This is a genomic window from Levilactobacillus enshiensis (assembly GCF_007115095.1).
Taxonomy (GTDB): Bacteria; Bacillota; Bacilli; order Lactobacillales; family Lactobacillaceae; genus Levilactobacillus; species Levilactobacillus enshiensis.
The window spans coordinates 4,130-61,800 of sequence record NZ_SULH01000015.1 but is presented as its reverse complement, the minus strand read 5'-3'; the positions used below and the strand labels follow the sequence as shown (position 1 = coordinate 61,800).

Annotated in this window: 55 protein-coding genes, 3 tRNA genes and 1 other annotated feature; of the genes, 49 read left to right on the top strand and 9 right to left on the bottom strand. The window is 49.2% G+C overall.

Going from position 1 to position 57,671, the window contains the following annotated elements; genetic code table 11:
* The first annotated feature begins 158 nt into the window (after positions 1-158).
* From FAY32_RS13210 to FAY32_RS13165, 10 genes are all read left to right on the top strand, one after another.
* Positions 159-467 (top strand): PTS sugar transporter subunit IIB, encoded by a 309-nt coding sequence (locus FAY32_RS13210; protein WP_143463903.1) that lies wholly within the window; start codon positions 159-161, stop codon positions 465-467.
* Positions 468-867: 400 nt separating this feature from the next.
* Complete coding sequence (locus FAY32_RS13205) at positions 868-2,349, top strand: peptide MFS transporter (protein ID WP_143463901.1); 1,482 nt, start codon at positions 868-870, stop codon at positions 2,347-2,349.
* An 86-nt stretch (positions 2,350-2,435) separates the two neighbouring features.
* A complete protein-coding gene (locus FAY32_RS13200) occupies positions 2,436-3,251 on the top strand; it encodes a metallophosphoesterase (RefSeq protein WP_143463899.1) in 816 nt (271 codons plus the stop codon).
* 82 nt (positions 3,252-3,333) lie between these two features.
* Positions 3,334-3,416: transfer RNA gene (locus FAY32_RS13195), tRNA-Tyr, on the top strand.
* 9 nt (positions 3,417-3,425) lie between these two features.
* Positions 3,426-3,497: transfer RNA gene (locus FAY32_RS13190), tRNA-Gln, on the top strand.
* Between the two features lie 297 nt (positions 3,498-3,794).
* A complete protein-coding gene (locus FAY32_RS13185; protein ID WP_143463897.1) occupies positions 3,795-5,750 on the top strand; it encodes a S9 family peptidase in 1,956 nt (651 codons plus the stop codon).
* A gap of 184 nt (positions 5,751-5,934) precedes the next feature.
* A complete protein-coding gene (proC, locus tag FAY32_RS13180; protein WP_143463895.1) occupies positions 5,935-6,738 on the top strand; it encodes a pyrroline-5-carboxylate reductase in 804 nt (267 codons plus the stop codon).
* Between the two features lie 88 nt (positions 6,739-6,826).
* A complete protein-coding gene (nagA, locus tag FAY32_RS13175) occupies positions 6,827-7,969 on the top strand; it encodes an N-acetylglucosamine-6-phosphate deacetylase (RefSeq protein WP_143463893.1) in 1,143 nt (380 codons plus the stop codon).
* A gap of 38 nt (positions 7,970-8,007) precedes the next feature.
* Positions 8,008-8,709, top strand: coding sequence for a GntR family transcriptional regulator (locus FAY32_RS13170; RefSeq protein WP_048736252.1), 702 nt, complete (start codon positions 8,008-8,010; stop codon positions 8,707-8,709).
* Between the two features lie 71 nt (positions 8,710-8,780).
* Positions 8,781-9,284 (top strand): GNAT family N-acetyltransferase, encoded by a 504-nt coding sequence (locus tag FAY32_RS13165; RefSeq protein ID WP_143463892.1) that lies wholly within the window; start codon positions 8,781-8,783, stop codon positions 9,282-9,284.
* Here the strand turns inward: FAY32_RS13165 and FAY32_RS13160 are convergent.
* Positions 9,223-9,966, bottom strand: a complete 744-nt coding sequence (locus tag FAY32_RS13160) for a WecB/TagA/CpsF family glycosyltransferase (RefSeq protein ID WP_143463890.1) — start codon at positions 9,964-9,966, stop codon at positions 9,223-9,225. The genes FAY32_RS13165 and FAY32_RS13160 overlap by 62 nt on opposite strands.
* A 241-nt stretch (positions 9,967-10,207) precedes the next feature.
* On the opposite strand from FAY32_RS13160, the gene FAY32_RS13155 reads away from it, so the two are divergent.
* The 13 genes from FAY32_RS13155 to FAY32_RS13095 all read left to right on the top strand — a co-directional run bounded on the left by FAY32_RS13155 (position 10,208) and on the right by FAY32_RS13095 (position 22,649).
* Complete coding sequence (locus FAY32_RS13155; RefSeq protein ID WP_143463888.1) at positions 10,208-11,674, top strand: nicotinate phosphoribosyltransferase; 1,467 nt, start codon at positions 10,208-10,210, stop codon at positions 11,672-11,674.
* A gap of 29 nt (positions 11,675-11,703) precedes the next feature.
* Complete coding sequence (gene nadE / locus FAY32_RS13150; protein ID WP_143463887.1) at positions 11,704-12,534, top strand: ammonia-dependent NAD(+) synthetase; 831 nt, start codon at positions 11,704-11,706, stop codon at positions 12,532-12,534.
* 18 nt (positions 12,535-12,552) lie between these two features.
* Positions 12,553-13,017: a hypothetical protein gene (locus tag FAY32_RS13145; protein WP_143463885.1), complete on the top strand. Its 465-nt coding sequence runs from the start codon at positions 12,553-12,555 to the stop codon at positions 13,015-13,017.
* Between the two features lie 283 nt (positions 13,018-13,300).
* Entirely contained in the window at positions 13,301-15,493 is a 2,193-nt protein-coding gene (locus FAY32_RS13140; RefSeq protein ID WP_143463883.1) for a Tex family protein, read from the top strand.
* Positions 15,486-15,977: a SprT family protein gene (locus FAY32_RS13135; RefSeq protein WP_143463882.1), complete on the top strand. Its 492-nt coding sequence runs from the start codon at positions 15,486-15,488 to the stop codon at positions 15,975-15,977. Before FAY32_RS13140 ends, FAY32_RS13135 begins: the two co-directional genes overlap by 8 nt.
* 6 nt (positions 15,978-15,983) lie before the next feature.
* Positions 15,984-16,865: a homoserine kinase gene (gene thrB / locus FAY32_RS13130; protein WP_143463880.1), complete on the top strand. Its 882-nt coding sequence runs from the start codon at positions 15,984-15,986 to the stop codon at positions 16,863-16,865.
* Positions 16,866-16,945: 80 nt separating this feature from the next.
* Positions 16,946-17,030: transfer RNA gene (locus FAY32_RS13125), tRNA-Leu, on the top strand.
* Positions 17,031-17,486: 456 nt separating this feature from the next.
* The gene (locus tag FAY32_RS13120) at positions 17,487-18,911 is read left to right on the top strand and encodes an MATE family efflux transporter (RefSeq protein WP_143463878.1); all 1,425 of its coding nucleotides are present in this window, start codon (positions 17,487-17,489) and stop codon (positions 18,909-18,911) included.
* 169 nt (positions 18,912-19,080) lie between these two features.
* A complete protein-coding gene (locus FAY32_RS13115; RefSeq protein WP_225428349.1) occupies positions 19,081-19,710 on the top strand; it encodes an HAD family hydrolase in 630 nt (209 codons plus the stop codon).
* Positions 19,711-19,849: 139 nt separating this feature from the next.
* The gene (locus tag FAY32_RS13110) at positions 19,850-20,269 is read left to right on the top strand and encodes a PTS sugar transporter subunit IIA (RefSeq protein WP_143463876.1); all 420 of its coding nucleotides are present in this window, start codon (positions 19,850-19,852) and stop codon (positions 20,267-20,269) included.
* Complete coding sequence (locus tag FAY32_RS13105; RefSeq protein WP_143463875.1) at positions 20,266-20,769, top strand: PTS system mannose/fructose/N-acetylgalactosamine-transporter subunit IIB; 504 nt, start codon at positions 20,266-20,268, stop codon at positions 20,767-20,769. The genes FAY32_RS13110 and FAY32_RS13105 overlap by 4 nt, the downstream gene beginning before the upstream one ends.
* A gap of 241 nt (positions 20,770-21,010) precedes the next feature.
* Positions 21,011-21,808, top strand: a complete 798-nt coding sequence (locus FAY32_RS13100; RefSeq protein ID WP_143463873.1) for a PTS mannose/fructose/sorbose transporter subunit IIC — start codon at positions 21,011-21,013, stop codon at positions 21,806-21,808.
* A gap of 16 nt (positions 21,809-21,824) precedes the next feature.
* The gene (locus FAY32_RS13095; RefSeq protein ID WP_318635491.1) at positions 21,825-22,649 is read left to right on the top strand and encodes a PTS system mannose/fructose/sorbose family transporter subunit IID; all 825 of its coding nucleotides are present in this window, start codon (positions 21,825-21,827) and stop codon (positions 22,647-22,649) included.
* Between the two features lie 131 nt (positions 22,650-22,780).
* Here the strand turns inward: FAY32_RS13095 and FAY32_RS13090 are convergent, their stop codons facing one another.
* The 6 genes from FAY32_RS13090 to FAY32_RS13065 form a co-directional block, all read right to left on the bottom strand.
* Complete coding sequence (locus FAY32_RS13090; protein ID WP_143463869.1) at positions 22,781-23,911, bottom strand: GGDEF domain-containing protein; 1,131 nt, start codon at positions 23,909-23,911, stop codon at positions 22,781-22,783.
* A gap of 325 nt (positions 23,912-24,236) precedes the next feature.
* On the bottom strand, positions 24,237-25,367 hold the full coding sequence (locus FAY32_RS13085; RefSeq protein ID WP_143463868.1) for a GGDEF domain-containing protein: 1,131 nt from the start codon (positions 25,365-25,367) through the stop codon (positions 24,237-24,239).
* Between the two features lie 394 nt (positions 25,368-25,761).
* Complete coding sequence (locus FAY32_RS13080; protein WP_143463866.1) at positions 25,762-26,409, bottom strand: EAL domain-containing protein; 648 nt, start codon at positions 26,407-26,409, stop codon at positions 25,762-25,764.
* Between the two features lie 250 nt (positions 26,410-26,659).
* Positions 26,660-27,532 carry a metal ABC transporter solute-binding protein gene (locus FAY32_RS13075; protein WP_143463907.1) on the bottom strand — a complete coding sequence of 291 codons (873 nt, stop codon included), beginning with the start codon at positions 27,530-27,532 and terminating at the stop codon, positions 26,660-26,662.
* Positions 27,533-27,700: 168 nt separating this feature from the next.
* Positions 27,701-28,189, bottom strand: coding sequence for a GNAT family N-acetyltransferase (locus tag FAY32_RS13070; protein ID WP_143463865.1), 489 nt, complete (start codon positions 28,187-28,189; stop codon positions 27,701-27,703).
* Positions 28,190-28,508: 319 nt separating this feature from the next.
* Positions 28,509-29,633, bottom strand: coding sequence for an LCP family glycopolymer transferase (locus FAY32_RS13065; RefSeq protein WP_143463863.1), 1,125 nt, complete (start codon positions 29,631-29,633; stop codon positions 28,509-28,511).
* Between the two features lie 365 nt (positions 29,634-29,998).
* Here FAY32_RS13065 and FAY32_RS13060 point away from each other — a divergent pair, with 365 nt between their 5' ends.
* From FAY32_RS13060 to FAY32_RS13040, 5 genes are all read left to right on the top strand, one after another.
* Positions 29,999-30,946, top strand: coding sequence for an AEC family transporter (locus tag FAY32_RS13060; protein ID WP_143463861.1), 948 nt, complete (start codon positions 29,999-30,001; stop codon positions 30,944-30,946).
* A gap of 39 nt (positions 30,947-30,985) precedes the next feature.
* Complete coding sequence (locus FAY32_RS13055) at positions 30,986-32,041, top strand: DMT family transporter (RefSeq protein ID WP_143463860.1); 1,056 nt, start codon at positions 30,986-30,988, stop codon at positions 32,039-32,041.
* Positions 32,042-32,345: 304 nt separating this feature from the next.
* A complete protein-coding gene (locus FAY32_RS13050) occupies positions 32,346-33,017 on the top strand; it encodes a 2,3-bisphosphoglycerate-dependent phosphoglycerate mutase (protein WP_143463859.1) in 672 nt (223 codons plus the stop codon).
* 207 nt (positions 33,018-33,224) lie between these two features.
* Entirely contained in the window at positions 33,225-34,454 is a 1,230-nt protein-coding gene (locus tag FAY32_RS13045) for a serine hydrolase domain-containing protein (protein ID WP_143463858.1), read from the top strand.
* A gap of 251 nt (positions 34,455-34,705) precedes the next feature.
* Positions 34,706-36,040 (top strand): C1 family peptidase, encoded by a 1,335-nt coding sequence (locus FAY32_RS13040; RefSeq protein ID WP_143463857.1) that lies wholly within the window; start codon positions 34,706-34,708, stop codon positions 36,038-36,040.
* Between the two features lie 298 nt (positions 36,041-36,338).
* Here the strand turns inward: FAY32_RS13040 and rpiA are convergent, their stop codons facing one another.
* Together rpiA and FAY32_RS13030 are read right to left on the bottom strand one after the other, a co-directional pair.
* Positions 36,339-37,025 (bottom strand): ribose-5-phosphate isomerase RpiA, encoded by a 687-nt coding sequence (gene rpiA / locus FAY32_RS13035; RefSeq protein WP_143463856.1) that lies wholly within the window; start codon positions 37,023-37,025, stop codon positions 36,339-36,341.
* A 5-nt stretch (positions 37,026-37,030) separates the two neighbouring features.
* A complete protein-coding gene (locus FAY32_RS13030; RefSeq protein WP_143463855.1) occupies positions 37,031-37,372 on the bottom strand; it encodes an acetyltransferase in 342 nt (113 codons plus the stop codon).
* A 392-nt stretch (positions 37,373-37,764) separates the two neighbouring features.
* Between FAY32_RS13030 and FAY32_RS13025 the strand changes: the two genes are divergently transcribed.
* The 21 genes from FAY32_RS13025 to FAY32_RS12925 all read left to right on the top strand — a co-directional run bounded on the left by FAY32_RS13025 (position 37,765) and on the right by FAY32_RS12925 (position 57,301).
* On the top strand, positions 37,765-38,304 hold the full coding sequence (locus tag FAY32_RS13025; RefSeq protein ID WP_143463905.1) for a dCTP deaminase/dUTPase family protein: 540 nt from the start codon (positions 37,765-37,767) through the stop codon (positions 38,302-38,304).
* A 91-nt stretch (positions 38,305-38,395) separates the two neighbouring features.
* Positions 38,396-39,772, top strand: coding sequence for a DNA repair protein RadA (radA, locus tag FAY32_RS13020; RefSeq protein WP_143463854.1), 1,377 nt, complete (start codon positions 38,396-38,398; stop codon positions 39,770-39,772).
* A 28-nt stretch (positions 39,773-39,800) separates the two neighbouring features.
* On the top strand, positions 39,801-40,991 hold the full coding sequence (locus FAY32_RS13015; protein WP_143463853.1) for a PIN/TRAM domain-containing protein: 1,191 nt from the start codon (positions 39,801-39,803) through the stop codon (positions 40,989-40,991).
* A 178-nt stretch (positions 40,992-41,169) separates the two neighbouring features.
* Positions 41,170-42,660, top strand: coding sequence for a glutamate--tRNA ligase (gene gltX, locus FAY32_RS13010; protein ID WP_143463852.1), 1,491 nt, complete (start codon positions 41,170-41,172; stop codon positions 42,658-42,660).
* Between the two features lie 347 nt (positions 42,661-43,007).
* Positions 43,008-44,420: a cysteine--tRNA ligase gene (gene cysS / locus FAY32_RS13005; protein WP_143463851.1), complete on the top strand. Its 1,413-nt coding sequence runs from the start codon at positions 43,008-43,010 to the stop codon at positions 44,418-44,420.
* Complete coding sequence (locus FAY32_RS13000; RefSeq protein ID WP_143463850.1) at positions 44,420-44,830, top strand: Mini-ribonuclease 3; 411 nt, start codon at positions 44,420-44,422, stop codon at positions 44,828-44,830. Before cysS ends, FAY32_RS13000 begins: the two co-directional genes overlap by 1 nt.
* A complete protein-coding gene (rlmB, locus tag FAY32_RS12995; protein ID WP_048732456.1) occupies positions 44,830-45,600 on the top strand; it encodes a 23S rRNA (guanosine(2251)-2'-O)-methyltransferase RlmB in 771 nt (256 codons plus the stop codon). Before FAY32_RS13000 ends, rlmB begins: the two co-directional genes overlap by 1 nt.
* Before the next feature lie 25 nt (positions 45,601-45,625).
* Complete coding sequence (locus FAY32_RS12990) at positions 45,626-46,168, top strand: NYN domain-containing protein (RefSeq protein WP_143463849.1); 543 nt, start codon at positions 45,626-45,628, stop codon at positions 46,166-46,168.
* Positions 46,169-46,320: 152 nt separating this feature from the next.
* The gene (locus FAY32_RS12985) at positions 46,321-46,890 is read left to right on the top strand and encodes an RNA polymerase sigma factor (protein ID WP_143463848.1); all 570 of its coding nucleotides are present in this window, start codon (positions 46,321-46,323) and stop codon (positions 46,888-46,890) included.
* A gap of 74 nt (positions 46,891-46,964) precedes the next feature.
* Positions 46,965-47,114, top strand: coding sequence for a 50S ribosomal protein L33 (gene rpmG, locus FAY32_RS12980; protein ID WP_082153174.1), 150 nt, complete (start codon positions 46,965-46,967; stop codon positions 47,112-47,114).
* A 46-nt stretch (positions 47,115-47,160) separates the two neighbouring features.
* The gene (gene secE / locus FAY32_RS12975) at positions 47,161-47,337 is read left to right on the top strand and encodes a preprotein translocase subunit SecE (protein WP_143463847.1); all 177 of its coding nucleotides are present in this window, start codon (positions 47,161-47,163) and stop codon (positions 47,335-47,337) included.
* A 122-nt stretch (positions 47,338-47,459) separates the two neighbouring features.
* Positions 47,460-48,011, top strand: a complete 552-nt coding sequence (nusG, locus tag FAY32_RS12970) for a transcription termination/antitermination protein NusG (protein ID WP_048732452.1) — start codon at positions 47,460-47,462, stop codon at positions 48,009-48,011.
* A 131-nt stretch (positions 48,012-48,142) separates the two neighbouring features.
* Positions 48,143-48,568 carry a 50S ribosomal protein L11 gene (gene rplK / locus FAY32_RS12965; protein ID WP_020088139.1) on the top strand — a complete coding sequence of 142 codons (426 nt, stop codon included), beginning with the start codon at positions 48,143-48,145 and terminating at the stop codon, positions 48,566-48,568.
* Positions 48,569-48,666: 98 nt separating this feature from the next.
* On the top strand, positions 48,667-49,365 hold the full coding sequence (gene rplA, locus FAY32_RS12960) for a 50S ribosomal protein L1 (protein ID WP_048732451.1): 699 nt from the start codon (positions 48,667-48,669) through the stop codon (positions 49,363-49,365).
* A gap of 71 nt (positions 49,366-49,436) precedes the next feature.
* Positions 49,437-49,561, top strand: a sequence feature (ribosomal protein L10 leader region).
* Positions 49,562-49,585: 24 nt separating this feature from the next.
* Positions 49,586-50,092, top strand: a complete 507-nt coding sequence (rplJ, locus tag FAY32_RS12955; protein WP_143463846.1) for a 50S ribosomal protein L10 — start codon at positions 49,586-49,588, stop codon at positions 50,090-50,092.
* A 57-nt stretch (positions 50,093-50,149) separates the two neighbouring features.
* Positions 50,150-50,515: a 50S ribosomal protein L7/L12 gene (gene rplL / locus FAY32_RS12950; RefSeq protein ID WP_125575618.1), complete on the top strand. Its 366-nt coding sequence runs from the start codon at positions 50,150-50,152 to the stop codon at positions 50,513-50,515.
* Between the two features lie 229 nt (positions 50,516-50,744).
* A complete protein-coding gene (locus FAY32_RS12945; RefSeq protein ID WP_143463845.1) occupies positions 50,745-51,440 on the top strand; it encodes a response regulator transcription factor in 696 nt (231 codons plus the stop codon).
* Positions 51,441-51,445: 5 nt separating this feature from the next.
* Positions 51,446-52,831: a sensor histidine kinase gene (locus tag FAY32_RS12940; RefSeq protein ID WP_143463844.1), complete on the top strand. Its 1,386-nt coding sequence runs from the start codon at positions 51,446-51,448 to the stop codon at positions 52,829-52,831.
* Between the two features lie 238 nt (positions 52,832-53,069).
* The gene (locus FAY32_RS12935) at positions 53,070-54,011 is read left to right on the top strand and encodes a glycosyltransferase family 2 protein (protein ID WP_143463843.1); all 942 of its coding nucleotides are present in this window, start codon (positions 53,070-53,072) and stop codon (positions 54,009-54,011) included.
* Between the two features lie 11 nt (positions 54,012-54,022).
* Positions 54,023-54,670, top strand: a complete 648-nt coding sequence (locus FAY32_RS12930; RefSeq protein ID WP_143463842.1) for a phosphatase PAP2 family protein — start codon at positions 54,023-54,025, stop codon at positions 54,668-54,670.
* A gap of 18 nt (positions 54,671-54,688) precedes the next feature.
* Positions 54,689-57,301, top strand: a complete 2,613-nt coding sequence (locus tag FAY32_RS12925) for a YfhO family protein (RefSeq protein WP_143463841.1) — start codon at positions 54,689-54,691, stop codon at positions 57,299-57,301.
* Positions 57,302-57,671: the final 370 nt, after the last annotated feature.

Genomic DNA, 57,671 nt, shown 5'->3' with positions numbered 1-57,671 from the left:
TTATTCTTAAATAATTGGTATAGATGACTAAAATGCCCATTACACGGCACGGACAGGATAAAAAATAAAATTGATTTTTGCATTTTTTCTATTGTGGTATACCTCTCAAAGTGCTATTCTATGTTTAACGAATGAAAAAGAAACCGGGAGATGTCATTATGAAGAATGTATTGTTAGTATCTGGCAAAGGTAACTGTGGGCACTTATTCTTAGGCGAAGCAAAGCGGATTGCAGAAACACGTAAAGTACCATTGAAGTTTAGCGCAGTCAGCAGTGATGACGTTACCATGGAACTAGTTGCTGAACAGGATTTAGTTCTGTTAGTGCCACAAGACGGGGAAGCATTGCAATTTGGATCCGCGGTGCCTGTTGTGGAAATTCCTAACGATATTTATGGTTGGTTGAATGGGGAAGCGCTGGTTAAGTTTGCTTGCCGTCAGTTAGACCAAAGCGCCGTTGTAGCTTAGTGTAAAGCGGAAGTAGCTGTCAGAATCACTTTCATTCGACTGGATTATGGATTGACAACCTCTCCCAAAAATTAGCGTTTGCGATTCGACTGCCTTAAGGTCGAATCGCTTTTTTTATATTATTCATAAAAAAATTAATAATGAGGATTTCGCCGAAATGAATAAAAAATAAGAAGATTGCATGAGATAGCTAATAATTCCATCATTGTTTTTTCGCGTGATACCGGGCGATGAAGACGCTTTTATGAAGGAAACCGTTGCGTAACAGGACTTCCTGCAGTATAATAACTACTATGTTTTATTAGAGAGCTATGAGACATCAGCGCCGTTGAAATTCCTGCCGGCGACTGCGAAAGATAAAAATATTCATTTTGAGAAAAGCACTGGAGGTATTATAGTTTTGAATAACAAACCAGAATCAACCAGCCAAGATCGGACCTTCTTCGGTCAACCGCGTGGGTTATCGACTCTGTTCTTTACAGAAATGTGGGAACGGTTCAGTTACTACGGCATGCGGGCCATCCTGATCTACTACATGTACTACTCTGTTACCAAGGGTGGTCTAGGATTTAGCCAAGCAACTGCCGCTTCCGTCATGTCCATTTACGGGTCAATGGTTTACTTATCCTCAGTTCTTGGGGGATACATGAGTGACCGTGTTTGGGGAAGTCGGAAGACCGTCTTCATTGGTGGTGTCTTGATCATGTTCGGGCACGTTGCGTTGTCCGTTCCTGCTGGGTCAATGGCCTTGTTCATCTCCATCCTCTTAATCGTCTTGGGGACTGGGTTATTGAAGCCTAACGTTTCTGAAATGGTCGGTGGCCTGTATGACGAGGGCGACACACGGCGTGATTCCGGATTTACGATTTTTGTCTTCGGGATTAACTTAGGTTCCCTGGTTGCGCCACTGATTGTTGGTTGGTTAGGTTTGAAGTACAACTTCCATTTAGGGTTCTCCTTAGCCGCTATCGGGATGTTCTTAGGACTGGTTCAATACTGGATCGGTGGTAAGAAGTACCTGAGCAAGGACAGTTTATACCCAACTGATCCGCTGGAACCTGGTGACATGAAGAAGCTGACGGTTCGTTCAAGCATTGGTCTGATTGCCTTTGCTTTGGTACTGATTCTGATGTACCTCTTGGGTTCATTAAACTTAAATAACTTTGTGCTGTTACTTTCCGTCATTGCGATTGCAGCTCCCGTTGTTTACTTCGTTATCTTCTTAACGAGTAAGAAAGTTACGTCAACTGAGCGGAAGCACGTTTGGGCATACTTGGGGCTCTTCATTGCCGCAATGATCTTCTGGGCAATTGAAGAACAAGGGTCATCTGTTTTGGCACTGTTCGCTGCTAACCAAACGAATAACCACTTCTTGGGTGTTCACATCTTGCCATCTTGGTACCAGATGTTGAACCCACTGTTCATCTTGATCTACACGCCATTCTTCGCCGCAATGTGGAACCGTTGGGGAAAGAAGCAACCAAGTTCACCAGCTAAGTTTGCAACTGGTATGTTATTTGCCGGGGTATCTTACCTGATCATGGTGGTTCCAGTGGTTATGTTTGGGACGAGCGCTAAAGTTAGTCCACTGTGGTTAGTTGGTAGCTGGGCAGTTGTTGAAATTGCCGAATTACTGATTTCACCAATTGGACTATCCGTAACGACGAAGCTGGCACCAAAGGCCTTCCAATCACAAATGATGAGTATGTGGTTCCTAGCCGACGCCGCTGGTCAAGCCGTTAACGCACAGATCGTTAAGTTATACACGCCAGAAAATGAAGCAGCCTACTTTATGGGGGTTGCCATTGTGGCTATCGTGGCCGGGCTGATTATGTTTGCCCTGGTCAAGCCAATCAAGAACTTGATGGCCGGTATCAAATAAATCACGTTTTAAGCCGAAAAGTGCTACTCTGGTTAAACAGAGTGGCACTTTTTTGATGGTCATACAAAACGGAGGAGGAGTTGCCGATGGTTAAGGTGGCACTGATCAGTGATCTACATTTTGACGTTAACAAACAGCCCGTGGCAGACGTTTTGACCCAGCAAGTGGCTTACCTGCGGCGGAAAAATGTGGGTGTTTATTTGATTGCCGGAGATATTACCAATCATTTCGATCAGTCATTAGCTTACGTGACGGCCATGCAACGTGAACTGGCTCCGGCCAAGGTTCGCTTTATTGCGGGCAACCACGACATGCTCCATGACGTGACGTATGCGGCCCTAGAATCGCCATTAGCGCCGACTTATCTCCATGCGGGGTATTTAGACGTGGCAGGGACTGATTGGCGGATAATCGGCAATAATGGCTGGTATGACTATCAGTTTGCGGATAACCTTCAGGGGCGCAACTTTTTAGCGTGGAAACGGGCATTTTGGATCGATAGCAGCATTGTCCAGCCGGGGAGTGACCAGGAGCGGATGAACCACGTACTGGCAGTCGTCGAATCGCAGTTACAGGCCGCGCAGATTGCAAAGAAACGGGTGCTATTTATGACCCATTTTGTGCCTCGACGTGACTATATTCGCTACACGGACGATGATCGTTTCTGGAATATGGCCAATGCGATGATGGGGAGCCCGCGTCTGGGAGACTTACTGGCCCGTTACCGGGTGGAAATCGTGCAATTTGGTCACGTTCATCGGCATTTTGCGCCGCAACGATTTGGAACGACCTGGTATTATAACCAGACGTTAGGCTATCATAATCGGCGGATCAATGAGTGGCAGGGAACGGATTTTATGACGGAATGGCAGCAAAGATTACGAATTATTGACCTAAAATAAAAAAACTGCTAAAAAAGGCTTGACGGTTTATGCATAATTTTGTATGATAATGAAGTTGATTCGTTACGGCGATTCACATTTTGGTGGGGTAGCGAAGTCTGGCTAAACGCGGCGGACTGTAAATCCGCTCCTTCGGGTTCGGTGGTTCGAATCCACTCCCCACCATTTTATTATTGGGCTATAGCCAAGTGGTAAGGCAACGGGTTTTGATCCCGTGATGCGCTGGTTCGAACCCAGCTAGCCCAACTAAGAACCAGTCACGGTGTGTGACTGGTTTTTTTATGCGCTCAAAAGTATCTCCACTGCTTTTTAGGGGGGAGGATGGTAGTTGATAAGGGGTGTTGTATGGTCACCATAATGGGGCCTAAGTCGCCAAATTTATAGGATCGAAAAGCTGATCAACGGGGAGTTGCCCCCAGTCATGTATTCGCTACCAAATCCACGCGGTCAAAAAATTGACAATTCAAGGGAATTTCGCTAAAGTCAAATTAATAATTGCTCCAGACCATTTGTGTATTTGACGTAGAAAGTGGGGTTCTATGAATGGCAACATGCGTGCAACCTGAGGACCTTTTTGCCCTGCGCCCACTGGCACAACCAGTGAGTGATGGACAACGGGTGTACTACTTAGAAAGTCAACTAGACCAACAAAAGAATTTGAGTCGGGCCACGATTGAGAGTGTGAATCTGGTAGATGGCGGTGGCCATCGGCAATGGAGCCCGAGCGATGTTAGTGTTAATGACCTGGCTTTGAGTCCTGATAAACAGCGATTAGCTTTTACGGGCGTGGTTGGGGACCACGCGCAGCTTTTTCTAGTGCCCTTGGATGGTGGCGCACCAGAACAAATTACGCGCGGTGACGCAGATGTGACCACGCCTGTTTGGACCACGGATGGTCAATATCTCTACTTTCAGACAACTACGGGTGCAACCAAGCCCAGCGATTACCCAACCGTCCAAGTGATTGACCGATTACAGTATCAAGCAAACGGGCAAGGGGTGTTACCAACTGGCTTGACCTACCAAGCGATTCGTTATGAATGGACAACCCACGATCAGGTTGTCGTTCTGGAACGCGAGCATCCTTTTCACATCACCGATGCTAATCAGCAAGGACTGGTCTTCGATTGCGACCGAGTGCCGGATGATGAGCACGATTTCAGTGCTGGCGTTTTCTGGCACCCCTTTGATGGATCCGTTGAGCGCCTGCTGAATCAGGCCGTTGCCGGTGGCACATTCGGTGCTGGTAAATTAGCGCCAGATGGACAGCATGTGTTGATGTGGGGCCAGGACAATCATATCCCCAACGTGTCACAATCCCACGCGTGGGTTGCAGAAATTGCGACCGGTAGCCTGATTGACTTGACCGCCCCACGCGACGTGGAGGTCGGAGATATGCTGGCAATCGATAGTCAGCAACGACTTTCGGGACAATGGGTTGCTTGGCTGGATAATCAGACCGTCGTTTTACTTGAAAATGAGCACGGACGGTTAAATCTGATCAGTCAAAATTTGGTAACAGATGAAGTGACGCCATTAGTGACTGGTAATCGTGCTATTTGTGACTTCAGCGTGGTTGATGAGCAGACCATCGTCTTTACAGAGTCGACCATGACCAGCGTGAGTCGGTTAAAGGCACTTGATGTGGTCAGTGGCGATGAACAAGAACTAGTGAATCCCAATGCGACATATGAGGCCAAACACGCGCTAGTGGCCGGTCAGCGCTTTACGTTTAAGGGCGCTGGGGATTGGGACATCGAAGGCTGGTATTTCCCACCCGTGACACCAGCGGCGAAGCATCCTGCTGTTCTGTACGTTCACGGTGGGCCGCAAGTCGATTTTGGCTACGGGTTTTATCACGAGCTACAGTACCTCGCAGGGCAGGGCTATGGGGTCATTACGATCAATCCGCGTGGGGGAAATAGTTACGGCCAGGCCTTTGAGGAAGCGGTCATTGGCCATTATGGCGAGGGTGACTTTGAGGACTTGATGCGGGGCACCGATGCGGCACTTAACTTGGATCCGACGATCGACCCGGCACAACTCTGCGTGACGGGTGGGTCGTATGGCGGGTTTATGACCAACTGGATTGAGACTCACACGTCGCGATTCGCAGCCGCGGTGACGCAGCGGTCGATTTCAAACTGGATCAGTTTCTATGGGACCAGTGATATTGGCTACTTCTTCACGCCGTGGGAATTGAAACAGGACATGCAAGACATCAGTGCGCTTTGGCATTTTTCGCCACTAGCGTACGTTCAGCAGGCGACAACGCCCATCCTGATTCTGCATGGCGAAGAAGACTTGCGTTGTCCCACTACGCAGGGCAAGGAGTTTTTTGTCGGCTTAAAGGAAGCAGGCGTTGACACCCAACTCATCTTATTCCCGCAGTCGAACCATGAATTGTCACGTTCGGGGTTGCCTAACCTGCGAATCGAGCGGTTAAAGCGTATCAATCAGTGGTTCAAAGCACATTTGCCAGCGATGGATCAAAAGTAACGCCGTGTACGATTTGGGTAAAGATTATATTGTTTACGTAAACAAGAACATCTGTTCGAATTGCTATGCTATACTGATTAAACGCAATGTCCAAGAGCGATAGCAAAGTTGAACTGATAGGAAAGGAATATGCAGTCGATTCGCGTGGTACAGCGTGTTTCATGGCGGGCATAGGGTGTTGATTATGAAAATTGGATTTATTGGTGTTGGCGGGATGGCCCAGGCCATCATTACAGGCTTGTTGACGGCAAAAACCGTTGTGCCAGCCGATGTGACGGTCCACAGTCATCGGCAAGCAAGCTATCAACCTTACGCAGCTGCTCATGGCTTAGTGGCGGCAGATAGTAACGTTGCCGTGGCTCAGGCCAGCGATTTGGTGGTTTTAGCTGTGACTCCCAACGTGGCTACGGCTGTTCTGCAAGAGATCACCGCTGTTCTGGCAACTGGCGAGAAGACTTTGATTTCAATCGTGGCCGGATTGTCATTGGCTGATATGGCTGACATTGTGGGTGATAACGTTCCAATTCTCCGAACCTTACCCAATGTAAATGTCGAGGTTCAAGCTGGGATGACCGCGGTCGCCGCTAATGACAAGTTAACGGGTGATCGGCTCGCCGAGGCACTGCGGGTTTTCAATACGATTGGCTCTACCACTGATCTAGCCGAGGAACAGTTTGGCGTCTTTAGTGCGCTAGCTGGAAGCTCACCGGCGTACATTGACTTTTTTATTGATAGTTTAAGTCGGGCCGGTGTGAAGTATGGGCTAACCAAGGCCCAAGCGACGCAGATTGCGGCGCAAGCGACCTTGGGCTCGGCTAAGATGGTTCTTGAGAGTGATAAGATTCCGTTTGCCCTGATCGACCAGGTAGCGTCACCTGGTGGTAGTACCGTGGCGGGCCTACTTGCCATGGAAGAAGCTGGACTCATGACGGCCGTTGTGAAGGGAATCGATGCGACGATTAAGCGTGATGCTGGTGAACCGGTATAAAAATGGCCGCGTCAGTTGCCTTTTTGGTCTATACCGATTATAATGGGTGTGTTGACTTAGAAGCTGCATCTTGATGAGGAGGAGACTCATGAGTATTGTCTTAAAGCACGCTAAAATCTACACGGGGGATGAGGTTATCCCTGACGGATATATCCGTTTCGACCATCAAATTGAAGCGGTGGGACCTGTGGCCGATTTCCAACCATTACCAGCCGATGAAATTAACGTGGTAACGGGCCGGACCATCGTCCCAGGGTTTATCGATGTTCATAGTCATGGTGGCTACGGATATGATAGTATGGATGGGGATGCTGATCAGATTGATAAGATGGTCAATCTGATGTCCTTAGAAGGCATCACGTCGATTTTTCCAACGACGATGACCCAATCTAACGATGCAATTTCCCATGCGATGCAAGGGATTGCGGTTGCTGCTGAACGGAACCCATTGATTCAAGGCATTCACTTGGAAGGACCATTTATTGCAGCCATCTTTAAGGGCGCCCAACCGGAGAAGTACATCAAGGATCCAGATGTTAAGTTGCTGGATCATTGGAACCAACTCTCAGGCAAGCGGGTCAAGTTGATTACGTATGCGCCAGAAGATGATGGGGCTAAGGCATTTGAAGGCTACTGTTTAGCCAATAACATCGTGCCGTCTGTTGGACACTCCAATGCAACACGGGAGCAGTTATTAGAAAGCCGAGCAACTCACGTGACGCACCTGTATAATGCACAACGGGGCTTGCGTCATCGTGAGCCAGGCGTTACGGGTCACGCGATGTTAGAGGATAACTTGTACTGCGAACTGATTTGTGATGGTTTCCACATCGTGCCAGATATGATTAAGTTGGCTTACGAACAAAAAGGTCCGCATCGCTTGGAACTGGTAACGGATTCCATGCGGGCCAAGGGGATGCCTGAAGGTGTCAGTGAACTTGGTGGTCAAAAAGTGATCGTTAAAGATCGGCAAGCGCGACTAGAAAGCGGTAACTTAGCCGGTTCCGTGTTACGCTATGATGAGGCCTTTAGAAACGTGATCGACTTTACGGGTTGCGATGTAAACGATGCTGTCCAAATGAGTGCGGTCAATCAAGCCGAAGAATTTGGCTTGACCCAAAAGGGCAAATTGGTTGTGGGTCGCGATGCCGACTTAAACCTGTTGACGCGTGATCTGCACGTGGAAACAACCTACAGTGTGGGGCGTAACATGCAGGAATTAATAAAGTAGAAAACTAGAAGTTATTTTGAGAAGGGACGTTGGGTGCTGTGAGCTCACCGATTTATATTCAAATTCATAATGACATTAAACGCGCAATTGAGGCTGGAAAGTGGGCGGTTGGCGACCGAATTCCGTCCGAACGAGAACTGTCGCGAGATTTTGATGTGAGTCGGATGACGCTGCGGCAAGCCATTCAAACCTTGGTTGACGAAGGAATTCTGGAACGCCAAGTTGGATCTGGGACTTATGTTGCCAATCAGAAAGTTCAAGAGAAGATGTCTGGCGTCACTAGTTTTACTGAATTGATGTTGAATCAAGGCAAGGTGCCAACCAGTAAGACCATTTCGTATCACGTGATGAGTCCTTCTTTGAGCGAGGCCGAAAAGCTGAAGTTAAAGGAAGATGACCAAGTCTTAAGAATGGAACGGATTCGTTATGGCGATGATGTGCCCATCTGTTTTGAAGTGGCCACGGTTCCGGAAAGTTTAGTCGATGGGTTGAGCAAGAAGGAAGTTACGAGCTCGCTCTACCGGGCACTGGAAGATAAAAAGAAGTTAACGCCGGGCAAAGCCCAACAAACGGTTTCCGCAATGTCTGCGTCCGAACGGATCGCTGAATACTTAAATATTAAGCGTGGCGATGCCATTTTACGGTTGCGACAAGTAACCGCATTACAGGACGGAACGCCGTTTGAATACGTCCGGACCCAATACGTTGGGGAACGGTTTGAGTTCTATCTGGAAAAATAGCTAAAAAGTGCCTCACACGTGGAATCAAGGATTCCAGCTGTGGGGCACTTCTTGTAAGCGTGGTGATAAAGATGTTTCGTATTCGATTTGCACAACCGGGTGATGACTTTAAGGCGGTCGCCCAGCTTTACTTAACGGCTTGGCGGGAGACGTATCGGCCATGGTTACCCGCTGCTTGGTTGGCCAAATTAACGCCGGCTGTCTGGCACCCTGAACGGAACTGGCGGCAGACATTGCTAGCATTTGAAGGTCAGCAACTCGTCGGTGTCTGTGCCTTTGGCCCGGCACGTGATGCGTCCTTCACCGGATGGGGCGAACTCAGATCGATTTATCTCTTGACTAGTGCCCAGCATCGGGGATTAGGACGTGATTTAGTCACGCAGGCGCGGGCCACGTTGCAGCAAGCCGGGTTTAACCAGGTCGTTCTGTGGGTCTTAGCCGAAAATACGCCTGCTCAGCAGTTCTATCAGCGGCTAGGGTTTCGCCAAACAACGGTCCAGAAGACCCAAGGGATTATCCGCGAGATTGCGTACGTTTGGCCTGCTGACGGACCAGCTGCAAGTAATGGGGAATGACCGCGATACGTTTGAGCCGCTTGGGCTCTTTCACGGTACGGTAGAACCACTCCAAATGGTGGTCTTGCCAAAATTGTGGTGCCCGATCGACGGCGCCAGCGAGCACATCAAAGCTACCACCGACTCCCATCCAGAGGCCCTTCGTCACGTGACGATGAGCCTGAATAAATTGCTCTTGTTTGGGAAAACCTAAAGCCGCGAAAACCATGTCCGGTTGGGTGCGCTGGATGTCACGAACAACGTCGGTATCGTCTTGGAAATAGCCGTCACGTAAGCCAACGATGTTAAGCCCAGGATACTGCTGTGGTAACAAGGTTTTTAATTGGGCGATCACGGCTGGTTTGGCGCCCACAAAGTAGGCGGATCGGTGTTGGTCACTGCCCCATTTAAGCAGTGTTTGTAAAGTATCAAAGCCCGTGATACGTTCTGGGAGTGGTTGTTTTAGGATTTTAGCGCCATCGAGGATGCCAATGCCATCGGGCGTGATGAAGTCAGCGTCCTGTAGTAAAGCGTGGTAGTCCTCATGATTGTGTGCGTACATGACGATCTCTGGGTTTGCCGTGACAACAAAGGTCGACTGGCCCTGTGTGATGCGTTGCTGCAAGGTGGCAGTGAAATTGGCCGCCGTCGTTTTGACGAAGGGGATGCCCAAGACCGTAACGGTCGGAAATGTGGATTGCATAGGTGACTCCTTTCGAGATAGTCACGCCGACTAATTAAGCCGCCGCGACTGTGTGAATAATCTATGACGCTCTACGCGTTTCATGCTAAAATAAGTCTATTGGTATCCATTTTACGGTTGATTAAGCCAACGATAGGATTAGAAAGTAACCCCATCAGAGGGACACCAAATGTTTAGTAACTGATTGGAAATACTAACTTTTTAGAACATATTTGAAAACCAGCTAAGGGAGTAACTCATTATGACTAATTTGTATCCTGATGACAGTTTCACTCTGCACACGGATGCGTACCAGATCAATATGATTCAAACCTATTTTGAAGAAAAAATTGCGGATAAGCACGCCGTCTTCGAAGTGTTTTTCCGGGACATGCCGTTTCATAACGGGTATGCCGTTTTTGCTGGCTTGGAGCACATTGTTCATTATATCCAAAATCTTCATTTTTCCCAAACTGATATTGAATATTTACGGGAAGCTGAAGATTATTCGGAAGACTTCTTAGATTACTTAGCCAATTTTAAATTCCGCGGGTCAATCCGTTCCGCGGTCGAAGGGGAACTGGTCTATGCGCACGAACCCCTCTTACAGGTTGAAGGCCCGTTAGCCGACTGCCAATTGGTTGAGACGGCCATTCTAAATATCATTAACTATCAAACGTTGATTGCGACTAAGGCGGCGCGAATTCGTTCCGTTGCCGGGGATGACGCCCTCATGGAATTTGGGACGCGGCGGGCGCAGGAATTTGATGCCGCCATTTGGGGAACTAGAGCGGCCTATATCGGTGGCTTCGATGCCACCTCTAACGTCCGGGCCGGAAAGGTTTTTGGGATTCCAATCAGTGGGACCCATGCGCATGCGCTGGTTCAAGCTTACGGCGATGATTACCAAGCCTTCAAAGCCTATGCCGAGACGCACCACGACTGTGTGTTCTTAGTCGATACTTACGACACACTGCGTAGCGGCGTGCCGAATGCCATTAAGGTCGCTCAAGAACTTGGTGATAAGATCAACTTCCAAGGTGTCCGCATCGATTCCGGTGATATGGCCTATCTATCTAAACGGGTGCGGCAAAAATTAGATGAAGCCGGTTTTCCGAATGCTAAGATTTATGCCTCAAATGATTTGGATGAAAAGACGATTCAAAGCCTGAAGATGCAGGATGCAAAGATTGACGTCTGGGGAATTGGGACCAAGTTGATCACGGCTTTTGATCAACCCGCTTTGGGGGCTGTCTACAAGATGGTCGCCATTGAAAACAATGCTGGGAAGATGCAGGGAACGATTAAGTTGTCGAACAATGCCGAGAAAGTGACGACGCCAGGGAAGAAACAAGTTTGGCGAATCACCAAGAAGGCGGATGGCAAGACGGAAGGGGATTACGTCACGTTGATCGACGAAGATCCACGTAACGAGGAATCCATTTTCATGTTCCATCCTAGCTATACTTACATCAATAAGACGGTCAATGACTTCAATGCTCGGCCAATTCTACAGTCTATCTTTGAAGATGGGCAATTAGTCTACAAGTTGCCAACGCTATCTGCTGTGCGTGACCGGGCACGGGGGGCGTTAGCAAATCTGTGGCCAGAATACAAGCGGGATCTGAATCCACAGAAGTATCCGGTTGATCTGTCACAAGATTGCTGGGACCACAAGATGGCCATCATCAAGGATATTCACGCTTACGTGCAAAAGATGCCCGAATAGTCGAGCAAAAATATTAGGGGGCAGGTAACATGCGTGCGATGCAAAAAGAGATTATTGAAGCTTTAAGGGTGCAACCCTCTATTGATCCAGCAACTGAAGTTCGGCGAAGTGTCGACTTTCTCAAGGATTATTTAAAGCGTTATGACTTTATGAAGACGTTGGTATTGGGAATCTCTGGTGGACAGGACTCCACCTTGAGTGGAATTCTGTGTGAAATGGCCGTGACTGAGCTTCGACGGGAGACCGGTGATAATGATTATCGGTTCATCGCCGTGCGCTTGCCTTACGGTGAACAGGCTGATGAAGCCGATGCCATGATGGCGATTGATTTCATGGGAGCTGACGAGGTCGAGCGCGTCAACATTCAACCAGCAACGGATGCCATGGTGGCAGCCGTTAGCGCCAACGATGAGACCGTGAGTGACTTCAATAAGGGCAACATCAAGGCCCGTCAGCGAATGATCGCCCAATACGCCATTGCCGGTGCTCGGAATGGGGCCGTTGTGGGCACTGACCATGCGGCTGAAGCGGTGACCGGTTTCTACACGAAATATGGGGATGGCGCAACGGATATTTGCCCAATTTGGCGGCTAGACAAACGTCAAGGTGCAGCAATGTTGTCCCTACTAGGGACGCCAGAACACCTGTACAAGAAAGTTCCGACCGCTGATTTAGAAGATGACCGACCAGCTCTGCCCGATGAGGCGGCCTTGGGTGTGCGTTATGATGACATCGATGACTACTTAGAGGGTAAAGCAGTTAGTGATCACGCCGCAGAAGTGATTGAAGGGTGGTACCGCAAGACCGCACACAAACGGCACTTGCCGGTCAACGTTTACGATACTTTTTGGCGAGAATAAGTTTGGGAGGACGTAACTATGCAGAAAAATCACGTACGCAAGAATAAGACACAGAAAAACAATATGACCGGGTACATCCAGATCCTCTCTGGTGTTTTACAGGGAACAGAAGAGGGTGCCGGTCAAATGAACGCAGACTTTGAGACGTTACGGCAGGCAATTGACGATCAAAAAGTCAGTGAACTTTCCCAAGTCGACTTACAAAAGATTGCGGACAACTTCCAACGAGGCACGGATGCCTATGAGACCAATTTAAATAAGCTTGAACAAGCCGGTGCACCGGTGCGCGTATTGGGTAAGCACAAGTCGTTAGTCGCTGCTTATCGGACTTACGTGGAGGCTTGTCAGTCCATGACCGACAGCATCGATGTTGAGCACCAAGCGGTTGATCAAACCGTATTTGATGCCGCAGAAAAGACGCAAGAAAACGCGATGGAAAAAGTGACCGCCAATACACAGCGGATTATGAATAGTCCAATGTAAGTGGGGTCATCGATGTCATGAGAAGCTGTGCAACTAGTCCCCATTGGTACTGGTCGCACGGCTTCTTTTTCCCTAAATATGGCGTGAGAAAATCAAACGGACCTCAGCGTACTGCCAACGGTTGCAGTGCCCAGCATGGTATAATGCACGTATGAGTAAAACCTAATTGGCTGGTGGTTGATGACAGGATGGCGGACAGAACAGGGCACAATCGTCAGGCTTTTTGTTTAGCTTGGCACGTCGAACCAAGCACCAGCAATAAATTTGATAATGGAGGGGTTGCATGGCAACACAGAACGAAACGAAAATGAGTGACCTAGCCCGACCGGTTCACCAAAGTCTGAGCCAGTATCGGGTTCAGCAGATTCAAGCCGTGTTGACCCTGTTAGATGAAGGCAATACGGTGCCATTTATTGCCCGTTATCGTAAGGAACGTACCGGATCATTAGACGAAGTCGCTATTCGAGACATTGAAGATGAGGCTCGGCGCCTAACGAAGCTGAATCAGCGGCGTGCAGAAGTTCTCAAGATTATTCAGGAACAGGGCAAACTGACACCGACGCTGCAACAAAATCTGGCCCAAGCTACGGTATTACAGCAAGTGGAGGACCTTTACCTCCCTTATAAGCAAAAGCGGCGGACCAAGGCCACGATTGCTCGGGAAAAGGGACTGGCACCACTTGCCAACTGGTTGTTACATTTTCCAGCAACCGGGCTGACAGCTAAGGCGCAGACCTTTGTCGATTCGACCAAGGCGTTGCCCGATGTGGCGGCTGTTTGGGACGGCGTTCATGAAATTCTTGCGGAAACCTTTAGTGAGCAAGCGGCCTTTCGCGAATGGATTCGTCAGTACACGTGGCAACACGGTGAGCTGGTCAGTAAACTAAAACGGGGTGCTGCCGACAATGATGAACAACAAGTCTATGCGACCTATTACGATTTTCAGCAGGCCTTAAAAGCGTTGCCGCCATACCGAGTCTTGGCTTTGAATCGCGGCGAACGGGAAAAAATCTTGACTGTCAGCATTACTGTGGATACCACATCTATCTTACAATACGGGCATTTTCGATTAGTTGGTCAACACAAGGGACCGGCTGTTGCGAAGGTCGAAGCCGCCTTTGCTGATGCGTACAAGCGGTTCCTGGGCCCGGCCATTGAACGGGAATTGCGACGCCAACTGACGGATAAAGCCAGCGCGCATGCCATTCAGGTTTTCGGTAATAACCTCTATCACCTGCTGATGCAGGCGCCGCTGAAGGGGAAGGTCGTGATGGGATTTGACCCCGCCTACCGTACGGGCTGTAAATTAGCCATTATGGACCCTAACGGCCGCTTCCTAGCCAAACAGGTCATTTACCCGCACAAGCCAGCCAACGCCCAGAAACGAGCGGCGGCAGCTCCAGCATTTAAGCAGTTGCTCGAAAAATACCACGTTGAAATGATCGCCATTGGGAACGGGACCGCTAGTCGGGAATCTGAGGAGTTTGTCAGTGAGATTTTGAAGACACTGGATCATCCCGTCTATTATGTGTTGGTCAATGAAGCCGGCGCGTCAGTCTATTCAGCCAGTGCAAATGCGCGAGCTGAGTTCGCTGATTTTCACGTTGAAGAACGTTCCGCGGTCAGCATCGGCCGGCGGTTACAGGACCCACTCGCTGAGTTGATCAAAATTGATCCCAAAGCCGTGGGGGTGGGGCAGTATCAACATGATGTGCCCGAAAAAGCATTGGACGAGCAACTGGACCGCGTGGTCGAAACGGCGGTCAACCAGGTGGGGGTCAATGTCAATACGGCTAGCCCAGAACTACTGACCCATATCTCTGGGTTGACGGCGACGACTGCCCAGAATATCGTGACGTATCGGAATGAAAATGGTGCGTTTAGCAACCGGAAAGACCTGCAACAGGTGCCACGATTGGGACCGAAAGCCTATCAACAGGCTGTGGGATTCTTACGAATTATTGGTGGTACCGAGCCACTGGATAATACGGACATTCACCCCGAGAGTTATTCGGCTGCCCGGCAGCTTTTGCAGGCATTGGGCGAGCAACGAGGAATCGGAACGCCAAAGTTACAACAACAACTCGCTCAACTCAACCAACAGCAGTGGGCGGAACGTTTGCAGGTGGGGACCGCCACCTTAGCGGACATCCTCGATGGCCTGAAGAAGCCGGGCCGTGATTTGCGAGAGACCATGCCCGCTCCCTTGTTACGGCAGGATGTGTTGACTATGGCCGATCTCAAACCAGGGATGGAACTGCAAGGGACTGTACGCAACGTGGTCGATTTCGGCGCGTTCGTAGATATTGGCGTGAAGCAGGATGGCTTAGTCCACATTTCACAGTTGGCCGACCATTATGTTGGCGATCCCAGCACAGTCGTGACCATCGGCGATGTCGTGACGGTTTGGGTGCTGAGTGTCGATGAGAATCGCCAACGCATTCAACTCACGATGCGAGCTGACCACCATGACTGACCAAGAGTTACAGCGGCTAGTGGAGAAAATCTCGCAGGAGAGTTTCGGCGTACCTTTTCGCCATCAAGCCACGTTCAACGCCCGGCTCCGAACCACCGGTGGCCGGTATCGGCTCACGGATCACAATATTGAGATCAATCCGAAAATGTTGACGGAACATGATTTATCAACATTGGTGGGGGTCATTAAACATGAACTGTGTCACTACCATTTACACTTGGCGGGTCAGTCTGGGCAGCACCGGACGACAGCCTTTAAAACATTATTGCAACGGGTCGGCGGCTTACGGTACGCGCCGGCACCGGTGAAAGCCAAGCCCAGGGCACGCCGCTGGCAACTCTACGTCTGTACGCATTGCCACCAGCAATACTACCGAGCGCGGCGAATCGACGTTTCTAAAATGGTGTGTGGTCGCTGTCACGGTCGTCTGCAATGGCGGGCAACTGTGGTGGCAACGACGCGGCCAGCAACGACTAGGAGGTAAATTAGAATGGGTAAAACAATCATTCGGGTCCCAGCGACCTCAGCGAACTTGGGACCAGGTATCGATTCAATCGGTGCGGCATTACATCTCTATTTGACCGTGATCATCGAAGAAAAGACGGAAGAATGGCGCGTCAACCACGCGCTGGGGACCGAAATTCCCCGCGATGAACACAATTTGATGGTGCAAACGGCGTTAAAGATCAAACCAGATTTACAGCCCCACCAATTGACGGTCATGTCAGATATTCCAGTCTCGCGGGGACTCGGCAGTTCCACAAGTGCCGTGATTGCCGGCATTAAGATTGCTAATGAGTTGGGCGAACTGGACCTGACGATTCCAGAACAACTGAATTGGGCTGTGAAATTAGGCGGTGAGCTGGACAACGTTGCGCCCGCATTGATGGGGCAAGCGGCAGTTGCCACGGTCGACGGTGATCAAGCCAATGCTATCAAACTCCCTTTGCCCGACCTGCGGGTATTGGTCTTCATTCCGGGGCAGACGTTGTTGGCACGTAAGAGTCGGGAGGCGCTCCCCAAGAAAGTGTCATTGGCAACGGCGGTTCACGCCAGCAGTGTAGCCAATGTCTTGGTCGCAGCATTGATGACCAAGAACTGGGAGTTAGCCTCGCAGATGATTGAACGCGATGAATTCCATGAACAGGCGCGGTCACAACTGGTTCCTGAGTTGAATCAGATTCGGGATGCAGCCCACGACCTGGGAATTACGGGGACTTATTTGAGTGGTGCTGGTCCAACCGTCGTGACGTTTGGGACGTCCGCGCAACTGACCTTGTTGCGCGCTAAGCTTGCAAAGGCTGATTTACCGGGGAGTCTGCGGATCTTGGATCTTGATCAGGACGGGGCAACCGTCCTCACAGATGCATAAATTTAAATTATTTTGAATTAACTTACAAAAAATATTGTCAGGTAGCGAATCATTTGTTATACTATTTCTTGTGAGTTAATGCGGCCATGGCGGAATTGGCAGACGCGCAAGATTAAGGATCTTGTCCGGGTAATCCGGGTGGAAGTTCGAATCTTCTTGGCCGCATAGTGAATACGGATAAGCCGTGATAGAACGTGAAAACGTTGCTGTTACGGTTTTTTTGTTGTCTGTAAGGTGGATAGATAGTGATTAGCTGGGACGATTTATATACCAGCGTCTAACCAGACGTACTAATCTGATAAAGGCCAGTGTCCTTTGATGGTTGAAAACGGCAGCCGGGCACCCGCTTTCTGAAAATAATTACCATTTAGGTATCCCGACTGTGCACGCTAATTTTCGCTTAAATGACAAACAGATAACAATTTCGTCTAGCAATCGTTTTCAGTCGAAATTGGTCTTCAAAAAGCTTTAGGAAGAGAGTAAGATTGTTTCTTAAAGCCAGGACGACTAATTGTTTAGATAAAACTTTTCAAGCAAAAATACTGACTTTTGTGGTCTTAGGTGTTACAGTAGTTACCTTGTGTCAAATTAATTGGCAAAAAATTTAAAGGAGGTCGGCGCATGAGCGACTTAACCAAGGGTAATTCCCTCAAACTTATTTTCTTCTTCACGATTCCATTATTAATTGGTAATTTATTCCAGCAATTATACAACGTATCCGATACAGTTGTTGTGGGACAAACCCTTGGTGTTAAGGCGCTTGCGTCCGTTGGTGCAACCGGCTCCATAAACTTCTTAATCATTGGGTTTGCTCAGGGGCTAACGGCCGGTCTGGCCATCATTACGGCCACGCGGTTTGGCGCACGTGATTACCGAGGCGTGCGGCGGTCTTTTGCAGCGAGCATTGTCATTGCCATTATCATGACGATTGTCCTGACGGTACTATCATTGACCTTCGTCGATCCAATTCTAAAATTAATGCAAACACCAGCGTCGATTTATGCCAACGCCCGAATCTTCATTCGAACTATTTTTGCGGGTATTTTTGCCTCAATGGCGTTTAACCTGTTATCAAACATTATCCGGGCACTCGGGGATTCACGGACGCCGTTGATCTTCCTGATCATCGGGACCATCGTGAACGTCTTCTTGGAACTGCTCTTCATCTTAGTCTTTCACATGGGTGTCGCGGGTGCCGGGTGGGCAACCGTGATTTCTCAGGTCGTCGCTTCATTGCTCTGTGTGGTCTACATTGTTCGTTCAATTCCGTTACTGCACATCTCGCGTGAAGACTTTAAGATTGACACCAAGGAATTGTGGGCCCACTTCTCAACTGGGATGCCGATGGGCTTTCAGTTATCGATCATTGCCATTGGGACGATGGTCATGCAAGCAGCGTTGAACTCCTTGGGGACCGACTCCGTGGCAGCATCAACGGCGGCTTCTAAGGTCGACCAATTGTGTTCACTACCAATGTCGTCCTTCGGGGTGACCATGGCGACCTTTGCTGCGCAGAACTTCGGTGCGGGTAAATACTCGCGAATCTTAGAAGGGGTCAAGAAGACACTGTGGCTATCTGGCACGTTTGCCATTTCGGCTGGCGCACTGGTTATCTTCTTTGGCCGGCCAATCGTTACCCTGATTATTGGGGATGCTGACGAACACGTGATTCAATTGTCCCAAACGTACTTTAACATCGTTGGGAGTACCTACCTGCTGCTGAGTGTACTGTTCATTATTCGTAACACGCTCCAAGGGTTAGGTCGGCGAGTCTTGCCAACGCTAGCTGGCGTCGGTGAATTGGCCATGCGGGTCTTCGCAGCATTGTTCATGGTGGGGGCTTTCGGCTATGCCGGCGCAGTTTCCGCTGAACCTTTAGCTTGGTTGGGGTCCTGTGTCATTCTGGTACCATCCTGGTTAGCAGCCATTCGGCAATTGAAGAACCTGCAGCGTTCTGAAGATGTGGTGGCTGGTAAGACGGATGAAAAAGTGGTGGATTCTGCACCAGTTACGTCCGCAAAGCAACCAGTTCCTGCGCAAAATTAGAGTCTCATCGTCAAGCGTGCTAAACTAAGGTGTGGTCAGAGATGACCAGGCCTTTTTTCTTTGGTGAATTTGCTAAAGTGGGGGCTGATTGCCGGCCTAAAGTCGTACAGTTGAGGCCGCAGTAGCTTGACAGTAGCACCATAACCTGAATCGAGGAGTGCTTTAAGCGATGACAATTAAGAACTTTATTTTTGATATTGATGGAACATTATTGGACACGGAAGCCATGTACATTAAGGCGCTGCAGGAAGTCTTGCACGACCGAGGGTTGAACTGGCCGTACTCAGAATTGGCCAAGACCTTTGGTATTCCCAGCCGCGATGCCGTGATTCGTTTGGGCATCAAAGACGTTGATGGGGTCCTAGCTGAATGGACACCTAAGACCGAAGAGAAGGCCTATCAGGACACCGTAGCGGTCTATGCTGGGGTCAAGGATGCCTTGGGGAAGTTGAGAGACGCTGGGGCGAACTTAGCAGTGATGACGTCTAAGCGGCAATTTGAATTTGATCGGGACGTTGTGGGCCATGGCCTTGCGCCTTACTTTAGTCAGGCAATCGTTGCTGAGGACATTGCGCATGGCAAACCGGCACCGGATGGGATTTTGTTAGCGATGGAACGGTTGCATGCAACGCCGGCGACAACGATTTACGTTGGGGATACGGTCTACGATGCAGATGCGTCTAAAGCGGCACACGTGACCTTTGGCTTTGCTGGTTGGAATGGCAAGCGGCCCACAGACTTTACGGCCGACGTGTCCTTCATGACGCCCCAGGCCATGCTGAATCTGTTAAATGGGTAACTTATCAGGCGAGATGAAAAGCGTTTCCCCTAAAGTATCCCGGACTGGGGTAGCTGGAAACGCTTTTTTATGCTATATTTAAAGTGGACTAAATTTTACGAAAAGGCCGCCAGGGAGCGGTCAACGAAGGGGTGGCAGCATGCTTGCCATAATCGTTACTAGCCACGGCGAATTTGCACGTGGCATTTTACAGAGTGCCGAAATGATTTTTGGAAAGGCACAACGGGTGCTCGCCGTCACATTGGCGGCCAATGAAAGTGTCGAAGACTTGGCCAATCATTATCAAGCGGCCATTGAAAGTATGGAACCAATCACGGAGTTGCTTTTCTTGGTCGACTTGTGGGGCGGGTCGCCGTTTAATGCGGCTAGTCGCGTCGTTGCCCAGAATCCGGACAAGTACGGCTTAGTCGCTGGACTTAATCTGCCAATGCTGATCGAAGCGTTATCGATTCAAAACCAGCCATTAGCTGACGTGATTCCGCACCTGGAACGTGCAGCACGGGGCGGCGTTCGTCACTTGGATTTACGGGCAGATACGGGAGATGATGATTTACTATGACAATGGCAATTCAACTTGCACGCGTGGACAGTCGGTTGCTTCACGGTCAGGTCGCAACGGTTTGGACTAAGAATGTGCGACCGAACCGTATTCTAGTTGTCTCGGACAGTGTGGCCCAAGACAAGCTTCGCAAACTGTTGATCACCCAGGCTGCGCCAGCAGAGGCGAAGGCCAACGTGATTACGCTGGCAAAAATGGTTCAGATCTATCGTGATGCTCGATTTGATGGCTTTCGGCCACTGATCTTAACAGAAACATTACCCGAAATGGCCGAGTTAGTGGCTGAGGGTGTGGATCTTAAGGGTATCGGCGTTAACGTGGGCAACTTAGCTTATACGGTGAAGAAGACCATGTTAACGGACAGTGTTGCTGCCGGCAAAGAAGATATCGCCGCCGCCAAACAGCTGGAAGCTGCTGGTGTTCACGTCTATACGCAGACGGTTCCCAACGACCGCCAACAGTCATTCTTAACTTTAGCAAGTAAAAAGGGTTTGTCGTAACACCTCACTCGGTGGTCACCCCCACTCGAGCGGGGTGTTTTTGCGGCGTAGGATACCTGATAGTGGCAACATCGTGGTGGCGTCGCCTTACCGGGGCGAAGTGTCCCCACAGCAGGCGGAATCCCTGGCAGCCGCAGTGCGCGCCCAATTTAACGGTGCGACGGCTTACCGATACTGAGATGGGACCTGAATTTTATCTTTCAACCTTTAGTAAATATTTTAAAAGAAAGGAGATGGCAACGTGAGCAGTATTTTGGGCGTCTTAGTAGTGGCCTTTTTGGCTGGTGTCGAGGGCGTGGTGGACGAATGGGAATTTCATCAGCCAATCGTGGCTTGTACGCTAGTTGGGTTGGCGACCGGTAACTTGTTCAGCGGAATTGCGCTAGGAGCCGCGTTGCAGTTGGTCACGTTAGGGTGGATGAACATTGGAACGGCCGTGGCGCCTGATCCAGCCCTAGCAGCGGTCGTTGCGGCTTGGTGGGTCAGCGGTGCTGCCCATTTGCCCGCCGCGGCAGGCGTGATCCTAGCCATTCCCTTGGCACTGATTGGGCAAGGGTTGACTAGGGGCTTACGACAATTGATTATTCCACTCGTTGCCCAGGCTGATAGGGCAGCGGCTCAGGGAAATTTACGACGGATCACCTGGCTACATTGGAGCAGCATGGTGCTCCAGGGCCTGCGGGTCATGATTCCTACGGCACTGTTCATGCTATTACCAGCAACTTGGATTCAGCAAGGCTACGCTGCGATTCCGGAAGTTTTACGGGGCGGCCTGCGGGTTTCAGCCGGTTTACTAGTTGTTGTCAGTTTTGCTATCGTGATTAATATGATGGCCACGCGCCAACTATGGCCGTTTTTCTTCATCGGCTTTGCGTTGGCAACGGATGGGCATCTCAGCCTGGTCGCGCTCGGCATGATCGGTGTGGGTTTGGCCATCTTGTACATTAAGCTACAGTCTAAGGACACACCGCATCATGACGGGTCGGGCACACCACCGAACGACGAGGATGAGTTGGACCGGGAACTTGATGACTTATAGGAAAGGGGTCAGTGAAGTGACAGATGAACCAAAATTACGAAGACTGACCCTGAGTGATCAGTTGCTGGTGTTCAGCCATTCTGGGCTGGAACAAGCGGCTTGGAACTATCCACGCCTACAGAATCTGGGGTTTTGTTACCTGATGGTGCCAGCCATTCGGCGTCTCTATCCAGAAAAAGAAGCACGAATTCTAGCAGCGCAACGACATCTAGAGCTCTTTAATACCATGCCATACATGCAGTCCTTGATTACCGGGGTCACGTTGTCTTTGGAAGAAGATCACGCTAACGGCAAAGGGGTCAGCAATGATGACATTCGGGCACTCAAAGTCAGCATGATGGGGTCTCTGGCTGGGGTTGCCGATCCAGTCTGGTGGGGAACTCTACGGCCGATTCTAAGTGCTTTCGCAGCTAGTCTGGCCTTGAGTGGCTTTGGCATCGTGGGGCCGTTGGTCTTCTTCATCGGTTGGAACGTGGCCCGATTGAGTTTTCGCTGGGCGACCCAACGCTGGGGCTATTTACAAGGATTAAAGGTGGTCACGTTCTTAAGCAGTGGTGTCCTGCAGAAATTGACGCTCGGCGCCTCAATCGTCGGGATGTTTGTCATGGGAGCCATTGTGCCGCGGTGGACGCGCTTTAAATTTGCACCGATCATTGCGTCCAGCCAACACAACAGCTTATCCTTACAGGCCATGCTTGATCAATTGTTGCCGGGGCTGGTACCGCTGATTTTGACTTTAGTGTGTGTCTGGTTGCTACGGCACCATGTGAAGCCACTCTGGTTATTACTAGGGGTCTTTATTCTGGGACTCGGTGGGTATTGGCTCGGGTTGTTACGGTAAGGTCAGCTTCAATGACGACCTGATGCCTTACATTTTGACGCTATAAATAACGGCAAAATAAAAGCGGCTTTTTCAGAACTGTCGAGTTCGGAAAAAGTCGTTTTTGAGTTATGACGCAGTTTCATTTAAAATTAGCCGAATGTGACTTGGTCGCGACCGTGTTGCTTGGAATAGTAGAGGTTATCATCGGCGCGCTTGTAGACGGCAATCTGACTGTCATCGGTGCCTAACATCTGCGTGACGCCGACAGAAATACTGATGTCGATGTCATTGTCGTTGTGATGAAAGCGGGATTCACGGACAGTTTGCGCAATCCCCGTAATCGCTTCACGCGCCTCGTCAGCTGTGTAACCGATGAAGAGAATCGTAAATTCTTCACCGCCAGTCCGGTAGAGGGCTAGATTGGGATCGATTTTTTGAAGTTGGTCCGAAATCAGTTGTGCAGCGTGACTGAGAACGTAATCGCCAGTCAGGTGGCCATACGTGTCATTGACGTGTTTAAAGTGGTCGATATCAAACAACATGAGTGTCAGCGGTTGGTGGTGCGTTCGGCTGCTGTCGAACGCTTCATTGAGCTCATTTTTAAAGGCAAAATAGTTCTTCACGTGGGTCAATTCGTCATAATTGGTGGTGTACGTCAGCTGAGCTAGCGTATTGGCACTCGCCATTAAAGAGTCAACGTACACGTACATCACTGCAAGAATGACCAGACTAGATAGGAGTTCCCAAAGAAGGGTGCTCCTATCTAGGTCAAAGCGCATGCCAACGATTCCCCACAGGACGGCCGAATAGATAAAGGTACTGATGGTGTAGGTGGCATAGTCTAACCAGCCATTTCTTTGATGACGCCGGACGATCTTCATGGAATAGAAGAAGGACATGTAGAAGATGGCAAAAATCCATGCCAAGCCAATATCCAGAGTCTGATTGAGCACCATAAAGAAGATGATGGCGAGCAACATTTTCCAGACATGAATTTCCAGCATCAAGAAATAACTGACGAAGACGATGGAAAAGATTTGAAAATTAGTAAAGACCCAGCTGTTCGCGGTGTCCCCAACGCGGAGTTGGACGACCACTAGAAAAATTACCATATAAATAATCCCGATATTCGAGCGAATCCTAACGATATTCGGTCGGCGACCCTGTCGTTTTAGTAGAGAGATGATCTGATTCGTGATAAACCAGTAGAGCGTTAAGACGCCGAGAAGAAAGAACAGACTCGTTAAAGTCGGGGCAACAAACCAGTGTGACCAAGTCATTGTAATAACGCCATCCAATCTATGTCAGAATTTTGGGGAAACGGGGGCCTGTAGCGATTAGTCATGGCGCACGATCGACAACTACGTTTAAGTTGTGGCACGCAGCAAGAACCCACGAAGCAACAAGTAAATTATATTAATCAATTCATTAATTATATATTAACTCATAAAATAGGAATATGTTACTAAATATTTGGTAAACCGAAAAGAAAACACATGTGTGTGGCCCGCAGTCCGCTAGGCTTGAGAGAAAAAACAGGACGCCCAGCTAACCGGTAATGTGACCGGTTGCCGCGGTGTCCTGTTTGACAAAATATTTTTATGGTTAACTGAAAGTCACTTGATCACGACCATGTCGTTTAGAGTAATACAGGTTCTGGTCAGCTCGTTTGTAGATATCGACCTGTCCTTCATCGGTGCCCTGCATTTGGGTCACGCCAACGGAAATGCTGATATCGATGTCGTGGTCGTTGTGGTGGAACGTAGCTTCGCGAACGTTTTCAGCAATGGCAGCAACGTGCTCACGTGCTTGATCAGCGGTGTAGTTATTGAAGAGAATCGTAAATTCCTCACCACCGGTCCGGTAAAGAACTAATCCTGAATCAATCGTCTTTAACTGGGTCGCAATTAACTGAGCAACGTGGCTTAAAACGTAATCGCCAGTAAGGTGGCCGTAAGTGTCATTGACGTGTTTGAAATGGTCAATGTCGAACAACATGAGCGTTAAGGGTTGTTCCTGGAGCTTAGCAGCTGCAAATTCACTGCTAAATTCATTTTTAAAGGCAAAGTAGTTCTTCACATGAGTCAATTCATCGTAGTTAGTGGTGTACGTCAGTTCGGCCAGGGTGTTAGCCCCGGACATGAGGGAATTGACGTAGATGTACATGACCGCCAACTGGAAATAGCAAAACAGAATTTCCCAGGCCAGGGTGCCCATTTGGAGATGGAAGCGGAGCCCGACAACGGCCCAGAGAACGGTTGAAAAGATTAGGGTTGCTAACGTGTAGTCAAAGTAGGCCAGCCAACCTGTACGGCGATGCTCTCTAAGCAACTTCATCGTGTAGAAGAATCCCAAGTAAACCGAAGCGTAGACCCAAGAGAGGGGAATCAGGATAGTGCCGTTGATCACCATGAAGAAGAGGACACCGAGTAGCATTTGCCAGAAATGAACTTGGAGCATCAAGAAATAGCTCACGAAAACGATGGCAAAAATTAAAAAGTTAGAGAAGACCCAGCTATCAGCCGTCCCATGAACGTTGATCTGGACCGCAACTAATACCAGAATAATGTAGATAACACCGACATTTGCGCGAACCTTTTCAATGCTGGGGTGGTGACCCTTCTTCTTCATCGTATGGATGATCTGATTCGTAATGAACCAGTACAGCGTTAATACGCCAAGGAGAAAGAAGAGGCTCGTAAAAGCTGGTGTCACAAACCAATGAGACCAAGTCATTGGTTAACGCCTTCCAATCCAATTACTTACGGGGATGACACGATAAGTGGGCACGTTAAAACGGTGGCGACGTGCAACGTTAACTTCACCACGTAAGTAAATTATATTAATTAATACTATATTTACATGTTAACTCTTACAATAGGTGATTGTCATTAGTTATTCGTGAGTTTAAAGAAAAATTTGGCCATGATTAAGCAGGCCAAATTGACAGAAAAAAGTTGGGAACGGCAAAGCGGCAGGGGAGTCTGTTTTTAGACGCTCAGTACCTTGTGCCACTGGGGTACCAATGGTCCCACATGTCAGCCATAGACGTTTGGAGCGCAAAATGAGGTTGGGACACGGTGCCCCAACCTCTTACGCTGATTTCGGAAATAATATTAAAGTCGTCTACTTAGGCCAAGGTCGGTTTACCGTAGAGGTAGCCTTGATGTAAGGTGATGCCGAATCGTTTGGCAAGTTCCTGGTCGTGACTGTCTTCAATTCCCTCAAGGACCAGTTGTAAACGATAGTCGTGAGCAACCTTGGTCCAAAATGCGAGACTACTGGGAATCTTATTCGCATCCCCACTTACCCGTAGGTTTTGCATGGCAAACTTGATCTGATCGACAAAGGGTAACAGGTGGACAATGTTCGCGTAAGTATTAGAGCCCGTGCCAACGTCATCGAGCACTAGCCCAATGCCGTATTGATGGAGTCCAAGGCTAAATTGTTTCATCTCCTCCAGGGTAGGCGCTTCCGTTAACTCAATGGTCAGCGTGGCTGGATTCATACGCTTTTTTAAGGCGATGATGGCACCTAGGGTGAGGGGGTCCCGCAGTTGTTGATTATTCAAATTAAAGGCCAAGACCTGATTGGTAATTGCTGTGTGCAATGAGGCTGCAGTCCGTTCTAGGAGTTTTGCTTGTTCTTCAACCGAGATTTCAGTGAAATTTTTGGGTAAAACCCACGTATCATTCTGTTGTTTGCGCAGAAGTACTTCGTAGCCAAAAACTTGGTGATCGTCTTGGTTGATTTGTGGCTGAACAAAGAAACGATACATACCGGTCGACTCCTTAAAAATTAGTTAATCATCTGATTACTTACTATTCTAGCGCAAAATTCAGAAAGCGCAACGACATATACCGTTCAATGTAACCAGTTAATCGGGATGCAACTAAATTAGGGTAGCGACAGTTTTGATGATTCGTTATTTTAACGGTCGGCAAGACGCCTAACGCAGCAGTCGCGCCTGGTTTGGTCTGAATCTGAAAGCTGATTTTCAGCCTGCGTGCGATGGCTGCCGCCGTCAGTTAGTCGGTTGATTGGTGCTGGATCTTAGCGAGTTGCTGATACTGACTGGTCATCCAGGTTCGGTAGTTTTTTCCGGCGGGTAAAGTTTCCGTCACGTTCAGGACGGGGACGTGATGACGTTTAGCTAAATTGAGCATGGCGGTAACCGTCTTACTACTGGCTTGGCGATTATTAACAAAGAAGGCGATACGCCGTTCTTTAAGATCACGTTGCATGGCGGTGATGGCCTTAGGTGAAGGGTCCGTCCCATTTTCGACAGCCATTTCAAAACTGGTGTTGTTACGGTGGTAACCCAGAGCGGTGAGGGCGTAGTCAAAGACCGGTTCACTGACATCGACCGCCCGCTGCTTGCGATTTTGTTTGAGCTCTTTTAATTGATTCTGCAAGGGTGCAAGCGATTTAATATAGGCAGCGGCGTTGCGGTGGTAAATGTGCTTGTACTGTGGTGCTTGTTGACTGAACTTTTGAGCCAACACGGTTGCGACGCGTGACATCGTTGCGGGTGCGTACCAGATATGTTCGTTATCACCGACTTTTTTACCCATGATATCCTCACCGACGCGAATGCTGGTGGTCGTCTTGCTAGCGTTGCTTTTGAGTAGTTTCTGCATCCAAGCATCGTAGCCGATACCATTGGCGAGAACAACGGTGGCATGGGCTACCTGGGCCGCGTCCTTAGGGCTCGGTTCAAAATCGTGAGGGTCGATACTGGCACTTTTAATCACGGTCGTCACGGATCCGTGGTCACCGAGGACGGCCTTGGCAACCTCGCCGTAGAAATCTAGACTGGCAACAACGCGAATGGGCTTGCTAGCGGAAGTCTTTGGGGTGGATTGCTCACGGTTGGTCGTGCACGCGGTGAGACTCCCCATGGTGATTAGTAAAAATAGGGCTAAAAGGTAGGGCTTAAACTTGATTGACAATGGCTTCTCTCCTCTAAATAGTAATTATTACTATTTAGATATTACAGGACGTTTTTTAGTTTGGCAAGGAAAATTTAACGCGACATCGTGAGCGACCGTGTCACCCAATTCCGGCAATCAATTAGGCAGCAGGTGTTTCCGCAATTCAAGTTCAATGGCACTGGTCACGGCGTTTTCGGCGGGCGCTTCAACGTAGAGTAGGTCACGAAAACCAAGCGCCACCCAGAACTTGAGGCCCGTGTAATTTCGGGTGGAGACCATCAGTGTGAAAGTTTCCATTTGCGGATAGCGCGTCTGTAGCGCCGCAATGGTTGCCCGACCGAGATGTTGCCGCCGAAAATGGTGGCCAATGGAGAGATGTAAAATGTACAGATTGGTAGGCGTTTCTTCAAACACCCACGTGTAGCCAACGACTTGGCCGTGTGCATGGATGCTCAGGCAGTGTGTCCGCTCACTGGGAATCCCCGGAATTCTAAGGGTAATATCAGCAAATGGTGCCAGGGGGAGGCGGCCTTCAATGGACGCGAAGTATGGCTGAATCTCAGTGTACAGGGCCTGAAGTTGGGGACGTTCAGCAGAAATAACTGGGGCAAGTAGCTGTGACATGGCGCGTCAATCCTTTCTAAATACTTGAAGACAAAGTAAGTGGTCGTTACATAAGCAATTGGAAAATGAAACGGCTCTAGGTCAAAGATAGGCGTTTTCCAACAATTCGGCAATAAAAAGAGGGTGACATCAGGCGGTTAGTTTGCGAGCATTAACGCAGGGGTTATGCCTGGTCTTGGCATAATTCCTGTGGGATAAGCGCAACAAATTTCCTGGTGCCACACGTTTTGACACGATAATGGCAAAAAAATCAGCTTTTTCAGAAAAATATTCTGAAAAAGCTGATTTTTGAGTGATGTCCCAGAAGCGAGTTCATGAATTAGTAGCCGTAGCCACCATTATTGTTGTCGTTTCCGTTTCCATTATTAGTTGTGTCAGTCGAAGCGTTATCAGCATCCGTAGTGAACTTAGTCGTTTCGGCTAGGCTCAATGTCTTCCGAATGTGATTAGAGACTTTCTTGAGTTCAGTCGTCGTCGGAACCTGATAAGAGAGGCCATCAATCATGGCATCTTGTCCCTGCAACGTTTCGGAACTGATGTGGTGAGACGCATCCCCATATTTGGCCCGAATCTGCATCAGGTCATCAAAGGTTAGGTCGGTCTTCAAGTTACCGTTCAATGATTTTAGAATCGTTTGATAGCGGGTAATGGATGATAACCCAGCTGCCTTAACCACTAGCTTTTGGAGGACTTGACGTTGGCGCTTTTGACGACCGTAATCACCCTTAGGATCATCATAACGCATCCGTGAGTAGGAAAGGGCTTGGTCACCGTTTAAGTGGGTCTTGACGCCCTTTTGGACATCGGCTGATTTGTATTTAAATGTTAATGGTGGGACGACGTCGACGCCGCCAACCGAGTCGACCATCTTTTCTAGACCACCCATGTTGATGATGGCGTAGAAGTCGATGGGGATGTCTAGCAAGTTTTCAACGGTTTTAACGGCCGTACTGGCGCCGCCAATCGTGTAAGCCGCGTTGATCTTTTGAATCGACGCATTCACACCAGAACCCACGGTTACCCGTGTATCCCGCGGAATACTGGTCAGGTAGGCGGTCTTTTTTTGCGGATTGATCGTGGCAACCATGATGGTATCCGTCCGACCAACATCTGACCGACCCAACGCCCCGGTATCAGTCCCTAAAAGGAGAATCGAGAACGGCTTGTTCTTTTTGAGTACGGAGGAGACGTTACGACTCTTCGCAATGTTCGATGATTGGTACGTGGCGCTAAATGTCTTTTTGGCGGACGTCCAAGCTTGGTGCCCGTACGCAAGTCCCCCGGTCAGAAGAACCATGAGGACAATGACAATTGTCCACATAACTGGCCGGTGGGGGTGAACAGTGGGTGCTTTGTAGTGTGAGTGTTGATCGGCACGCCGGTCAAAGACCTGTTCGAAGTCTTCTGGTGACCGTTGCCGTTTACTTCCATTATCTTTTGGCATATTATTCCTCATCCTCGTTAAAATCTTTAACCCATTATAAGCCATGCAGTAGACCATTCTGGGTGACGACTAAGTGACCTTTACCAGATTTTAAATTCCCCTGGAATCCCATCTGTTGATTCAATTTACTAATTAGACCATAAAATTCGGCGTACGTAAACGGACGCCCGGGCGCTTCAGGCCCCAACTAGCGAGAATTATACCAGATTTTCCAAGAAATATTAAGTTGTCAAGTCAACTTAAACGGTGTTAGTTCAGTAACTGTAAACGCTTGCTAAAGAGTGGGGGCGGCGTCTTATGCTATAATACGAAGAGTTGCTTAAGAAACTCTAATTTTTTGTTACGATTCGTGGGGAGGGTCGCGGATGGCCATATTTATTCGAAGTGTGTCCGGTGTCTTAATTATTTTAGTGATGATTGCGCTGGGTTACGTCTTATCCCGTCGCGGCTGGTTTGATGATCAGGCACCGAAGCTGATTGCCCGGTTGGTCACGCAGATCGCCTTACCCGCATATATGATAAGTACAATTACGGCTAAATTTTCGGCGGAGACGTTGAAGCAAACATTGCCGGATCTCCGTTTTCCAGTAGTTTCCATGTTGATCATGTTCGGCCTATCGATCGTGGCCTTTCATCTTTTCCGGATCAAACCGGGTCACCGTGGTTTGTTTGAGTCAATGTTTTTAAATTCCAACACGGTCTTTGTCGGCCTTCCCGTCAACGAAGCCTTGTTTGGACCCAAGAGCCTGCCGTTCGTGCTGGTCTACTACATGGCCAACACGACCTTTTTCTGGACGTTAGGCGTCTACCTGATTCAACGTGACGGCCAGGGGGACGCAAAATTTAACCTGAAGGAGACGTTGAAAAAAATCTTTTCACCGCCACTGTTAGGCTTTATCGTCGGCGTGCTCTTGGTTCTGCTGAATATCCAACTGCCAAGCTGGATTATGAAGGATTTCCAATACATCGGTGGCCTGACGATTCCACTGTCCATGATCTTCATTGGAACGGCGATTGCCGGGGCGGGGCTCCAGAGTGTCCACCTCAACCGTGATAGTCTGGGAATCCTGCTCGGTCGGTTTATTGTCGCCCCCGTATTGATGGGGCTACTGGTGATTCCAACGGGAATGCCTTTAATTATGAAACAAGTCTTTATTTTGCAAGCAGCGATGCCCGTCATGACGAATGCACCGGTCGTGGCAAAACTTTACCACGCCGATGCGGATTACGCGGCCATCATGGTAACCGAAACGACCCTCCTAAGTTTAGTGGTGATTCCGATTTTGATGGTTATCGTCCAGCACGTTGCCTAACTTTGATCGTTTACTTATAAGGAGGAACATTTTTTCGTTTTGAGAAAAACAATGTTGTACATCGCATTTTCAACGTTAATGTTTAGTTCTATGGAAATTGCATTGAAGTCCGCGGGTGGAGCCTTTAATCCCATTCAGTTGAACTTGATTCGTTTCTTTATTGGGGGCGTCATCTTGCTCCCCATCGCGCTCCGAGCCTTACATAAGCAAAGCCACCGGTTAACGCGTTCCGATTGGGCGTTGTTCTTCCTGACCGGGTTGGTCTGTGTCATCATCAGTATGACACTGTACCAGTTGGCGATTACCGTTGATGAAGCTTCAACGGTGGCCGTCCTGTTCAGTTGTAATCCCGTCTTTGCACTGATTTTTTCTTACCTTATTCTGCACGAACGGTTAGGTCGAGCTAACTTGATTGCCGTCATCGTGTCGATCATTGGGTTGGTGGTCATTGTGAACCCCACCCACTTAACGAATCCAGTGGGCTTGGTATTAGCCATTGGTTCAGCATTGACGTTTGGCCTGTACAGCATCGTCTCTCGCTGGGGGTCCGTCCGGCATCACTTTAACGGCATCGTCATGACCTGCTTTACTTTCTTAGCCGGGTCATTTGAATTGTTAGTCATCATGCTGTTCACACACGTCCCAGCCGTTGCTGGTGGGATGCGTCAGGTGAGCTGGCTCCAGCAGTTTGCGGCAATGCCAATTCTGAAAAATGTTAGCTTGCAGTACTTCTGGATTCTCTTCTTCATCGGGGTCTGTGTAACCGGTGGTGGGTTTGCCTTTTACTTTTTGGCAATGGAACGTTCCGACGTTTCTACGGCCTCACTGGTGTTCTTCATTAAGCCCGGGTTAGCTCCAATTTTAGCCGCCGTGTTGATTCACGAACGAATCTTGACGACGACCATTATCGGAATCGTTATTATCCTGATTGGCTCGGTCATCACCTTCATGGGGAACCGGGTCAAGGCACGGGAATCTGCATTGGCAGAGGAAGATGCCAGCGACTTTCAAGACGACGGCGAGTCAGTTTCTGTGGCACAACAAGCGGCAGCTAAATTAGCGGCTCGGCACACAGAGTCATCGTCGACGGATTAAACCAATAAAACGAGTAAGCGTTGTGGGCTGTGGCGAAAGCTGTGGTCGATGACGCTTTTTTGTTTGGGGACTAAAACTAGGCAGCCTATTGGTCCGGTCGGCAGATATGGACTGGATCGGTGCGATCATGTCTGAATGAACAACCATATTGTCCCCAACTGGGTAAATAAACAAGCGGCGGTGTCGTGCGGAAAGCTGACATCACGGGAAAATCTAGTGAAGAAGCACACAAATTTCAAGGCGGTCTGCACAACCTATGGTATCATTGTGGGTGAGAATTGATGAGAGAAAGGGAGCATGGTCAATGGCAACGCTGGTCATTTTACGGCACGGAGAGAGTGTCGCCAACCGGGATAATATTTTTACGGGGTGGAGTGATGTTCCCCTGACGGCAAAGGGCCGAGAGCAGGCCGTCGCCGCTGGTAAATTGGTCGCCCAAACCGGCATTCAATTTGCGGCGTTACACACATCGATGCTGCAACGGGCCATCGTGACGTCTGATATTGTTTTGGAGGCCATCGATCAACTGTACATTCCGGAATTTAAGTCTTGGCGACTGAATGAACGGCATTACGGCGCATTGCGGGGCAAAAATAAAGCAGCCGTTCAAGCGGCGGTTGGTGAACGCCAAGTAAAAATTTGGCGTCGGAGCTTCGAGACGGTACCGCCATTGTTGGACCACGTGACGCAAGATCGGCGCTATGATCGGTTTGGACCGCACGTTGAGCCCCGTGGTGAGAGCTTGGAGATGGCGTATCACCGATTAATGCCTTATTGGGAGGATCAGGTTGCGCCACGCTTACTGAATGGTGATAACCAGCTGATTGTCGCCCACGGCAGCACATTGCGCGCATTGATCAAGTACCTTGACCATGTCGCCGATGCGGATATCAGTCAGGTCGAGGTGGCAAATGGCGAGCCGATTCAGTATGACTTCGATGCACGGTTAAACGTGTTAAAGAAGACCGTTCTGTAAGGAATAGGATGTGGTTTATTTTTACACGAAATGGTTTGATGACTGGTCATCATGGCTGAAAAATCGAGATTTTAACTCTCAGAGGTTAACAAAATAATAAGATATTTAGGTCGGTTAGGACAATTGGGGATAAAAGATTGTTTTTAGTCGACCTTTTTGTATAATCAGGTTAAAGCTAGAGGGAAACACTATGGGGGAGCGAGAAAATTGAATACTAGAAATTTGGGACACTGGGCCGTGCTATTGGCCGTCATCTTGGGGATTGGCGGTGTGGTCTATGGTATGCATTCAATTGATTCTAAGGATGAACAAGAGATTACGAAGGCCAATAAGGCCAATGCCAAGCAAACGAAACAAGATATTGCGAGTGATGCCTTAAAGAGTCAGCAACAGCGAACACATCTGAAAACTAGTTTTGATAAGAAACAAGTGACGGTAGCACCACAATTTACGGCAAAGTTAACCCGGGAATTAAAAACGAAAAAATTCTCCGGGTCAGCCTTGGTCGTTAAGAATAATCGCATCGTTTATCAACGGGCCTTTGGCAAGGCTAACGCCAAGAAAAAGCGGGCCAACAAGGTGACGTCACAGTTCTTGATCAATTCGTTACAAAAATCACTGACGGGCATGCTCATCATGCAAGCCGTTCAGGAGGGAAAATTACAGCTGACGGATCGACTGAGCCAGTATTATCCTAGTATTCACCACAGCGGGCGGATTACGCTACGGCAGATGTTGAACATGGAAGGTGGGTTGACTGGTGATATGGCGCCAACGACCACGCTAACGGAAGATGGGGTTTATAAGTATGCTGTGCAAACCGCAAAGATCAATCCTAAACGCATTAATACGTTCAACTATCAGCCCATTAGCTACGTGTTGCTGGCGGGGATTTTACACCAGGTGACACATGAGTCATATTACAAGCTGTTTTATCAGCAATTGGTCACGCCACTTGATCTGAACCACACGAGTTTTGCTCAGCTACGTTCGCAGACTAAGGGCATGACGGTCGGATACAGTGGCACAACGCCAGGAGACTTTACAACACCGAAGTTGCCGTCGATGCGCGACATGGAAGCTCAGCTGGCGACCGGCAACGTGACGATGAGTACCGGGGACATGTTCCGAGCCGAACGGGCGATTATTCAGGGTAACTTGTTGCCATCGAAGGCTGGGGCCAACGTGTTACACGAAGCCGCTAATCAGAAGGCCTACTATGCCGGCGGGATGTACCACCTTGACCGTCTCGGCTACTATGGTCATGGTGTTGGTGATTTCTATGAAGGCACCTTCGTCATGAGTCGGGATGGCAAGACGGGCGTTGTCTTCTTGTCAAACAACTTCTACAAGAAGACGATGTGGCCGGATTGGTCGACGGAAGAGTTAGCCATTTCGACGTTCAAACACGTTTTAGCAGCACCAAAATTGAAATAACTGCCTTGTGGCGCACGCTTCGACACGATAATGGCAAAAAATAAATCAGTTTTTTCAGAAGAATCTTTCTGAAAAAGCTGATTTTTGAGTGAGGTCACAGCCGCTTTCAGTGGCTCTGCCGGTGTGAGCTGCACCGAACGTTTCGCAGAAAAATAGTGGCACGTCTTGAAAATTACGCTAGTTTTCTGAAACCTATACAAAAAATGAGAAAATTGGGGTACAATGAGAGAATAGTTAGGAGAGTGACGTCATTGAGTAAAGAAATCACGGCGGATCAAACCGCCCGTTATCAACAAGCATTAGCTGCTGACCCCACCGCGAAGGTCTTGGAACGCGCCGTTAGCCATCAAGGAATCTTAGCAACCTCTGCCGATTACGCTTCTGAAACCGACATGACTCCCGTCTTCTCCATTGATTTGGACACCGGGAAAGTTGCCAACCAAAAGCAAAGTGGTCGTTGCTGGATGTTTGCCGCATTGAACACGATGCGTCATCATTTAGCAGACCTCTTTAATTTAAGTGACTTTGAATTGTCTCAAAACTACACCAACTTCTGGGACAAATTTGAAAAGGCCAATTACTTCTATGAAAACGTGCTGGCCACCGCTGACCAACCAACGTCCAGCCGGAAGGTCGCCTTCTTAATGGCGACCCCACAACAAGACGGTGGGCAATGGGACATGCTGTGTGCCATCATCCAGAAGTATGGGATCGTACCGAAGTCTGTCATGCCTGAGACTTATAACAGCTCAAAGTCTAGCGAACTGAACAGTACGCTGAACTTGAAGTTACGTAAGGATGCCGTTACTTTACGGAAATTGGTTGCGGACAAGGCTAGTGATGCTGATATCGCTGCCGCTAAGGATAAGATGCTCGGCGAAGTTTACCGCTTGCTGAGCTTCTCATTGGGCCAACCCGTCAGTGAATTTGACTTTGAATACCGTGACGATGACAAGAACTATCACATCGACAAGGGCTTAACGCCAAAGTCCTTCTTCGACAAGTACGTCGACTGGGATCTCACCGACTACGTTTCCATCATCAACGCCCCAACGGCTGACAAGCCATACAACCACACTTACACGGTTGAAATGCTGGGTAATGTGGTCAACGGCCGTCAAGTTAAGCATTTGAATGTGAAGATGGCCGACTTCAAGCAATTAGCCATCAAGCAATTACAAGCTGGCCAATCCGTTTGGTTCGGTTGTGATGTTGGTCAATCCTCAGAACGGCAAAAGGGAATCATGGACACCAAGTTCTACGACAAGGATGCCCTCTTCAACATCGATTTCTCCACGACCAAGGCAGAACGCCTGGACTACGGGGAAAGCATGATGACCCACGCCATGGTCTTGACCGGTGTCGATTTAGTCGATGGTCAACCAACCAAGTGGAAAGTTGAAAATTCTTGGGGCGAAAAGGTCGGCACAAAGGGTTACTTCGTCATGAGCGACGCTTGGATGGACGAATACTGCTACCAAGTAGTTGTGAACAAGCAATTCCTGCCTGACGACTTAAAGCAGATTCAAGAAACTGAAGAACCAACTGTTTTGGCCCCTTGGGATCCAATGGGTGCCTTAGCTTAACAAAAATAAAAATCTTACTGACTACTTTCAAGTGGTCGGTAAGATTTTTATTTTTGCTGGATGATTAAAGATTGGCAGATGAAATACCTGGCTTATTCCAGTAGTGGGAAGCAGTCACGTCATTAAATCAGTATAGATTGTACGCGCTTCGGCTGGGTGCTGATTGGATTTTTCGGTTAAGTGGAGTTGACTGCCTTTGGTTCCACGTTTCAGCCATAGATGTTTGGAGCGCAAAACGAGTCCGGGAATTTTGTCCCGGACTCGTTTTTTAAGGTTAACTAGAGGCTAAGTTTTCTGATTAGTCGCGAGCGTTCAATACTTCAGGCCCGTTTTGACGACCAACGATGACCGTGTTAACGGTGTCCAAGAACAGACCGTGTTCCACAACCCCCACAATGCCGTTTAACGTGTTGGCTAATTCGTGAGGATGGTCGATGCGGCCCAGGTGCAGGTCGATAATGTAGTTTTTAGAATCAGTCAAGACGTGCGTGCCATCTTCCTTCATGCGGAAGGCCGGCTTGAAGCCCATCTGGTCTAACTTTTCCAAGACGTGTGAGGAGCCAAAGGGGATGACTTCCAGTGGCAATGGGAACTTCCCTAAGTGGTGGACCAGTTTGCTTTCATCCACGATCCAGAGGTTCTTCTTAGAGTTGATAGCCACGATCTTTTCCCAGAGGTGAGCGCCACCGCCACCCTTGATACCTTGGAAGTTATCGTCAACTTCATCGGCACCGTCGATGGTTAAGTCGAGGTGATCAACTTCGTCCAATTGCTTAATGGTAATGCCCAAGTCGCGAGCTTGCTTGGCAGAACGGTCAGAAGTAGCGACCCCCACAATGCTGAGGCCTTCATTCTTGACCCGTTCCCCGAGTGCGTCGATCATGTAACGAACGGTCGACCCAGTACCGATTCCTAAAATCATCCCGTCTTCAACGTACTTGACGGCTTCTTGGCCAACAAGGGCCTTTAATGCGTTTTGATCCATTATCACTACTCCTCTTCTGAATGGTTAATGTGTAAGGCAACTGGCTGAACGGCCGCCGCACCACTAACTGGCAGTTGATGCGCAGCTAAGAGGTCGGGAGCCGGATGCTGGACGAAGTAACGCTTGGCATACGGATCGAGGACCTTAACGGTAACGTTCGCGGCAATTGCCAGTTCCGTAAAACGTTTTATCAAGTCTGCGGCACGCTCGGCTGCGGGCTGAGATGGCCGAACAAAGATCTGTTCAAGAACCCAACTCGTAGCGCTCAAACGTAGGTAATGCAGGCTGGCCAACAACTGTTCATCTTGAATCATGGTCAGTTGGCCCGGTTCTTCTGTGATCGTCATGGCGGTTACTCCTTTCGTGACCAGCTACACCTTAGATTCTGGTCTATCACGCGGCGCTTGTCAACTCCTTTTCACGAATGCTGGCGTTCTTTAGCTAGCTGTTTGGACGAAAGGGCAATGTACCTTGCTGACTGAAAATTAGGTCCTGAATCCACGGCCAGTGAGACTTTAGCTAGCTGACAGTCTGTGGATGTCCAGTTTCTTTTGGCTTTGAAACGGACGGGAACATCGGCAAGACAGGTGCGAGTCATGATGTGCATTAGGGGCGGGTTGCGCCAAAAATTCAAGAAAGTTCAGCGGGGAGCACGCTTTTGCTGGTAATCTGGTCGTATCTTGCTTATCCTAGTAACAGAGTAAGATGCCACATAAGATTAATGAGGGAGTGTTTAATGATGCAACGGGGATTTGAAATCGTTAGTAAGTATGCGGACAAGGGAATCAAATTGCCTTACCGAACCACACAACAGGCGGCAGGGTATGACTTTGAATGTGCTGAGGACTTTACGTTACCCTCCATTTGGCGCCATGATCTGCTACATGCATTCAAGCCGTTACGGCACAGAGAACAGCTAACGACGGCTGAATTGACGGCTGGTAACCATGACCTCAAGCCGTGGTTGGTTCCAACTGGAATCAAGGCATTCATGCAGCCGGGAGAAGTTTTGATGTTGGCTAACCGGTCGAGCAACCCATTGAAACATCATTTAATTCTGCCCAACGGGGTCGGGATTATCGATGCTGATTACTACAACAATGAGAAAAACGAAGGTGAGATCTTCGTCCAGCTGGTCAATGTCGGACTCCAGGATGTGGTCATCAAGAAGGGGCAACGGATTGCCCAGGGCTTGTTCATGCCTTACCTATTGGCTGATGGTGAACAGATTCCTGAACAGCGACGGACCGGTGGCTTTGGCTCATCTGACAGAAACTAAAGTTTTTGGAATATCCCAACAGACTAGTGGGGGAACTACCCGTGATATGCTAGAATAAAGGTACTGAAATTAAGAGATAAGGGGAATGCACGTGGCTAAACAGAAAACGAACTTTGTTTGTCAAAATTGTGATTATAGTTCGCCACGTTACTTGGGCCGTTGCCCGAACTGTGGTGAGTGGAACACAATGGTTGAAGAGGTTGTCGTCCCGGAGTCGGCCAAGCCACAATCGACACGGGTCAAGCCCTCCGGTGAACACTCCAAGCCACAATTAATGAGTGAAATTAAGCACTCGACCGAATCACGCGTGAAGACCCAGATGGAAGAACTCAACCGTGTCTTGGGTGGGGGAATCGTCCCCGGGTCGTTGATTCTGATTGGTGGGGATCCCGGCATCGGGAAATCCACGTTACTGCTGCAGGTGTCCGGTCAGTTGAGTCAGACGGGTGGCAAGGTTTTATACGTGTCTGGTGAAGAAAGTGCTTCACAGATTAAGATGCGCGCAGACCGCCTAGTGGTTAACAGTGATCATCTTTATCTCTATCCAGAGACCGACATGGCCAGCATTCGGGAAAATATCGAAGAGATGCAACCAGATTATGTGGTGATCGACTCCGTCCAAACCATGCAGGCTCCCGGCATTGAATCTGCCATTGGATCGGTTTCTCAGATCCGAGCCGTTACCGGTGAATTGATGCAGATTGCCAAGACAAATGGCATCACGATTTTTGTCGTGGGGCATGTGACTAAGGGCGGTGCCATCGCCGGCCCTAAGATTCTGGAACACATGGTGGATACGGTCCTGTATTTTGAGGGGGACCTCCACTATAGCTACCGAATCTTACGGGCGGTAAAGAACCGGTTTGGCTCGACCAATGAGTTGGGAATCTTTGAGATGCGGGACGGTGGCCTCTATGAGGTGGCCAATCCATCCGAGATGTTCCTGGAAGAACGGCTCAAGGACGCGACCGGATCAGCCATTGTGGTCTCAATGGAAGGAACGCGGCCAATTCTGGTCGAAGTTCAGGCTCTGATCACACCATCGGTCTTTGGCAATGCGCAACGAACATCAAGTGGCTTGGACCGTAACCGGGTCTCCCTATTGATGGCCGTGCTGGAGAAGCGGGCTAATTTGATGTTACAAAATCAGGATGCCTTCTTGAAGGCAGCTGGTGGGGTTAAACTCGACGAGCCAGCCATTGATCTGGCCATTGCGATGAGCATCGCGTCTAGTTATCGCGACACGGCCACGGCCGCCACGGATTGTTTCGTGGGTGAAGTCGGGTTGACCGGTGAGATTCGGCGAGTTAGCCGGGTCGAGCAGCGGGTTGGCGAGGCCAAGAAACTTGGTTTTAAACGAATTTTTGTCCCCAAGAATAACCTGCAAGGGTGGACGCCGCCGACGGGCATTGAAGTCATCGGTGTCTCGACATTGCGGCAGACGTTAAAATTAGCATTAGGTGTGTAAGCACCGTGCTTTGAAGGGAGGTGAATTTATGCGTAAACGGACAGTTATTTTAGTTATATTTGCCATCTTAGGTGGAATCATGGGTGCCGTGTACCTCTCGCGTCTTTGGCTCGTGATGGGAATCTCCAATCATCTCGTCAACAACCTAATTGTAAATGTCTTGCTTGGTGCTATTATTTTCCTTATTTTGGGTGTGCTCTTTGCGGGAGTCTTGATCCGATTGATCAATCAAATCGAGGCTTACCTGAACAAGCAAAACCCAATGACTTTGATTTTTGGCAGTTTACTAACGATTGTCGGCTTAGCGTTGGCCCTTTTGATTTCACAGTTTCTTTTCCGGGTGCCTTCATTCTTCATCAGTAACGTGATTCCCCTGATTCTAATGATCTTATTTGGGTACTTTGGGTTCCGGAGTGGGACCCGTCTCAGCAAGATTCGGGCGGAAGAATGGCGGAAGCTCTTTCAACCCCGAGCAAAGAAGACTGAAGAAGAGGCTGATAAGAAGGTTCTGGATAAGCAAACGGAACCGAATTTCCATCACTATAAGATTTTGGATACGAACATTTTAATCGATGGTCGGATCTATGATCTGGCAAAGACGGGGTTTCTGGAAGGGACCTTATTAGTGCCGAACTTTGTGCTGTATGAACTGCAGTACATTGCGGACTCCAGCGATTCTATCAAACGTGTGCGGGGCCGGCGGGGCTTGGACATTTTAAACAAACTCCAAAACGAACACATCATGCCAATTGAAATGTATGAGGGGGACTTCGAGGATATTCCCGAAGTCGATAGTAAGCTGATTGCGCTCGCCAAACAAAATGGCGGGGTCATCGTGACCAACGATTATAACCTGAATAAGGTGATTCAATTCCAAAATGTGCAGGTCCTGAACATCAATTCGTTAGCTAACGCCTTGAAACCACGAGTCATTCCGGGTGAGAACCTCCACGTCATGGTGGTTAAGAACGGGACCGAACGGCAGCAAGGGGTCGCTTATCTGGACGATGGGACGATGGTCGTCGTTGAGGATGGCCGCTACTTCATCAATAAGCAGCTCGATGTCGTGGTTACCAGCGCAATTCAAACGGATGCTGGGCGAATGATCTTTGCCAAGCCCTTACATTCCAGCAAGAATATCGAAGAACAGGCTGATGCCGGAAAATCCGGTGCCGGCAAAACAAGCAATGGCGCCAAGAACACGAAACGTTCGCGGTAAGCGCTAAAAATTGGTACCGTAGCGGTGAGTTACGGCGCCAATTTCCGTTTTCTGGGAAGGATTGAGGCCCACACCTTTATTTTTCCGCGATGGCATTGTACACTTAAGGCACTGTGTCATGAAAACATGGCAGTATTTAAATAAAACGTGAAATAAATTAGAAAGAGGCGTAAACGTTTTGGCGAAAAATTCAATTCGGGTTCGGTACGCACCGAGCCCAACCGGTCATTTACACATTGGTAATGCCCGGACGGCCATTTTCAACTATTTATTTGCCCGTCATAATAAGGGTAAGTTCATCATTCGGATCGAGGATACCGATACGAAGCGAAACATCGCTGACGGTGAACGGAGCCAATTAGAAAACTTAAAGTGGCTTGGTTTGGACTGGGATGAAGGTCCCGATGTCGGTGGGGATTATGGTCCTTACCGTCAGTCTGAACGGCGCGACATTTACACCCCACTCATCCAACAACTGTTAGATGAGGGCAAAGCCTACGAATCATACCGGACGGAAGATGAATTAACTGCCGACCGGGAAGCCCAAAAGGCCCGCAAGGAAATGCCACACTACGAATATGAATACGCTGGTATGAGCGAAGAAGAAAAGCAAGCTGCCATTGACGCCGCTAAGGCTAAGGGCTTGAAGCCAGTTATTCGTTTCCGCGTACCTAAGGACGAAATCTTCGAATGGGACGATATGGTTAAGGGACACGTTTCCTTTAACTCCGATACCATTGGTGGGGACTTCGTTATCGCCAAGCGTGATGGCATGCCAACCTACAACTTTGCCGTTGTGGTTGACGACCACAAGATGGCAATCAGCCACGTCTTCCGTGGGGATGACCATGTTGCTAACACGCCTAAGCAGTTGATGATCTACCAAGCATTCGGTTGGGAAGCCCCAAAGTTTGGTCACATGAGCCTGATCATCAGCAAGGACACGGGTAAGAAATTGTCCAAGCGTGACGAATCCGTCTTACAATTCATCGAACAATACCGTGACTTGGGTTACCTGCCAGAAGCCATGTTCAACTTCATTCTGTTGTTGGGCTGGTCACCAGTGGGTGAAGACGAAATCTTCAACCGGAAGCAATTCATCAAGATGTACGACGAAACGCGCTTGAGTTCCTCACCCGCAACGTTTGACAGCGATAAGTTGGAATGGTTGAACAACCGTTACGTCAAGGATGCTGACGACAGCACGGTCATGGACTTAGCCTTGAAGCAACTGATCAAGGCGGGGAATGTGCCTGCTAACCCAGATACGGCGACCATTGAATGGTCACGGCAACTCATCAACCTCTACAAGCGGCAAATGAGTTACATGGCCCAAATCAATGACATGGCTTCCGTCTTCTTCCAGGAACCAGAACAAGTCTCCGGCGATGCTTTAGCTGAAATCAGCAACGACACGGCACCGATCGTGTTGAAGGAATTCGCAGACCAAATTGAAAAGTTGGACCTCTTTGATTCCGTTGAAATCTTCCACGTGATCAAGGCCGTTCAAGCTAAGACCGGAATCAAGGGTCGTCAACTTTGGATGCCAATCCGAATTGCCGTCACCCACGAAATGCACGGTCCAGAATTACCAGAATCCATTGAATTAGTTGGTCGCAAGACGGCCTTACAACACATTCACCAGACGTTAGCCCAACTCGAAGGCTAGTGATTTGGTAAAGAAGCCGAATATGAGCGGGGAAGCTGCTCATTCGGCTTCTTTGTTTTCTCCGGGATATGCTACAATGGAGCTAACTCATTTGATTCTGAGGTTTGGCGGGAAATATCCGCGTTGTGGGTGTCAGAAATTCTACCGGTTGTGGGGAATGTCTGACGTTATTCCGCTGCTGGTTACGGTTGATCCGGTAGCCGTTGAAGCTGCAAACTAGTAGGTCAACCAGATTGTGAGCCTTGCAGGACTAGCCGTTTCACTCCTGATGTCAGCGGGCTAGACAGGCGCAGGAGCCGACAAATGACAGAATCAAAATATAAAAGTAACGCGAAAGGAGCCTTGGGATGCTCAAAGTATTTAACTCACTGACTCGGCAAAAAGAGACTTTCGAGCCAATTACCCCCGGTGTGGTCAACATGTACGTGTGTGGCCCGACCGTCTACAATTACATTCACATTGGTAACGCGCGGAGTGCCATTGCGTTTGACACGATTCGACGCTACTTTGAATACCGCGGTTACCAAGTCAAATACGTTTCAAACTTTACCGATGTCGATGACAAGATGATTAATGAAGCGCATCGCTTAGGGATTACGGTGCCGGAGCTCGGCGACCGCTTTATTGCGGCTTTCAAAGAGGACACGGCAGCGTTGAACATTGAACCAGCCACGGTCAATCCACGGGCGACCGATCACATCACTGAAATTGTTGCCTTTGTACAAGATCTGATTGATAAGGGATATGCCTATCCGGTTGATGGGGATGTCTATTATCGGGCACATAAGTTTGCCCACTATGGTGAATTAGCCCACATGAACTTAGACGATTTGGAGGAAGGCGCATCGCAGCACACCAACGACGAAGAGACTGCCCGGAAGGAAGATCCCGTCGACTTTGCCCTCTGGAAAGGGGCCAAACCAGGTGAGATTTCCTGGCCATCTCCTTGGGGTGCCGGTCGGCCGGGTTGGCATATCGAGTGTTCTGTGATGTCGATCCATTACCTCGGTGACACCTTTGATATTCACGGTGGTGGGGAAGACCTGATTTTTCCGCACCATCAAAATGAAATCGCCCAAAGTGAAGCTGAGACGGGCAAAACCTTTGTTCACTATTGGTTACACAATGGCTTTGTCACCATTGGCGATGACAATGAAAAAATGAGCAAGTCCCTGGGTAACTTTGTGACGGTGCATGACATTTTAAAGACTGTAGATGCCCAAACGCTTCGTTTCTTTATGGCAACTACCCAGTATCGCCGGCCCATTCAGTACAGCCAGCGGAATTTGGACACGGCTGCCCGGAACTTGGAGCGGCTACAAACGGCCTATGACAATATGGGGTACCGGTTAAAGGACGCTGAAGAGGGTAACGACCCCAAGACGGAACAGGAAACGCGGCAAATCGTGGCCGACTACATCGATGCGATGGATGATGACTTTAACGTTCAAAACGGGGCGTCTGAAGTTTACGACCTGGCGCGATTGGGCAACGTTTATGCTGAACGACCAGTCGTCTTCAAGGGGACACTAGAATTCATGCGGCAGACGTTGACGGATCTCCTGAGCGTCTTTGGCGTAAAGCTGGCGGCTGCCGGCAAATTGGACGACGAGCACATCGAGGCCTTGATCCAAGAACGCATCGAAGCTCGGAACAACCGAAACTTTGAACGCAGCGATGAGATTCGTGAACAACTTAAAAACCAAGGAATCATTTTGGAAGATACGCCTCAAGGAACACGTTGGAGAAAGGGAAATTAATGACAACTGAAGCAGCAGATTATCGACAATTGAACGGGGTCGCTTTAGCCTACATGGGCGACGCGGCGTACGAAGTCATCATTCGGCGGCACTTAATTGCGGAGGGTTTGGCGAAACCGAACCACTTACAAAAGACAGCAACGCACTACGTTTCGGCCAAAGCCCAAGCGGCGTTGATCAATTTGATGGAGCAAGATCAGCTCCTGAGTGAGGACGAGTGGACCATGTTCAAACGTGGGCGCAACGCGAAGAGCTATACACATGCCAAGAACACGGACGTGGTGACTTACCGAATTTCAACTGGCTTTGAAGCACTCATGGGCTACTTGGCCTTGAGTGGTAAGCAAGACCGCGTAGATGAATTAGGGCAATGGTGCATTCAACAAGTGGAAGCGGGGCGAACTGAGTAATGAAACCAGAACAATCAGAAAAAGATATTAGTAGTGACTTTGTCATTGGCCGCCACCCAGCGGTAGCAGCATTACGGAGCCAACAGACCATTAACAAGGTCTTCTTGCAGAGTGGGCTGAAGGCCGAAGCACTCGACGAGATTCGCCAGTTGGCAAAGAAACGTCATCTGGTCATTTCCGAAGTCCCTAAGCAAAAATTGGACCTGTTAACGGATCATCAAAACCACCAAGGCGTTGCCTTAGGGGTTGCCGCTTTTGAATATGCGACGATCGATGATTTGTTCGCTAAGGCTGAAGCCGCTGGCGAAGCACCATTCTTCTTAATCTTAGATGGTGTGGAAGATCCCCATAATCTGGGCTCGATTTTACGGACAGCTGATGCTAGTGGTGTTCACGGCATCATTATTCCCAAGCGCCGTGCAGTGGGTTTGACCTCCGTGGTGGCCAAGACGTCGACCGGTGCCATTGAAACGGTGCCAGTTGCACGGGTCACGAACATGGTCAATACGGTCAAGGAATTGAAGGATCGTGGCTTGTGGATCTTTGGTACCGACATGAATGGAACCGATTATCGTGATTGGGATGCCAAGGGCGCCAGTGCGCTGATCATCGGCAATGAAGGTAAGGGAATTTCCCGTCTGCTGAAGGAAACGGTCGACGTCACGTTGACGATTCCAATGGTGGGGCACGTACAAAGTTTAAATGCCAGTGTTGCGGCCGGTCTGTTGATGTACCAAGGCTTCAGTTCTCGTCACCCCGTGCAGCACTAAGTCAAAAAGAAATGAGCGAGGGATAATGAAAGAAGATATTTTAATTGTCGATGCGTATAACATGATCGGCAACTGGCCCAAACTCAACCGGTTGAAATTAGCAGACCGGTTACCAGAAGCACGGGATGAGCTGTTGAGTATGCTAGCCAACTACCGCAAACTCCGCGATGCGTCAATTACCGTGGTGTTTGACGCCATGTACGTTCCCGGCATTTCTAAAAGCTATAAGCAATTCGACTTGGAGGTCGTCTGGACGAACCGGGATGAGACCGCAGATAGCTACATTGAAAAGTTAGCCAAGGCGCGGCAAACGCGATTTACCCAAGTCACGGTCGCCACTAGTGACCAGGCTGAACAGTGGACCATCTTTTCCGAGGGGGCGCTCAGAATCCCGGCAGGTGAACTCCTGCGGGATATTGAGCGGGCCCAAAATGAGGTCAAACAGACGGCCCGTGAGTTTGCAGACAAGGGCATGGTGCGCAAGTCACCGTGGAATGATCAGCAACTCTACAAATTGGAGAAACTTCGCGATCAAATGATGGCGAAACCGGAAAAGAAGAAAAAATAGGTGAACTGCGATAATCCGTGATGGGTGCGTAGCCTTGCTGGAACACTGGTAGTCGGTCCAGATATAAGTTTTAAAATGAACGCTCGTTCGCTCGGCGAAAGGGTGACCTTCCCGTAGACTGGAAATTACCAGACGAAGGGGAGGCTTTTTCATTGACTGAGTTAAGCGATACCGCACTATTGGAGTTGATTCACCAGGAGACGGATTCACCCGCGTTAGGGGTTTTGTTTGAACGTTACCGGCCAGTGTTATGTCGAATGCAGCACCGCTACTTTATTCCGGGGCACGATGCTGATGATTGGGAACAAGAAGCACTATTAGTTTTCTGCACGGTTATTGAAAATTTTAAATTTAGTCGTTCCTTAAGTTTTGGTGCCTTCTACCGGTTGAACTTGGGCCACCGGGTGTACGATCTGATTCGCAAAAGCCAAGCGTTAAAGCGGCAAGCAGAACAGCCGCCACTCTCGATTGAGGAACATGGTGCCTATTTTGCGGATACGTTAGTCGATGGGCGTTGGATCGTCCGGGAACAGTTGGAAGTTAAGGAAACGCTCCTCCGGTTACAGGGGGAACTCTCGATGATTGAGCGGGTCGTGTTTACGGGACTGGTTCGCGGCAGCAGTCTGGGCGCAATCAGTCAGCAGCGGGGCCTGCCGTTAAAGCAGGTGATCTCCGCCGCGCACAGAAGTCAAATCAAGCTGCGTCGACTCTTAGCCGAATGATTGACGGGCGGAGCAAACGATGGTAAGCTATTGCAGTATGAGTTGAAGACGATTTGATCAAAGGTGGTGGCAAAATGGCTCAACGGAAAATTGCCCTGGCTTGTTCGGTTTGCGGGTCACGGAATTACACCATCACAGCAAGTGCAACCCGCACGAAACGGCTAGAGGTTATGAAGTTTTGTAAGTACTGCGGTAAGCACACGTTACACCGCGAAACCCGTTAATTTGACTAATCACAACGACAAACACTAATTTTAGGGAGGCAACACCATGCGTTTATTCCGTTTTTTTAAGTCAGTCGGACAGGAAATGAAACAAGTTTCTTGGCCAGGCCCTAAGCAGACCCGGCACGATACTGGGACTGTCGTCGGCATCTCAATTCTGTTCGCAATCTTCTTTGCGGTGGTTGACTGGGTGGTTCAGTTTGGCCTGAAGTTCCTCGCTTAGTGGAATTGTCGGTAGTCAAATGTGACTAAATATGCTATATTAGTAGGTAACAGGGAACTTCGTGTACGCGGAGTTTTTTTATTTTGCTCGAAAAGTCAATGAAATTAAAGGAGTGCACCAAAATGGTTGAGTCAGCTGAAAAGCAATGGTACGTTCTTCACACCTACGCGGGTTACGAGAACAAGGTTATGGCAAACTTGGAATCCCGGGCCGAATCAATGGGGATGCAAGATAACATCTTCCGGGTCGTCGTTCCCGAAGAAGAGGAACACGAAGTTAAGAACGGTAAGGACAAGGTCACGATGGAAAAGACTTTCCCTGGCTACGTCTTGGTTGAAATGGTCATGAGTGACCAAGCTTGGTACATTGTGCGGAACACACCAGGTGTGACTGGGTTCTTGGGTTCCCATGGTCAAGGGAGTAAGCCAACGCCATTGTTACCTGATGAAGTTGAACGTATCTTGCGGCGGGTCGGCATTTCTGCGCGGCATGCCGATTTGGATGTTGCTCCTGGCGATTCCGTCACGATTGTCGACGGTGCCTTCAGTGGGTTAGTCGGTAAGATTACCGAAGTCGACAATGAAAAGATGAAGTTGAAGGTCAACATCGACATGTTCGGTCGAGAAACCAGTACGGAATTGAACTTCGACCAAGTTGACCCAATCTTAGGTTAATTTGAAAAGAACTTGTTGCAGTTAGTAAAGTGTGGTATGATTCTCAGGTATGCGTGATGCATATGTACAAAGTGGGAGGGGCAAACTAACAGCCCCACTTACCACACACGGACTCAAGGAGGTATTGTCTCGTGGCTAAAAAAGTAGCTAATGTCGTTAAATTACAGATTCCTGCGGGTAAAGCAACCCCAGCTCCCCCAGTTGGACCAGCTTTAGGTCAAGCAGGTATCAACATCATGGGCTTCACTAAGGAATTCAACGCTCGTACCGCTGACCAAGCTGGTATGATCATTCCTGTTGTGATCAGTGTCTATGAAGATCGTTCCTTTGATTTCATCACCAAGACCCCTCCAGCAGCAACGCTGTTGAAGAAGGCCGCTGGTGTTGAAAGTGGTTCCGGCGAACCTAACACGAAGAAGGTTGCTACGGTAACCAAGGATCAAGTTAAGCAAATCGCTGAAACTAAAATGCAAGATCTAAACGCAGCTGATGTTGAAGCAGCTATGCGCATGATTGAAGGTACTGCCCGGAGCATGGGCTTCACGGTCGAAGGTTAAGCTCAGTTTTCGGATAGTCGGACACTTCACGAAAATGAAATGTGTCAAGTGGGAGGTTTATCCGTTACAACCACATTTGCAAGGAGGAATACACAAAAATGGCTCACAAACGAGGTAAGAATTATCAAGACGCTGCCAAAATGGTCGAGGCTGACAAGGTCTACGGCATGGGCGACGCGATTGATTTAGTTAAGAAGATGGATTTCGCTAAGTTCGATGCAACTGTTGAAGTTGCTTTCAAGCTTAACGTTGATACAAAGCAAGCGGACCAACAACTCCGTGGCGCATTGGTATTACCAAATGGTACCGGTAAGGAAACCACGGTAATCGTATTCGCTAAGGGTGACCAAGCTAAGGCTGCACAAGCTGCCGGTGCTGACGTTGTTGGCGAACAAGACTTAGTAGAACGCATCCAAGACGGCTGGTTGGACTTTGACGTTGCAATCGCAACGCCAGATATGATGGCCCAAGTTGGTCGTTTAGGCCGTGTCTTAGGACCTAAGGGCTTAATGCCTAACCCTAAGACGGGGACTGTTACGATGAACGTCGAAAAGGCTGTTTCCGATGCTAAGAACGGGCAAGTTACTTACCGGACTGACCGGGACGGTAACGTTGCTGTTCCATTTGGTAAGGTTTCCTTTGATGCTGACAAGCTTGCCGGCAACTTGAAGACCATTGCCGAAACGATTGTTCGTATTCGTCCAGCCGCTGTGCGTGGGACGTACGTACAACACGTTTCAATCGCATCAACGTTCGGCCCTAGTGTCGACGTTGACTTGGCTTCTTTATTAGCCTAAGTAAAATGTGATTTAAAAAAATCCCTAGCAATACGTTGACAGTGATGTCGAAGTATTGTATGCTATTGAAGTTGTATTTAATAGATCTACCTAAGACTCAGGTGGCCTAATGGTCTTAATTTCCTGCCGAGGAAGAAGTTTACTTAAACTTTGGACTCCTTATGTCTTGGTGGCATAGGGATTTTTTTATCCCACCAAACTACTCCGGGAGGTGAATAATTTGAGTGAACAAGCTATTGCAATTAAGGCAAAAAAGGTTGATGAGGTTGTTGAAAAATTCAACAACGCCACCAGTGCTATCGTCGTTGACTACCGTGGTTTAACTGTTGAAGAAGCAACTGAATTACGGAAGCAATTGCGTGAAGCCGGCGTTCAAATGAACGTTATCAAGAACAAGATTTTGGTTCGGGCTGCTGAAAAGGCTGGTTACGAAGGTCTGAATGATCTTTTCGCTGGTCCTACTGCCGTTGCTTTCTCTAACGAGGATGCAATCGCCCCAGCTAAGGTTTTGAAGAAGTTTGCAGACGGCGTTGACGACCTTGAAATCAAGGGTGGTTTCATCGAAGACAAGATTGTCTCCGTTGACGAAATCAACGAATACGCAAGCTTGCCTAGTCGTGAAGATCTTCTTTCTATGCTGGCTAATGTCTTACAGGCACCAGTACGGAACGTGGCTTACGCGGTTAAGGCTATTGCTGAAAAGGGTGACGAAGGCGACGCAGCCTAAGTCCCTGATTCAATTTGAAACATAAAATATAAAACCCAATTATTGGAGGAAAATAACATGGCTTTTGATAAAGATGCTATCATCGCTTCTCTTAAAGAAGCATCCATTACTGACCTTAACGACTTAGTTAAGGGTATCGAAGACGAATTCGGCGTATCCGCTGCTGCCCCAGTTGCTGCAGCCGGTGCTGCTGGTGGCGACGCTGCTGCCAAGGATTCATTCGACGTTGAATTAACTGAATCTGGTGACGCCAAGGTTAAGGCCATCAAGGCTGTCCGTGAAATCACTGGTTTAGGTTTGAAGGACGCTAAGGGTCTTGTTGACAACGTACCATCTGTCATCAAGGAAGGCGTTTCTGAAGACGAAGCTAACGACATCAAGGAAAAGCTTGAAGCCGTTGGTGGTACTGTTACGCTTAAGTAATTTTACCTACGAAATAAAAAACCGTTGCCTTCGGGTGACGGTTTTTTTGCGCCTAAAATTAAGTCATGGTCAGCCATCCGCCACGGACTGTTAGGTAAAAGTGGCAAGCCAAGTCAGGGCCAAGAGCGGTTATTTTTAAATTTTCGTCTTAATCTAGTACTAACGGATAGTAATTTGGTCAAAAAATGATTAAGCTAGGTAAGAAGTTAATCACGAACGGAGTGAAGAAATGGCCGGGACAATTTTAATTGTTGAAGATGACGAAGCGTTGCTGGCTTCGCTGACAACCGAATTACAATTTGAGGATTACACGGTTTTAAACGCGATGGATGGCAAAACGGCGCTGGAAATCTATGAGTCGAATCGGGGTCAGCTCGACTTGGTCTTGCTAGATTGGATGTTGCCGGAACTAGACGGTCTAGGGGTTCTACGCCGGATTCGCAAGCACGATGACTTACCGGTCATCATGATGACGGCCCGTGATTACGTTGGCGATAAGGTAGCGGGTCTCGATACCGGAGCGGATGACTACATTACGAAACCATTTGAGATTGAAGAGCTCTTAGCCCGGATTCGAGTTATTTTACGGCATCAAAATCGGCAGGCCATCGTGGACAGTCAACTACACGTGGCGGATGTGACACTGGATACCCGGGCACGACAGGTCTTGCGTAATGGCAAGCTGGTTCAACTGACACAGCGGGAGTATGAACTCTTACTCTGTTTGATGAAGAATGCTGGGCAAACGTTGACCCGTGATGAACTGCTGGATGCAGTCTGGGGCGTTGATTTTGAAGGGCAACCGAACGTGGTGGACGTTTATATCCGCTACCTGCGTCACAAATTAAACGAGGAACAGGCGCCGCACCTGATTCACACGGTACGGGGAGTTGGCTACGTCCTTTCCGCTGAATACAGTGGGTGATGCAGATGGCTAAAAGTAAACGACAGGTCACGACCGCCCAAGAGATTCAGCGCCGATTCGTTTGGATGTTGGTGATTGCGACGTTGGTGATGGGCATGGCAATTGTGGGAACGGTCGGTTATCAGCTGGTCAAACAGAGTGAACAATCTTCCGTCGAGTTGATGGCGAGCCTCAAACGGTCGATCATTGATGACAAACCGGACTGGCAACGCTGGCGAAAAAACAGTTCGATCAATACTAAGAACACGTTTGTCCGTGTCCACAATAGTAAGATTGGTGAGGCGCCGGCAACCTTTTACTCGCCAAACACGCGAAAGTTTATCAAAGCTAGGCATTTTCAGATGCCAATCTTTTCCGCTGTTGCTTATACGCCTAGGTACGGGTTTACCTATTACCGGTCTGGATCGCGGCTAGGCATTCAGTCAGAGATCTGGCTCAGCTTGTCGCCAATTACCACGGTCTTGTTGTCCGTGATCGGCGTGGTCTTCGTGATTATGCTGCTAACCATCATGTTGGGGTGGGCATACGTTCGATTGACCGCCAAACATATCACGGAACCGCTGGCCAGCTTAAATGTGGCTGCCCGGGAGCAAGCGCAGACGCAGACAATCAAAGCGGCCTTGCCCGTCCCTAATCAGCCGAGTGAAGTCACAGAATTGGCCAAAAGTTTCAACGACTTGTTGGCGGCAATCAACGAACACGCCGTGCAGGAGCGGGAGTTTATTTCAAATGCAGCCCATGAGTTACGGACCCCAATCGCGGCTATTCGCGGTCACGTTCGCTTGATTGAGCGACGCGGTACCGAACATCCCGAGATTGTTCCCAAGTCGGTGCAGTTTATCGACGAGGAGTCAACGCGGATGCAGAAGCTGGTCAATAGCCTGCTGACGCTTTCACGGGCCGACAGGGGGACGCTAACGCTTGACTACTTCGACTTAGCGGAAGCCCTTAACGAAACGGTGGAAGAGGAGCGCGCTGTCTTATCGCAGCCGATTCGCGTAACCGGTGTGGATACCGCGATCGTTTTTGGTAACGCCGAAAGCGTTCAGCAGATACTCACGGCCTTGATCGACAATGCGGGCAAGTACGCACCAGCGGCTCAACCCATCACGGTGGTCCTGCAAGCAACCCCTGAGATCGTCGAGCTGCGCGTTCAGGATCTCGGCATCGGCGTGGCGGATGCGGACAAGCCCCATATTTTTGAACGGTTCTATCGCGTTGATTCGGCCCGCACCCGTCAGATTGGCGGTACGGGACTGGGGTTGGCGATTGTCGCACAGTTAGTTAAGCTTAACCACGCAACGGTTAAGGTGATCGACAACCAGCCTCAGGGGAGTCAATTTGTCTTGACGTTTCGCGGGACAACCGTGGGTAGTGAGCAGCATGACTAAGTTGGGCGTGGTTGTCCCCAATTGCTGGCACGTTACGGTAAGGAGGCTTCCCGATGATCGACGGATGGTCAGGCAGAGCGTGACTTACTTTGGCGGTTTCAAGTTAGTATTCTGATAAATTCTCAGACTAATCTCTTTTGATCACAGTTTTTGATAATTAGGCACTTAGTTATTATGGAGACAGTTAATTTCCATAGGAGCTAAGTGCTTTTTTGTGGTTAAAGGAGTGAATAATCGAATGCAATCAATTTCTATTGTGGTGCCTTGTTACAACGAACAAGAGAGCCTGCCGTTATTTTATAAACGGGTCGAGCAAATTATGGCGGCCTTCAACCGGCACCGTGATCAATTTCAGTGGGAGTACTGGTTCGTTAATGACGGCTCCAGCGATGACTCTTTAAAGCAAATGCAATACCTCCATGCCGCCAATCCTGAGGCCGTGCATTACATCAATTTTTCACGGAATTTTGGAAAGGAAGCCGCTTTGTTAGCGGGTCTAAAAGCTGCGCAAGGGGATTTTGTGGCCGTCATGGACGTTGACTTGCAGGATCCCCCAGAACTTTTGCCAACGATGATCGAGACGTTGGTGGAGACGGATTATGACGTGGTTGCTACCAAACGGTCTGACCGGACTGGCGAACCGTGGTTGCGGTCAAAGTTGTCACAGGCATTCTACCACGTGATCAACCACATCTCCCAAGTCCAAATCGTCCCCGGGGCACGGGACTACCGGCTGATGCGGCGGCCTGTAGTTCAGGCCATTATTGATATGCCCGAATACAACCGATTTTCCAAGGGAATCTTCAGTTGGGTCGGGTTTAAGACCAAGTACCTGACCTTCCATCATCAGGACCGGGTGGCCGGCAAGACGCACTGGTCCATGCGACAATTGTTGGACTACTCGCTTGAGGGCATCATGGACTTTTCCGAAGTGCCTTTAGCCATCGCTTCTTGGCTGGGAGGGCTGTCGTTTGTGGGGGCAATCTTGGGCATGCTGTGGATCGTTTTTCGGGCACTACTGTTTGGCAATCCCACAGCGGGGTGGCCGTCACTGGTCGCCATCATTTTGATGCTCGGGGGCTTACAGCTACTATGCTTAGGTATTTTGGGCAAATACGTCGGTCGAATCTATCTGGAGACCAAGCAGCGGCCACAGTACCTGATCAAGGATAAACGTTAGGGGGGACAATCATGACATTAACAGAGAGAAACCAACAGTTGGCCTTGGGATGTTTCGGGTTGTTAGGAATTCTAGCAATTTTAATCAAAGTGCGGTTTGAACCATTGATGCAACTGGATCACCAATGGTTAACGGCCTTTAGTTCGAGTGCCCTAGGGCAGCACGTGCGCGTGTGGGAATGGTTGACCCTAGCTGGCAGCCCGTTAGTGACTAGTGGCTTAGCCGTGGTTCTGGCGTTATTCCTTTGGCGGATTCGACAGTATGGGTGGTCGCTCGCGACCCTGACGGCGATTGTGACGGGGGACGGACTGTTATTGGTGATTAAGACGTTGGTCGGGCGGATGCGCCCCTTGCAACAGGTCGTGCCCGATACGGGGTTTAGTTTTCCCAGCGGCCACGTTTTCAGTACGGCATTGTTGGTGTTCATCATCTGGACACTGATTACGCAGTGGCTGGGCCGGAGCTGGTTGAGTGGGGGCGTTGTGACGCTGACGGCAATCGTCCTCCTCGGTGTTTTGTTTGCGCGTCTGGGATTACGTGATCATTATCCTAGCGACGTGCTCGGGAGTCTGTTGTTGGCCGGTGGCTGGTGGTTACAGATTGTCAGCGTGCTGGAACGACTCACCAAAAAGCAGCAACAAAAGCAAATGCAAGATTAAATTGTGGGGTGGAAAAGAATGCAGCAGTCGGCACGAAAACGGTTATGGCAAAATGTGGGGTTAGCGTGGGGACTAGCGCTACTCGTCGTCGTGGGCGTTTTTAGGTATTGGGGAATCAGTCCTTTGGGTAATCACAGTCTATTGATGAGTGATATGGGGACGCAGTACATCCCATTCTTAACGGCCATGCAACATGCATTTAAGTATCAGGTTTTTCACCTCTACACCTTTTCACAGTCCTTAGGCAGTTCGGTGGTGCCAACGGTGGCATATTACCTGCTGAGTCCTTTTAACCTGATAGTCGTGTTCTTCAGTGCGGATCAGGTACCGGTGGCGGCTAGTTTGATCATTATGTTAAAAATTGCGACGATTGCTGCGACTATGAGTTGGTACCTGCAGCGCCACTTTCACACAACGCAACGCTTAACGATTGCCTTTGCACTGGCTTTTAGTTTCTGTGGCTTCGTGGCGTTGAATTACTTTGATTTCATGTGGTTGGATGCCTTGATCATTTTACCGTTGGTGGCGGCTGGCATTGATCGTTTGGTTTGGGAACAACGTCCTGGTCGCTTCTTCGCGTGGTTACTGGCCAGCATTTTGACAAATTACTACCTGGGGTACATGACCTGCTTGTTTGCGGTCCTTTATTTCGCCTATGTCTTTTACGATTGGTTGACGACGCGTCAGCCTGATCAGTCGAAGGCGTGGTGGGGGCGGCTGACACAGTTTACCTTAAGCGGATTGCTGAGTGGCTTGAGTGCAGCAATCGTATTGATTCCAACGGGACTAGGGATGTTATTAACGGCCAAGCAGACACCGGACCCCTTAAACTTCCGGATCGTTCCGGAGTTCGGGCTAGAGTTCTTTACACAGTTCGGGGTGGGAGCGGCCAACTATACCCAACGCCTGTGGCACGCACCGACCGTCTTTGTGACGAGCGCCGTTGCCTTGTTGGTTCTAGTCTATTTTGTTCATCCCCAGATCTCGCGCCGACAGAAATGGTCGGCAGGTGCACTCCTAATCACCTTATTTTTGGCAATGTGGGTGCGGGTGTTCAATACCGTTTGGCATTTGATGCAGGCACCGGCCGGTTTTCCGTTTCGAAACGTCTTCTTTTTTAGCTTCGTCATGGTCATGTTGGCTTTTGCGGCGTGGCAGAAAAATCCACGGGCAATTCGGCGGGGGTGGCAATGGGGGCTACCTGTGGGCCAAGTGGTGACCATGGTTTTGGGTGCCAGACTGGTTGTCACGATGGTTGGATTGGTACGCGGACATTCCGCAAAGCTGGCAAAGTATTACGGAAACATTCAACAGGTTCACTGGCAAAGTTTAGCCATCGCGACAGCTTACGTCATCGTGACGGCCCTGGTGATCTTTGCAACTCAGGGGATGTGGCGTAAATGGTTGCTCAGTGGACTGATCCTAACGGAGGTCGGGGGCAACTTTATCCTGACCATGGGCACCACTAGCTTTGGTAATCAAGCGGCTTACGTCAAAGCTTACCAAAACGAAAATCGGCAGATGGGCCGGGTAAATGACCCCGATGGCCAACTTTACCGGGTCCAAAATGATAACACACTGATCAATCGGGCCTATCACGACACTTACAACAATTACAATGACAGCCAGCTCTTTAATTTCCACGGGGTGGCCGCGTACAGTTCAACGTTAACGGAGCAAACACGACGGACGCTGAAACAACTGGGATTAGCCAGTGATAACGTTCGGCGAATCAGTTCGGCTGGCTTGACGCCGTTAACGGAACTGCTATTGGGGATTAAGGATACGGTTCATTTGACGACGAACGGTGCGCAGACGACACCGACTTCTAGTTACAGTGGAATGGGATTTGCCGTGTCATCCGCGCTGGCTAACGTGAAGCTCGGAACTAATGCGTTACGCAATCAGGAGGCCGTGATGCAGGCGCTGGTTCCTAGCAAGCAAGCTTACTTCGCTCAAGCTAAATTGGGTGCTGACCAAGTTAAACACGTGACTGAGATCAAAGGTGTGCGGACCACCTATCCTTATCACCACGGCTTGAAGTTAACGGCCACAACTAATGGGCCGGCCTATATGTGGGTTACCGGCGCAACTAAATTTTCGACCATGCAGGTTGACGGTAAAACAATTGGATTAACGCCAAGTACGGACGGTCATGAGTTGCTGGTAAAGCTAGGCAACTTCAAGCGGGGCCAAGCCATCACCGTTAAATTTGCGGCGAAATATCCGGACGCGGTCTACAAGATGCAGGTGATGAGTCTAAGAACAGCGGCGTTTGATCACCTGGTTCAAACGGTCCGGCAACAGTCATTGACGTTGCACACGGTGGCGAGTCATTTGAAAACCGAACTGGTGGGACGTGTATCTGGATCAGCGAGTCGACAAGAGCTCTTCCTCAGCATCCCCTATGACGCGGGCTGGCAGGCGACGGTCAACGGCCAACGGGTGACTCCCCACCGACTCTTGAATGGCTTAATGGGCATCTCTTTGCAACGGGGGACGAATGATATTTGGTTAAGCTATCACGTTCCGGGTGGCCATCTGGGAATCGGCGTTTCTGCGCTGAGCGTTGTGGCGTTTGGGGTGTTAGATTGGCGGTGGCGTCGTGGTCAACGTCGGCAACAGGAGTAATTGAAAGTTACAACGCTGAAAGATGAAATACCGGTTTCGTTTCAGAATTGATCAGCAGTTGCACCATTAAATGAGTTTAAATTGGGCGCACTACGGCTGCCAGGGATTCCGCCTGCTGTGGGGACGCTTCAGCCTGGCAGACCACCAGTCTTCTCGCTCGCTTTGAAGCCACGAAGAACACGTGTCTCCAAAGTCGCCCGGGTTGTAAGCTGGCTCAAAACACCAGCTAACAACCCCTTCACGGCCGGCTCCATCCCTGGCCTCCTCCGGCGCTGATTGTGTTTTATCAAGTAAACAGTTATTTAACGATTTTTGGTTCAGTCAATAACAATGGTTATAGGTTAGTCTCAATGTCGTCTGAGCGCACAAC

Bases quoted from the DNA above. Each gene is read 5' to 3' on its own strand.
- FAY32_RS13030 (WP_143463855.1), bottom strand. From the start codon at position 37,372: ATGACGATCACAGAAGAACCGGGCCAACTGACCATGATTCAAGATGAA.
- rlmB (WP_048732456.1), top strand. From the start codon at position 44,830: ATGAAACCAGAACAATCAGAAAAAGATATTAGTAGTGACTTTGTCATT.
- secE (WP_143463847.1), top strand. From the start codon at position 47,161: ATGCGTTTATTCCGTTTTTTTAAGTCAGTCGGACAGGAAATGAAACAA.
- FAY32_RS13000 (WP_143463850.1), top strand. From the start codon at position 44,420: ATGACAACTGAAGCAGCAGATTATCGACAATTGAACGGGGTCGCTTTA.
- nadE (WP_143463887.1), top strand. From the start codon at position 11,704: ATGCGTGCGATGCAAAAAGAGATTATTGAAGCTTTAAGGGTGCAACCC.
- FAY32_RS12990 (WP_143463849.1), top strand. From the start codon at position 45,626: ATGAAAGAAGATATTTTAATTGTCGATGCGTATAACATGATCGGCAAC.
- FAY32_RS13155 (WP_143463888.1), top strand. From the start codon at position 10,208: ATGACTAATTTGTATCCTGATGACAGTTTCACTCTGCACACGGATGCG.
- rpiA (WP_143463856.1), bottom strand. From the start codon at position 37,025: ATGGATCAAAACGCATTAAAGGCCCTTGTTGGCCAAGAAGCCGTCAAG.
- FAY32_RS12925 (WP_143463841.1), top strand. From the start codon at position 54,689: ATGCAGCAGTCGGCACGAAAACGGTTATGGCAAAATGTGGGGTTAGCG.
- FAY32_RS12935 (WP_143463843.1), top strand. From the start codon at position 53,070: ATGCAATCAATTTCTATTGTGGTGCCTTGTTACAACGAACAAGAGAGC.
- FAY32_RS13085 (WP_143463868.1), bottom strand. From the start codon at position 25,367: ATGACTTGGTCTCATTGGTTTGTGACACCAGCTTTTACGAGCCTCTTC.
- FAY32_RS13105 (WP_143463875.1), top strand. From the start codon at position 20,266: ATGACAATGGCAATTCAACTTGCACGCGTGGACAGTCGGTTGCTTCAC.
- FAY32_RS13140 (WP_143463883.1), top strand. From the start codon at position 13,301: ATGGCAACACAGAACGAAACGAAAATGAGTGACCTAGCCCGACCGGTT.
- proC (WP_143463895.1), top strand. From the start codon at position 5,935: ATGAAAATTGGATTTATTGGTGTTGGCGGGATGGCCCAGGCCATCATT.
- FAY32_RS13070 (WP_143463865.1), bottom strand. From the start codon at position 28,189: ATGTCACAGCTACTTGCCCCAGTTATTTCTGCTGAACGTCCCCAACTT.
- FAY32_RS12940 (WP_143463844.1), top strand. From the start codon at position 51,446: ATGGCTAAAAGTAAACGACAGGTCACGACCGCCCAAGAGATTCAGCGC.
- FAY32_RS13145 (WP_143463885.1), top strand. From the start codon at position 12,553: ATGCAGAAAAATCACGTACGCAAGAATAAGACACAGAAAAACAATATG.
- FAY32_RS13065 (WP_143463863.1), bottom strand. From the start codon at position 29,633: ATGCCAAAAGATAATGGAAGTAAACGGCAACGGTCACCAGAAGACTTC.
- FAY32_RS13050 (WP_143463859.1), top strand. From the start codon at position 32,346: ATGGCAACGCTGGTCATTTTACGGCACGGAGAGAGTGTCGCCAACCGG.
- FAY32_RS12930 (WP_143463842.1), top strand. From the start codon at position 54,023: ATGACATTAACAGAGAGAAACCAACAGTTGGCCTTGGGATGTTTCGGG.
- FAY32_RS13075 (WP_143463907.1), bottom strand. From the start codon at position 27,532: ATGGGGAGTCTCACCGCGTGCACGACCAACCGTGAGCAATCCACCCCA.
- FAY32_RS13165 (WP_143463892.1), top strand. From the start codon at position 8,781: ATGTTTCGTATTCGATTTGCACAACCGGGTGATGACTTTAAGGCGGTC.
- rplL (WP_125575618.1), top strand. From the start codon at position 50,150: ATGGCTTTTGATAAAGATGCTATCATCGCTTCTCTTAAAGAAGCATCC.
- FAY32_RS13200 (WP_143463899.1), top strand. From the start codon at position 2,436: ATGGTTAAGGTGGCACTGATCAGTGATCTACATTTTGACGTTAACAAA.
- FAY32_RS13060 (WP_143463861.1), top strand. From the start codon at position 29,999: ATGGCCATATTTATTCGAAGTGTGTCCGGTGTCTTAATTATTTTAGTG.
- nusG (WP_048732452.1), top strand. From the start codon at position 47,460: ATGGTTGAGTCAGCTGAAAAGCAATGGTACGTTCTTCACACCTACGCG.
- FAY32_RS12945 (WP_143463845.1), top strand. From the start codon at position 50,745: ATGGCCGGGACAATTTTAATTGTTGAAGATGACGAAGCGTTGCTGGCT.
- FAY32_RS13115 (WP_225428349.1), top strand. From the start codon at position 19,081: ATGACAATTAAGAACTTTATTTTTGATATTGATGGAACATTATTGGAC.
- FAY32_RS13110 (WP_143463876.1), top strand. From the start codon at position 19,850: ATGCTTGCCATAATCGTTACTAGCCACGGCGAATTTGCACGTGGCATT.
- nagA (WP_143463893.1), top strand. From the start codon at position 6,827: ATGAGTATTGTCTTAAAGCACGCTAAAATCTACACGGGGGATGAGGTT.
- FAY32_RS13160 (WP_143463890.1), bottom strand. From the start codon at position 9,966: ATGCAATCCACATTTCCGACCGTTACGGTCTTGGGCATCCCCTTCGTC.
- thrB (WP_143463880.1), top strand. From the start codon at position 15,984: ATGGGTAAAACAATCATTCGGGTCCCAGCGACCTCAGCGAACTTGGGA.
- FAY32_RS13090 (WP_143463869.1), bottom strand. From the start codon at position 23,911: ATGACTTGGTCACACTGGTTTGTTGCCCCGACTTTAACGAGTCTGTTC.
- FAY32_RS13080 (WP_143463866.1), bottom strand. From the start codon at position 26,409: ATGTATCGTTTCTTTGTTCAGCCACAAATCAACCAAGACGATCACCAA.
- FAY32_RS13210 (WP_143463903.1), top strand. From the start codon at position 159: ATGAAGAATGTATTGTTAGTATCTGGCAAAGGTAACTGTGGGCACTTA.
- rpmG (WP_082153174.1), top strand. From the start codon at position 46,965: ATGGCTCAACGGAAAATTGCCCTGGCTTGTTCGGTTTGCGGGTCACGG.
- FAY32_RS13025 (WP_143463905.1), top strand. From the start codon at position 37,765: ATGCAACGGGGATTTGAAATCGTTAGTAAGTATGCGGACAAGGGAATC.
- rplA (WP_048732451.1), top strand. From the start codon at position 48,667: ATGGCTCACAAACGAGGTAAGAATTATCAAGACGCTGCCAAAATGGTC.
- FAY32_RS13120 (WP_143463878.1), top strand. From the start codon at position 17,487: ATGAGCGACTTAACCAAGGGTAATTCCCTCAAACTTATTTTCTTCTTC.
- FAY32_RS13135 (WP_143463882.1), top strand. From the start codon at position 15,486: ATGACTGACCAAGAGTTACAGCGGCTAGTGGAGAAAATCTCGCAGGAG.
- FAY32_RS13015 (WP_143463853.1), top strand. From the start codon at position 39,801: ATGCGTAAACGGACAGTTATTTTAGTTATATTTGCCATCTTAGGTGGA.
- cysS (WP_143463851.1), top strand. From the start codon at position 43,008: ATGCTCAAAGTATTTAACTCACTGACTCGGCAAAAAGAGACTTTCGAG.
- FAY32_RS13185 (WP_143463897.1), top strand. From the start codon at position 3,795: ATGGCAACATGCGTGCAACCTGAGGACCTTTTTGCCCTGCGCCCACTG.